The organism is Serratia sp. 1D1416 (assembly GCF_003641105.1).
Lineage (GTDB): Bacteria > Pseudomonadota > Gammaproteobacteria > Enterobacterales > Enterobacteriaceae > Serratia > Serratia ficaria.
Genome location: NZ_CP032738.1, coordinates 5460964 through 5517019, shown reverse-complemented (window position 1 = coordinate 5517019; position 56056 = coordinate 5460964). Strand labels below are relative to the sequence as shown.

The 56056-nt window shown below is 61.7% G+C and carries 54 protein-coding genes and 1 pseudogene (2 of these 55 running past the window's edge); 41 read left to right on the top strand and 14 right to left on the bottom strand.

From position 1 onward, the window contains the following. From D7I37_RS26750 to D7I37_RS26730, 5 genes and pseudogenes are all read left to right on the top strand, one after another. On the top strand, window positions 1-114 hold the end of the coding sequence (locus D7I37_RS26750; RefSeq protein WP_061795730.1) for a cytochrome c-type biogenesis protein. The gene continues 351 nt to the left of window position 1, outside the view; the window shows 114 of its 465 coding nt (coding positions 352-465); its start codon lies off the left edge, out of view; the stop codon is at window positions 112-114. Next, window positions 114-1324, top strand: a pseudogene (gene ccmI / locus D7I37_RS26745) (c-type cytochrome biogenesis protein CcmI). Before D7I37_RS26750 ends, ccmI begins: the two are co-directional and overlap by 1 nt. Before the next feature lie 33 nt (window positions 1325-1357). Continuing rightward, window positions 1358-2119, top strand: coding sequence for a phospholipid-binding lipoprotein MlaA (mlaA, locus tag D7I37_RS26740; RefSeq protein WP_061795732.1), 762 nt, complete (start codon window positions 1358-1360; stop codon window positions 2117-2119). Window positions 2120-2445: 326 nt separating this feature from the next. Next, window positions 2446-4008, top strand: coding sequence for an MFS transporter (locus D7I37_RS26735; RefSeq protein ID WP_095098588.1), 1563 nt, complete (start codon window positions 2446-2448; stop codon window positions 4006-4008). Between the two features lie 38 nt (window positions 4009-4046). Continuing rightward, on the top strand, window positions 4047-5186 hold the full coding sequence (locus D7I37_RS26730; protein WP_061795734.1) for a glycoside hydrolase family 105 protein: 1140 nt from the start codon (window positions 4047-4049) through the stop codon (window positions 5184-5186). Window positions 5187-5241: 55 nt separating this feature from the next. On the opposite strand, the gene fadL is transcribed toward D7I37_RS26730, so the two are convergent. Next, window positions 5242-6564 carry a long-chain fatty acid transporter FadL gene (gene fadL, locus D7I37_RS26725; protein WP_061795735.1) on the bottom strand — a complete coding sequence of 441 codons (1323 nt, stop codon included), beginning with the start codon at window positions 6562-6564 and terminating at the stop codon, window positions 5242-5244. Window positions 6565-6970: 406 nt separating this feature from the next. Between fadL and D7I37_RS26720 the strand changes: the two genes are divergently transcribed. From D7I37_RS26720 to sixA, 4 genes are all read left to right on the top strand, one after another. After that, complete coding sequence (locus D7I37_RS26720; RefSeq protein WP_073970247.1) at window positions 6971-7267, top strand: YfcZ/YiiS family protein; 297 nt, start codon at window positions 6971-6973, stop codon at window positions 7265-7267. 181 nt (window positions 7268-7448) lie between these two features. After that, on the top strand, window positions 7449-8759 hold the full coding sequence (fadI, locus tag D7I37_RS26715; RefSeq protein ID WP_061795736.1) for an acetyl-CoA C-acyltransferase FadI: 1311 nt from the start codon (window positions 7449-7451) through the stop codon (window positions 8757-8759). After that, window positions 8759-10924 carry a fatty acid oxidation complex subunit alpha FadJ gene (fadJ, locus tag D7I37_RS26710; RefSeq protein WP_061795737.1) on the top strand — a complete coding sequence of 722 codons (2166 nt, stop codon included), beginning with the start codon at window positions 8759-8761 and terminating at the stop codon, window positions 10922-10924. The genes fadI and fadJ overlap by 1 nt, the downstream gene beginning before the upstream one ends. Window positions 10925-11328: 404 nt before the next feature. Then, window positions 11329-11811, top strand: coding sequence for a phosphohistidine phosphatase SixA (gene sixA / locus D7I37_RS26705; protein WP_061795738.1), 483 nt, complete (start codon window positions 11329-11331; stop codon window positions 11809-11811). A gap of 64 nt (window positions 11812-11875) precedes the next feature. On the opposite strand, the gene smrB is transcribed toward sixA, so the two are convergent. Next, the gene (smrB, locus tag D7I37_RS26700; protein ID WP_061795739.1) at window positions 11876-12406 is read right to left on the bottom strand and encodes an endonuclease SmrB; all 531 of its coding nucleotides are present in this window, start codon (window positions 12404-12406) and stop codon (window positions 11876-11878) included. 170 nt (window positions 12407-12576) lie between these two features. Between smrB and prmB the strand changes: the two genes are divergently transcribed. The 6 genes from prmB (at window position 12577) to D7I37_RS26670 (ending at window position 17234) form a co-directional block, all read left to right on the top strand. Next, window positions 12577-13509: a 50S ribosomal protein L3 N(5)-glutamine methyltransferase gene (gene prmB, locus D7I37_RS26695; protein ID WP_061795964.1), complete on the top strand. Its 933-nt coding sequence runs from the start codon at window positions 12577-12579 to the stop codon at window positions 13507-13509. 63 nt (window positions 13510-13572) lie between these two features. Further along, entirely contained in the window at window positions 13573-14658 is a 1086-nt protein-coding gene (aroC, locus tag D7I37_RS26690) for a chorismate synthase (protein ID WP_061795740.1), read from the top strand. 5 nt (window positions 14659-14663) lie between these two features. Then, window positions 14664-15491, top strand: a complete 828-nt coding sequence (gene mepA, locus D7I37_RS26685) for a penicillin-insensitive murein endopeptidase (protein WP_129544723.1) — start codon at window positions 14664-14666, stop codon at window positions 15489-15491. Between the two features lie 3 nt (window positions 15492-15494). Further along, the gene (locus D7I37_RS26680) at window positions 15495-16295 is read left to right on the top strand and encodes a sulfite exporter TauE/SafE family protein (protein WP_061795742.1); all 801 of its coding nucleotides are present in this window, start codon (window positions 15495-15497) and stop codon (window positions 16293-16295) included. A 67-nt stretch (window positions 16296-16362) separates the two neighbouring features. Continuing rightward, on the top strand, window positions 16363-16920 hold the full coding sequence (locus tag D7I37_RS26675) for an elongation factor P hydroxylase (protein ID WP_061795743.1): 558 nt from the start codon (window positions 16363-16365) through the stop codon (window positions 16918-16920). A gap of 32 nt (window positions 16921-16952) precedes the next feature. After that, window positions 16953-17234: a YfcL family protein gene (locus tag D7I37_RS26670; RefSeq protein WP_095098581.1), complete on the top strand. Its 282-nt coding sequence runs from the start codon at window positions 16953-16955 to the stop codon at window positions 17232-17234. Window positions 17235-17275: 41 nt separating this feature from the next. Here the strand turns inward: D7I37_RS26670 and mnmC are convergent, their stop codons facing one another. Then, entirely contained in the window at window positions 17276-19297 is a 2022-nt protein-coding gene (mnmC, locus tag D7I37_RS26665; RefSeq protein WP_061795745.1) for a bifunctional tRNA (5-methylaminomethyl-2-thiouridine)(34)-methyltransferase MnmD/FAD-dependent 5-carboxymethylaminomethyl-2-thiouridine(34) oxidoreductase MnmC, read from the bottom strand. A 170-nt stretch (window positions 19298-19467) separates the two neighbouring features. Between mnmC and fabB the strand changes: the two genes are divergently transcribed. Beyond that, window positions 19468-20682 (top strand): beta-ketoacyl-ACP synthase I, encoded by a 1215-nt coding sequence (fabB, locus tag D7I37_RS26660; protein WP_061795746.1) that lies wholly within the window; start codon window positions 19468-19470, stop codon window positions 20680-20682. A 198-nt stretch (window positions 20683-20880) separates the two neighbouring features. After that, window positions 20881-21102 carry a hypothetical protein gene (locus D7I37_RS26655; protein WP_004936201.1) on the top strand — a complete coding sequence of 74 codons (222 nt, stop codon included), beginning with the start codon at window positions 20881-20883 and terminating at the stop codon, window positions 21100-21102. A 65-nt stretch (window positions 21103-21167) separates the two neighbouring features. Here D7I37_RS26655 and apbE read toward each other — a convergent pair whose 3' ends face one another. Then, window positions 21168-22196 (bottom strand): FAD:protein FMN transferase ApbE, encoded by a 1029-nt coding sequence (apbE, locus tag D7I37_RS26650; protein ID WP_061795747.1) that lies wholly within the window; start codon window positions 22194-22196, stop codon window positions 21168-21170. 154 nt (window positions 22197-22350) lie between these two features. On the opposite strand from apbE, the gene D7I37_RS26645 reads away from it, so the two are divergent. After that, window positions 22351-23463 carry an SLC13 family permease gene (locus tag D7I37_RS26645; RefSeq protein ID WP_061795748.1) on the top strand — a complete coding sequence of 371 codons (1113 nt, stop codon included), beginning with the start codon at window positions 22351-22353 and terminating at the stop codon, window positions 23461-23463. A 15-nt stretch (window positions 23464-23478) separates the two neighbouring features. Here D7I37_RS26645 and pepT read toward each other — a convergent pair whose 3' ends face one another. Beyond that, window positions 23479-24711 (bottom strand): peptidase T, encoded by a 1233-nt coding sequence (gene pepT, locus D7I37_RS26640; protein WP_129544722.1) that lies wholly within the window; start codon window positions 24709-24711, stop codon window positions 23479-23481. Between the two features lie 216 nt (window positions 24712-24927). Here pepT and D7I37_RS26635 point away from each other — a divergent pair, with 216 nt between their 5' ends. Beyond that, complete coding sequence (locus tag D7I37_RS26635) at window positions 24928-25824, top strand: endonuclease/exonuclease/phosphatase family protein (protein WP_129544721.1); 897 nt, start codon at window positions 24928-24930, stop codon at window positions 25822-25824. Between the two features lie 22 nt (window positions 25825-25846). On the opposite strand, the gene D7I37_RS26630 is transcribed toward D7I37_RS26635, so the two are convergent. Further along, window positions 25847-27280 (bottom strand): PLP-dependent aminotransferase family protein, encoded by a 1434-nt coding sequence (locus D7I37_RS26630; RefSeq protein WP_061795751.1) that lies wholly within the window; start codon window positions 27278-27280, stop codon window positions 25847-25849. Window positions 27281-27373: 93 nt separating this feature from the next. Here D7I37_RS26630 and D7I37_RS26625 point away from each other — a divergent pair, with 93 nt between their 5' ends. Further along, window positions 27374-27829 (top strand): rhodanese-like domain-containing protein, encoded by a 456-nt coding sequence (locus D7I37_RS26625; protein ID WP_095098576.1) that lies wholly within the window; start codon window positions 27374-27376, stop codon window positions 27827-27829. A 4-nt stretch (window positions 27830-27833) separates the two neighbouring features. Here the strand turns inward: D7I37_RS26625 and flk are convergent, their stop codons facing one another. Next, window positions 27834-28862: a flagella biosynthesis regulator Flk gene (gene flk / locus D7I37_RS26620; RefSeq protein WP_095098574.1), complete on the bottom strand. Its 1029-nt coding sequence runs from the start codon at window positions 28860-28862 to the stop codon at window positions 27834-27836. Between the two features lie 208 nt (window positions 28863-29070). Here flk and D7I37_RS26615 point away from each other — a divergent pair, with 208 nt between their 5' ends. Genes D7I37_RS26615 through D7I37_RS26600 form a run of 4 tightly spaced genes read left to right on the top strand, consistent with a single transcriptional unit; the run spans window position 29071 to window position 32725 of the window. Next, the gene (locus tag D7I37_RS26615) at window positions 29071-29433 is read left to right on the top strand and encodes a copper resistance protein (RefSeq protein WP_129544720.1); all 363 of its coding nucleotides are present in this window, start codon (window positions 29071-29073) and stop codon (window positions 29431-29433) included. A gap of 49 nt (window positions 29434-29482) precedes the next feature. Beyond that, window positions 29483-31519, top strand: coding sequence for a protein-disulfide reductase DsbD (locus tag D7I37_RS26610; RefSeq protein WP_129544719.1), 2037 nt, complete (start codon window positions 29483-29485; stop codon window positions 31517-31519). Continuing rightward, window positions 31516-32232, top strand: coding sequence for a DsbA family protein (locus D7I37_RS26605; RefSeq protein ID WP_061795756.1), 717 nt, complete (start codon window positions 31516-31518; stop codon window positions 32230-32232). The genes D7I37_RS26610 and D7I37_RS26605 overlap by 4 nt, the downstream gene beginning before the upstream one ends. Continuing rightward, window positions 32225-32725, top strand: a complete 501-nt coding sequence (locus D7I37_RS26600) for a protein disulfide oxidoreductase (protein ID WP_061795757.1) — start codon at window positions 32225-32227, stop codon at window positions 32723-32725. The genes D7I37_RS26605 and D7I37_RS26600 overlap by 8 nt, the downstream gene beginning before the upstream one ends. On the opposite strand, the gene D7I37_RS26595 is transcribed toward D7I37_RS26600, so the two are convergent. After that, on the bottom strand, window positions 32722-34188 hold the full coding sequence (locus D7I37_RS26595; RefSeq protein ID WP_095098565.1) for a PLP-dependent aminotransferase family protein: 1467 nt from the start codon (window positions 34186-34188) through the stop codon (window positions 32722-32724). The two genes, D7I37_RS26600 and D7I37_RS26595, sit on opposite strands and share 4 nt — an antisense overlap. A 170-nt stretch (window positions 34189-34358) precedes the next feature. On the opposite strand from D7I37_RS26595, the gene D7I37_RS26590 reads away from it, so the two are divergent. Further along, a complete protein-coding gene (locus tag D7I37_RS26590) occupies window positions 34359-35354 on the top strand; it encodes a DMT family transporter (protein ID WP_061795759.1) in 996 nt (331 codons plus the stop codon). A 104-nt stretch (window positions 35355-35458) separates the two neighbouring features. On the opposite strand, the gene D7I37_RS26585 is transcribed toward D7I37_RS26590, so the two are convergent. From D7I37_RS26585 to D7I37_RS26570, 5 genes are all read right to left on the bottom strand, one after another. Further along, on the bottom strand, window positions 35459-36256 hold the full coding sequence (locus tag D7I37_RS26585) for a hypothetical protein (RefSeq protein WP_129544718.1): 798 nt from the start codon (window positions 36254-36256) through the stop codon (window positions 35459-35461). Window positions 36257-36500: 244 nt separating this feature from the next. Further along, on the bottom strand, window positions 36501-36623 hold the full coding sequence (locus D7I37_RS27615; protein WP_255211545.1) for a hypothetical protein: 123 nt from the start codon (window positions 36621-36623) through the stop codon (window positions 36501-36503). A 104-nt stretch (window positions 36624-36727) separates the two neighbouring features. Continuing rightward, on the bottom strand, window positions 36728-38245 hold the full coding sequence (locus D7I37_RS26580; protein WP_061795966.1) for a tripartite tricarboxylate transporter permease: 1518 nt from the start codon (window positions 38243-38245) through the stop codon (window positions 36728-36730). Between the two features lie 11 nt (window positions 38246-38256). Continuing rightward, a complete protein-coding gene (locus tag D7I37_RS26575) occupies window positions 38257-38688 on the bottom strand; it encodes a tripartite tricarboxylate transporter TctB family protein (protein WP_129544717.1) in 432 nt (143 codons plus the stop codon). 14 nt (window positions 38689-38702) lie between these two features. Continuing rightward, window positions 38703-39683, bottom strand: coding sequence for a tripartite tricarboxylate transporter substrate binding protein (locus tag D7I37_RS26570; RefSeq protein ID WP_129544716.1), 981 nt, complete (start codon window positions 39681-39683; stop codon window positions 38703-38705). Between the two features lie 270 nt (window positions 39684-39953). On the opposite strand from D7I37_RS26570, the gene D7I37_RS26565 reads away from it, so the two are divergent. The 3 genes from D7I37_RS26565 to D7I37_RS26555 all read left to right on the top strand — a co-directional run bounded on the left by D7I37_RS26565 (window position 39954) and on the right by D7I37_RS26555 (window position 42528). Next, complete coding sequence (locus D7I37_RS26565; RefSeq protein ID WP_061795762.1) at window positions 39954-40283, top strand: hypothetical protein; 330 nt, start codon at window positions 39954-39956, stop codon at window positions 40281-40283. A 165-nt stretch (window positions 40284-40448) separates the two neighbouring features. After that, window positions 40449-41123, top strand: a complete 675-nt coding sequence (gene tctD, locus D7I37_RS26560) for a transcriptional regulator TctD (RefSeq protein WP_061795763.1) — start codon at window positions 40449-40451, stop codon at window positions 41121-41123. Beyond that, on the top strand, window positions 41110-42528 hold the full coding sequence (locus tag D7I37_RS26555) for a sensor histidine kinase (RefSeq protein ID WP_095098561.1): 1419 nt from the start codon (window positions 41110-41112) through the stop codon (window positions 42526-42528). Before tctD ends, D7I37_RS26555 begins: the two co-directional genes overlap by 14 nt. Here the strand turns inward: D7I37_RS26555 and D7I37_RS26550 are convergent. Beyond that, window positions 42525-43439, bottom strand: a complete 915-nt coding sequence (locus D7I37_RS26550) for a DMT family transporter (protein WP_061795967.1) — start codon at window positions 43437-43439, stop codon at window positions 42525-42527. The genes D7I37_RS26555 and D7I37_RS26550 overlap by 4 nt on opposite strands. A gap of 117 nt (window positions 43440-43556) precedes the next feature. On the opposite strand from D7I37_RS26550, the gene D7I37_RS26545 reads away from it, so the two are divergent. The 13 genes from D7I37_RS26545 to D7I37_RS26485 form a co-directional block, all read left to right on the top strand. Then, window positions 43557-44330, top strand: a complete 774-nt coding sequence (locus tag D7I37_RS26545) for a helix-turn-helix transcriptional regulator (protein ID WP_061795765.1) — start codon at window positions 43557-43559, stop codon at window positions 44328-44330. A 106-nt stretch (window positions 44331-44436) separates the two neighbouring features. Continuing rightward, window positions 44437-45558: a 4-phosphoerythronate dehydrogenase PdxB gene (pdxB, locus tag D7I37_RS26540; RefSeq protein WP_095098559.1), complete on the top strand. Its 1122-nt coding sequence runs from the start codon at window positions 44437-44439 to the stop codon at window positions 45556-45558. A gap of 102 nt (window positions 45559-45660) precedes the next feature. Further along, the gene (locus tag D7I37_RS26535; RefSeq protein WP_061795767.1) at window positions 45661-46671 is read left to right on the top strand and encodes an aspartate-semialdehyde dehydrogenase; all 1011 of its coding nucleotides are present in this window, start codon (window positions 45661-45663) and stop codon (window positions 46669-46671) included. Then, window positions 46671-47492 (top strand): tRNA pseudouridine(38-40) synthase TruA, encoded by an 822-nt coding sequence (truA, locus tag D7I37_RS26530; protein ID WP_061795768.1) that lies wholly within the window; start codon window positions 46671-46673, stop codon window positions 47490-47492. Before D7I37_RS26535 ends, truA begins: the two co-directional genes overlap by 1 nt. A 78-nt stretch (window positions 47493-47570) precedes the next feature. Then, window positions 47571-48233 carry a DedA family protein gene (locus D7I37_RS26525; protein ID WP_061795769.1) on the top strand — a complete coding sequence of 221 codons (663 nt, stop codon included), beginning with the start codon at window positions 47571-47573 and terminating at the stop codon, window positions 48231-48233. A gap of 233 nt (window positions 48234-48466) precedes the next feature. Next, window positions 48467-49375, top strand: coding sequence for an acetyl-CoA carboxylase, carboxyltransferase subunit beta (gene accD / locus D7I37_RS26520; RefSeq protein ID WP_061795770.1), 909 nt, complete (start codon window positions 48467-48469; stop codon window positions 49373-49375). A 205-nt stretch (window positions 49376-49580) separates the two neighbouring features. Then, window positions 49581-50846, top strand: coding sequence for a bifunctional tetrahydrofolate synthase/dihydrofolate synthase (folC, locus tag D7I37_RS26515; protein WP_129544715.1), 1266 nt, complete (start codon window positions 49581-49583; stop codon window positions 50844-50846). Next, window positions 50847-51569 carry a cell division protein DedD gene (dedD, locus tag D7I37_RS26510; RefSeq protein WP_061795772.1) on the top strand — a complete coding sequence of 241 codons (723 nt, stop codon included), beginning with the start codon at window positions 50847-50849 and terminating at the stop codon, window positions 51567-51569. 283 nt (window positions 51570-51852) lie between these two features. Further along, window positions 51853-52353, top strand: coding sequence for a colicin V production protein (gene cvpA / locus D7I37_RS26505; protein ID WP_061795773.1), 501 nt, complete (start codon window positions 51853-51855; stop codon window positions 52351-52353). Between the two features lie 21 nt (window positions 52354-52374). Then, complete coding sequence (purF, locus tag D7I37_RS26500) at window positions 52375-53892, top strand: amidophosphoribosyltransferase (protein WP_129544714.1); 1518 nt, start codon at window positions 52375-52377, stop codon at window positions 53890-53892. 132 nt (window positions 53893-54024) lie between these two features. Next, window positions 54025-54597 (top strand): UbiX family flavin prenyltransferase, encoded by a 573-nt coding sequence (locus D7I37_RS26495; RefSeq protein ID WP_061795968.1) that lies wholly within the window; start codon window positions 54025-54027, stop codon window positions 54595-54597. A gap of 303 nt (window positions 54598-54900) precedes the next feature. Next, window positions 54901-55683 (top strand): histidine ABC transporter substrate-binding protein HisJ, encoded by a 783-nt coding sequence (gene hisJ, locus D7I37_RS26490; RefSeq protein ID WP_061795775.1) that lies wholly within the window; start codon window positions 54901-54903, stop codon window positions 55681-55683. Window positions 55684-55766: 83 nt separating this feature from the next. Further along, a protein-coding gene (locus D7I37_RS26485) for a histidine ABC transporter permease HisQ (RefSeq protein ID WP_129544713.1) crosses the window boundary here: on the top strand, window positions 55767-56056 show its start. 397 nt of this gene lie beyond the right edge of the window; 290 of the gene's 687 nt are visible here — the first part of the coding sequence; the start codon lies at window positions 55767-55769; its stop codon lies off the right edge, out of view.

Below are 56056 nucleotides of genomic sequence, written 5' to 3'. Positions count from 1 at the left end.
GTGGTGATATTGCGCACCCGAAGCCGCGGCGCCGCGGCGGACGATGAATTCTCCGTACAGGAACAACAGCGCCTGGCTGCGCTGCTGAAAGAGACCGACAGGAAGAAACCCTAATGGCTTTTTGGCTGACTATTATTGCGCTGCTGGTTGGCGCCGCCGCGTTGCTGGTGGTTCCGGCGATGCGCCACGGCAAGCAAAACGCCGCCGCCAGCCGCGACGCGCTGAACAAGGCGTTTTATCAGGATCGCCTCAGCGAGCTGGAGCAGGATGAACAGCAGGGGTGATCGCCGAGCGTCCTGAATTGGTGAAGGAGCTGCAGCAAAACCTGCTGAACGATATTCCCGGCCAGCAGGAAGCGCAGGCGAAACCGATCAATCGCTGGGCGCTGGTGCCGGGCGTGTTGCTGCTGCTGGTGGTGACCCTGGGTTTTTATCTGAAAACCGGCGGGCTGGCGCAGGTGATGGAATGGCGCCAGGTGCAGGCGCAAATGCCGGCGCTGCGTGAACGCGTCGCCAACGAACGCGCCAGGCCGCTCGGCATGGAAGAGATCGCGCGTCTTGGGCTGGGCCTGCGCACCGCGCTGCAGCAGGACAGCCGCAACGTCAACGACTGGATGATGCTGGGCCGCGTCGGCATGGCGCTCAACAACGCCACCACCGCCACCCAGGCGTTTGCCCATGCATATCAACTGGATCCGAATAATCTGGAAGTGCGGCTGGGTTATGCCGAGGTCTTGACGCGATCCAACGATCCGGAGGATAACAAGCAGGCTGCGCAAATGTTGCGCCGGATGATCGCCGAAGATCACGGCAACCCGCGCGTGCTGAGCCTGTTGGCGTTCAACGCCTTCGAACGGGGCGATTTTAAACAGGCCATCGGCGCCTGGCAGGTGATGCTGAAATTGCTGCCGGCCGGGGATCCGCGCGCCGAGGTGATCCAACGCAGCATCGCGCAAGCAAAAGCACAGGCTGGCGAAGAAACTGTTAAACTGGGTGTTAATGTGACGTTAGCGCCGGAGGCGTCTAACGCCTTGCCGCAGCAGGGCACGCTGGTCATTTCGGTGACCGATGGCGTCAGCCCGGTGCCGGTAGCGGTGAAACAACTGCCGCTCAGCCGTTTTCCGCTGTCTTTTTCTCTGGATGACAGCAATGCCATGATGCCTGAGCGCCTGCTTTCGGCTCAGCATCGGGTGAAGGTACGAGTGCGAATTTCTCGCGACGGTATGGCCACGCCACGGGCGGGCGACTGGTTTGGCGAGAGCGCGCTGCAGAACTTCAGCGGCAAAGAGCAGGTTAGCGTTCAAATAAACAAGCAGGTTCCCTGAAAAAAGACCGAACGTGTTTTTATGGAGAAAAATATGAACTTTCGCCTGACTGGGCTGGCTTTCGCAACGGTATTATTGGTGGGCTGTGCCAGCGCGCCAGACAATGAACCACAAGGGCGATCCGATCCTCTGGAAGGGTTTAACCGGACGATGTTCGACTTCAACTACAACGTCCTGGATCCCTACGTCTTGCGCCCGGTGGCGGTGGCCTGGCGCGACTATGTGCCGATGCCGGCGCGTAACGGCCTGAGCAACTTCACCTCCAACCTGGAAGAGCCGGCCAGCATGGTCAACGCCTTCCTGAAGGGCGATCCGTACCGCGGGATGATCCACTTCAACCGCTTCTTCCTGAACACCCTGTTGGGGATGGGCGGCCTGATCGACGTGGCCGGCATGGCCAACCCGAAGCTGGCGCGTGAAGAACCGAACCGTTTCGGCAGCACCCTGGGGCATTATGACGTCGGCTACGGCCCGTACGTGATGCTGCCGGGCTACGGCAGCTTCACCCTGCGCGACGAGGGCGGCGACTGGGCGGATACGCTGTATCCGATGCTCAGCTACCTGACCTTCTGGATGTCGGCGGGCAAGTGGGTGGTCGAGGGCATTGAAACCCGCGCCCAGCTGCTGGATTCCGACGGCCTGCTGCGCAATTCTTCCGATCCTTACATCATGGTGCGCGAAGCCTACTTCCAGCGTCATGACTTCATCGCCAACGGCGGTTCGCTGAAGCCGGAAGAGAACCCGAACGCCAAGGCGATCCAGGGCGATCTCGACGAGATCGACTCGGCGCAATAAGCCCCGCCATACCGCGCGCGATAAAAATGCCGGTCGGGTAAACCGACCGGCATTTTTTATTTTCCGAACTCCCGTCCTCCTTCAGCACCTCTGTCAAATTCGTGATCCCGACTGCGATTCTTTAACATCGGTTGGCCTTTTCTTTAAATTTAAAACATTGTTTTATTAAATTGGATGGTTGATCGGCGCATTCTTCATTTTGGCGCCAGTCTTCGCCGCCGGGTGGCAAAGAAACCAAGGTTTTTTGACCGCCGCAAACCTACTTTTACCGAAAGCTTTCTGCAATGCACCGGACTACGACACCCGACGCCATCAGGAGGGGAGCAATGAAAACGCGTAAAATAGGTTTACTCAACTACCTTGCCTATGGCTCGGGGGATTTTCTCGGCGCGGGCACCACGGCGCTGACCGCCGCCTGGTTGCTGTACTTCTACACCACCTTTTGCGGCCTGAGCCCGATCGAGGCGACCTCCATTTTTGCGCTGGCCAGGCTATTGGATGCGCTGATCAGCCCGCTGATGGGCTACCTGACCGACAACTTCGGCGCCACCCGCCTCGGCAGGCTGTTTGGCCGCCGCAAATTTTTCATTCTGCTCGGCATTCCGATGGTGTTCAGCTATAGCCTGATGTGGGTGGGCGACATGGGTTACGGCTACTATCTGCTGACTTACCTGCTGTTCGACGTGGTCTACACCATGGTGCTGGTGCCGTATGAAACCCTGGTGCCGGAGATGACCGACGACTTCAAACAGAAAACCAAGTTTTCCGGCGCGCGCATTTCCATGGCGCAGCTTTCCGCGATCCTGGCGGCTTTTTTGCCGGGCGCTTTGCTGGGGTATTTCGGCAAGGACAATGCGGTGTCCTTTTTCTATGCCAGCCTGGTGTTCTCGGTGCTGTGCGCGCTGGTGCTGACGCTGGTGCATCGCTTCACCTGGGAGCGCGCGCCGGGGCCGGAGAGCCAGGTCGAACGCCGGCGGCTGACGCTGGGCCAAAGCCTCAGCCGTCTGTGCGTCGAACTGTCTTCCACCCTGCGGGTGCGGATTTTTCGCCAGCACCTGGGCATGTATCTCGGCGGTTACATCGCCCAGGACGTCTTCAACGCGGTGTTCACCTACTACGTGGTGTTCGTGCTGATGCAGAGCGCCGCGGTGGCTTCCACGCTGATGGGCTGGATGGCCGTGATGCAGTTCGTGGCGGTGATCGGCATGATCCCGCTGTGCATTCGCTTTGGGCCGGCGCCGTCGTACCGGCTGGTGGTGACGCTGTTCGGGCTGAGCGCGCTTTCCTACGGCGGGCTGTATTACGCCGGGCTGAATGACGCGTTCTCGCTGTTGCTGTTGATCTCCGCGCTGGCCGGGCTGGGGCGCGGCGGCATCAACTATGTGCCGTGGAATATCTATACCTACATCGCCGATGTGGATGAGGCGATCACCGGCCAACGGCGCGAAGGGATCTTCGCCGGCATCATGACCCTGACGCGCAAGGCCTCGCAGGCTGGCGCGGTGATTCTGGTCGGCCTGACGATGCAATTTTCCGGCTTTGTTTCCGGCCGCGGCGAACAGCCGCCGGCGGTGAGCCATACCATTTTGCTGATCCTGTGCCTGGGCACGGTGGCGGTGTTGTGCGTAGGGTTCTTTATTTCGCTGCGCTTTAAATTGAACCTCGCCACCCACGGCGTTTTGCGGGCGGAAACCGCCAAGATGCGCGCGGCGCGCGGCATCGTGCCGGAAAAAATCTTGCCGCAGGCGCGGGCGACCGTCGAGCTGCTGACGGGAATGCCCTACGAGTGCCTGTGGGGCAACAACAACATTGGCTACGCCAATCGCCATAAGCCCGCCGCGCCGCCGCTGCCGCGGGAAATCGACGGCAGAAAGCAGATGATCCTCTGAACCTCAGACCTGAAGCGCGAACAATCAAGGAGTCTCCGATGGTGGTATACCCCGTTAAGCACAGCCCGCTGCTGCGCCAACCCGAACGTTTCATCTCCCGCGAACAGCTGCAGCGGCGCATCGCCGATCTGGTGGATAACCTGGTCAACATCACCGATGACAGCGGCGAGTTTCTCTTGCGGCTGGACGACGGCAGGGTGATCGACACCAAGGGCTGGGCCGGCTGGGAATGGACGCATGGCATCGGCCTGTACGGCATTTATCAGCAGTACCGGCAGACCGGCGACGCCGGGCTGCGGGCGATCGTCGATGACTGGTTCAGCGCGCGCCTGGCGGAGGGCACGCCGACCAAAAACGTCAACACCGTCTGTCCGTTTCTGACGCTGGCCTATCGCTATGAGGAAACCGGGGACCCGCGCTGGTTGCCCTATCTGGAGAGCTGGGCCGAATGGGTGATGCACGACATGCCGCGTACCCAGGACGGCGGCATCCAGCACGTGACGCTGGCGGAAGAGAATCACCAGCAGCTGTGGGACGACACGCTGATGATGAGCGTGCTGCCGCTGGCGAAAATCGGCCGCCTGCTGAACCGTCCCGCGTATCTGGAAGAGGCCAAATACCAGTTTCTGGTGCATGCGCAGCATTTGCAGGATCGGGAGAGCGGGCTGTGGTTCCACGGCTGGACCTTCGAGGAGCGGCACAATTTCGCCAGGGCGCGCTGGGCGCGCGGCAACAGTTGGCTGACCATGGTGATCCCCGAACTGCTCGAGCTGCTGGATCTGCCCGAGCGCGACGCCACGCGGCGCTTCATGCAGCAGTTGCTGGCAAACCAGGCGGCGGCGTTGGCGCGCTGCCAGGATGACAGCGGTTTATGGCACACCTTGCTGGACGATCCGCATTCTTATCTGGAGGCTTCGGCGACGGCCGGATTCGCCTATGGCATTCTCAAGGCGGTGCGCAAGCGTTACCTCGGCGGCGAGTATGCGGCGATGGCGGAGCGGGCGGTACGGGGGGTGATTGAACGCATTACGCCGCAGGGGGAGTTGACCGACGTGTCTTTCGGCACCGCCATGGGGCGCGAGCTGGCGTATTATCGCCAGATCCCGCTGACCTCGATGCCTTACGGCCAGGCGATGGCGATCCTGTGCCTGGTAGAGTATTCGCGCATTTACTTATGACACCGTCAATAAAAAAGCGCCCCTGGGGGCGCTTTGGCTTGCCGTTCGATACCGCTCAGAAGCGGTAGTTGAAGTTGGCGCCGTACAGCCAGGCCTTGCCTTCGGACTCGAAGGTGTACGGGCCTTCCTTGACGGTGACTTTCTGGCCGTGCATGTAAGAAATGCCCACGTCAACCGATGCGTCCTTGTTGAACGCGTAGGTGGTACCGGCGCTCAGCCACAGGCGGTCCTGATCCGGAATGGAGATGGAGCGGTTTTGAGCCGGCACCGGGCTGTCGTCGAAGGCGATACCGGTGCGGAAGGTCCAGTTATCGTCATAGAAGTAGGTGGTGCCCAGCGCGATGCGGTAAGCGTCCTTGAAGCCTTCGTGCTTCTCAAACAGCGTCTGGCCGTTGCTGCCGGTGGCCTTCAGCTCCTGAAACTGGCTCCAGCTGGTGTAGGCCAGGCTGTAGTGGATAGCCCACTGCGGCGCCACCTTGTTGTAACCGGACAGTTCCCACATTTCCGGCAGGTTCAGGGTCAGAGAACCCGGAATAGTGCTGCCGTTGGTGCCCCATGGCAGGCCGTTGGCGGCCAGGATTGGGTTGAATGCCGAGGGCAGGCTGCTTTTGTAATCGCCGTCGAAGTCGATTTTCACTTCGGAACGGTAGGTGAAGCCGTAGCGGTTGTTTTCATCCACTTCGTACAGGATGCCGGCGTTCCAGCCGAAGCCCCATTCGTCACCTTTCAAATGAGAGATCTGGGTATCCGCCGGGATTTGAGATACCGGGCCGGCCAGCTGCGGCGGCAATTGACCTGAGCCGGCGAGCAGTTTCGGCAATTCACCGGCATAGCGTTCAAGTTTGGCTTTTGCGTAAACCGCGTCAAAGCCCAGACCGAAGCTGAAGTGCTGGTTCAGGCGGTAGGCGCCGCTCAGGTTCAGGTTCACGGTGGTCAGATCGGTTTTACCGCCGTAAGCGCCTGCGGTATAACCGTCGTTGAATTCAGTGGCCAGGCCATAGTTGCTGGTGACCGAGCCGCCAACCGCGAACTGGTCGTTAATCGGATGCACATAATGCAGGTTCGGCACCCAGGCCACCGGGGCGATGTTCTTGGAATTCAGGCTGGCGCCGGAGGGGGATTTGCCGGTGATGTCCACGTCCGGATCGATAAATACCGCGCCGATCGAGAATTCCGGGCGGGTGTACATCATCAATAGGGCCGGGTTGCGGCTGGCGGATGCCGCGGTGTCTGCGATGGCGCCTTCGCCAGAATACGAACGTCCTAAGCCAGCTGATGAAAACTCATTCAGCTGGAATCCTGCGGCAGACACGTTTGAAGAAATAATTGCCACTGCAGCTGCGAGAGCTGATTTAGTAAATAGGTTTTTCTGGCTCATGACCAAAACCTCATTATGTGTTTATTATTTAAACTATTGTTACACGTGGTAACAAGGAGCGCGGGATTGTAGGGTCCGTTATCATTCAGACAAATCAGACCAGTGGCTGAATTATAGGTCCGACCTGTGAATATGTTGCAACTTTGTTTTTGAAATATTTCCAATCTGATATCAAAAAAGAGATCTGCTTAACAAAAAGCCAACGGTAAATAACAAAATTCTTACCATTGCTTAGCAGACGCCGATTTTTATTTGTGATTTCCATCACTTAAAACACCTATAAAAAGTAAGTGCTAGTGATTGATTGCGCGGCGGAGTAAAATACCCGCAGAATTTTGTGGCTTTATGCCGGTCAGTCAATGGCAGTTCGGGCCCGTTTGCCAGTGGCCCCTGAGGAGAACCAACCATGTCAGATGCAATTAATAAATGCAGCGCCCAGGAAACCGCAGCTTGCTGCTGCGTGGATGTCGGCACCGTGATGGACAACACCGATTGCACCGCGTCCTACAGCCAGGTGTTTGGCAATCAACAGGATGCGCAGGCCATGCTGGCCGCGCTGACGGCCAAGGCGCGCGCGGTGGAATCCGACCCTTGCGACATCAGCAGCAGCATTAAACCGGTTGACGGCGGCGTACGGCTGGCGGCCGATTTTACCTTCGCCTGCCAGGCGGAAACGCTGATTTTCCAGCTCGGTTTGCGTTAACCCTACCTTGCACTGCGGCGCGCTATTCATCGCGCCGCGTTTCCCGCCGATAGAAAGTTGCTCCTGCTCTCAGTTTTGACCTCTGGCGGTTTGCCAAATGTAACCATTTAGTTAACAATGACCCCATCAGGTCAGACCTCTTTCTGCCCGTTGCGCGACGTTATTTTCTTCAGGAGCGTTTATGAGTAAGGCACTGCCGTTGGTGACCCGTCACGGTGACCGTATCGCGATTGTAAATGGACTGCGTACCCCCTTTGCCAAACAGGCGACCGCCTATCACGGCATTCCGGCGGTGGATCTGGGAAAAATGGCGGTAAGCGAACTGTTGGCCCGCAGCGGCATTGACCCGGCGCTGATCGAGCAACTGGTGTTCGGCCAGGTGGTGCAAATGCCGGAGGCGCCGAACATCGCGCGTGAAATCGTGCTCGGCACCGGCATGAGCGTGCATACCGACGCCTACAGCGTATCGCGCGCCTGCGCCACCAGTTTCCAGGCCATCGCCAACGTGGCGGAAAGCATCATGGCCGGCAGCGTCGGCATCGGCATCGCCGGCGGCGCCGATTCGTCCTCGGTGCTGCCGATCGGCGTCAGCAAAGCGCTGGCGCGCACCCTGGTGGATGTCAATAAGGCGCGCACCCTGTCGCAACGCCTCAAATTGTTCGGCCGATTGAAATTCCGCGATCTGATGCCGGTGCCGCCGGCGGTGGCGGAATACTCCACCGGCCTGCGCATGGGCGACACCGCCGAGCAAATGGCGAAAAGCCACGGCATCACCCGGGAAGAACAGGACGCGCTGGCGCACCGTTCCCATCAGCTGGCGGCCAAGGCCTGGGAGCAGGGCTGGCTGCGGGACGAGGTCATGACCGCCTACGTGCCGCCGTACCGGGCGCAAATCGCCGAAGACAACAATGTCCGCAAAGATTCCAGCCTGGCCTCCTACGCCAGGCTGAAACCGGCGTTCGATCGCAAACACGGCAGCGTGACCGCGGCCAACAGCACGCCGTTGACCGACGGCGCGGCGGCGGTGCTGATGATGAGCGAGTCGCGCGCCAAAGAGCTGGGCCTGCAGCCGCTGGGTTATCTGCGCAGCTTCGCCTTCGCCGCCATCGACGTGTGGGAAGACATGCTGCTCGGCCCGTCCTACGCCACGCCGCTGGCGCTGGATCGCGCCGGCATCGGCCTGGCCGATCTGACGTTGATCGACATGCACGAGGCCTTCGCCGCGCAGACCCTGGCCAACCTGAAAATGTTCGCCAGCGATGAGTTCGCCCGGCAAAAACTGGGGCGCAGCCAGGCGATCGGCGCGGTGGACATGGATAAATTCAACGTATTGGGCGGCTCGATCGCTTACGGCCACCCGTTTGCCGCCACCGGCGCGCGCATGATCACCCAGACGCTGCACGAGCTGAAACGCCGCGGCGGCGGGCTGGGCCTGGCTACCGCCTGCGCAGCCGGAGGGTTAGGGGCCGCAATGATCGTGGAGGTGGAATAATGAGCTTCGAAAACGCATTGCACGAACAGCGGGCCAAACCTTCGGCTTTTCAGTTGACGCTGCGTCCGGACAATATCGGCGTGATCACCATCGACGTGCCGGGCGAAAAGGTCAATACGCTGAAGGCCGAGTTCGTCGAACAGGTGAATGACGTGCTGCTCAAGGCGCAGCAACATCCGGCGTTGGAAGGGCTGGTGATTATCTCCGGCAAGCCGGATTCGTTTATCGCCGGCGCCGACATTACCATGATTGCCGCCTGCGCCAGCGCCAAAGAGGCCGAAACGCTGGCGAAGAAGGGGCAAAGCACCCTGGCGCAGATCGCCGCTTTCCCGGTGCCGGTAGTGGCGGCGATCCACGGCGCCTGCCTGGGGGGCGGGCTGGAGCTGGCGTTGGCCTGCCACAGCCGGGTGTGTTCGCTGGATGATAAAACCGCGCTCGGGCTGCCGGAAGTGCAGCTGGGGCTCTTGCCGGGCTCCGGCGGCACCCAGCGTTTACCGCGCCTGATTGGCGCCGGCAAGGCGCTGGACATGATCCTGACCGGCCGGCACATCCGCGCGCGGCAGGCGTTGCGCATGGGGTTGGTGGACGACGCCGTGCCGCAGTCGATTTTATTGCAGACCGCCATCGAGCGGGTGAAATTGGGCTGGCAAAGCGCGCGCGCGCTGCCGTGGCAGGAGCGTTTGCTCAATGGGCCGCTGGGCAGGAGCTTGCTGTTCAGCATCGTCCGTAAAAAAACCTTGGCGAAAACCCACGGCAATTATCCGGCGGCGGAGCGCATCATTCAGGTGGTGCGCACCGGGCTGGATCAGGGCAGCGCCAGCGGTTACGAAGCCGAGGCGCGCGCCTTCGGCGAGCTGGCGATGACGCCGCAGTCGGCGGCTTTGCGCAGCCTGTTCTTCGCCTCCACCGCGCTGAAGAAAGAGCGGGGCGGCAATGCGCAGCCGCACGCGCTGCATCGCGTCGGCATTCTGGGCGGCGGCCTGATGGGCGGCGGCATCGCCTGCGTGACCGCCACGCGCGGCGGCTTGCCGGTGCGGATTAAAGACGTCAACGAAAGCGGCATCAACCACGCGCTCAAGTACAGCTGGGAGGCGCTCGGCAAGCGGGTGCGCACTAAGCGCATGCGCCCGGCGGAGCGGCAAAAGCAGATGATGCTGATCTCCGGCTCCAGCGACTACACCGGCTTCGAGCAGGCGGACATCGTGGTAGAGGCGGTGTTTGAAGATCTGGCGCTGAAGCAGCAGATGGTTGCTGAAATCGAACGGCACGCCGCGCCGCATACCGTCTTCGCCTCCAACACCTCGTCGCTGCCGATCGGCCAAATCGCCGCCCAGGCGCAGCGGCCGCAGCAGGTGATCGGCCTGCACTATTTCAGCCCGGTCGATAAAATGCCGCTGGTGGAGGTGATCCCGCATGCCGGCACCAGCGAAGAAACCATCGCCACCACCGTGGCGTTGGCGCACAAACAGGGCAAGACGGCGATTGTGGTGGCCGACCGCGCCGGTTTTTACGTCAATCGCATTCTGGCGCCCTATATTAATGAAGCGGCGCGCTGCCTGCTGGAAGGTGAGCCGATCGAGTCGCTGGACAAGGCGTTGGTGGACTTCGGTTTCCCGGTGGGGCCGATCACCCTGCTGGACGAGGTCGGCATCGACGTCGGCACCAAGATAATCCCGGTGCTGGTGGCGGCGTTGGGCGAGCGCTTCGCCGCGCCCGCCGCCTTCGACGCGGTGCTGAAAGACGGGCGCAAGGGGCGCAAGAACGGCCGCGGTTTCTATTTGTACCCGAGCGAAGGCCAGCAACGCCAGCGGCGCAAACGCGCCGACACGTCGTTATACCTCCTGCTGGGCATCACGCCGAAATCGCACCTGCAGCCGGCGACCATCGCCCAACGCTGCGTGATGATGATGCTGAACGAGGCGGCGCGCTGCCTGGACGAAGGCGTGATCCGCAGCGCGCGCGATGGCGACATCGGGGCGGTGTTCGGCATCGGTTTCCCGCCGTTCCTCGGCGGCCCGTTCCGTTATATGGATGAACTCGGGGCCGAGAAAGTGGTGAAAACGCTGGAATACCTGCAGCAGCAATACGGCGAGCACTTTGCGCCCTGCGACAGGCTGCAGCGCATGGCGCGCCAGGGCGAGCGTTTTTACCCGCAGGGGCGCTGACGCAGGGCGGCCCGATTTGCACTATAGTTGCAGCAGGGCCGCATTGTGATCGCCATCACTCCTTGCAAAGCCTGCAATCCCGGCCCCTGTACAGGGAGATAGGGGAGGGGTAAGTTAGGCCGATGGCGGCAAAAGACTGACCGCCATCAATAAATTTCATGGTCAAACGGTTAAAATTTAACCCGTTGAATTGCTTGTTATGTGAGCAGTTGATTCACATCCGGACGCGGTTGATGTAAAAAACAGCGTTTTCTTTACGTGAACTTTCAGGCAAAATGCCCGGCCGCCATAGAGAGACGGCGCGTTATCGTTTCAAGGCTTCGGCTTTGGGGTTGTAAAACTCGGCGGTACAGCACGCTCGGCGTTTCTGTATAGCGTTATTTTGTCAACAACAGCGGTGCAATATGCAAGTTTTGATTATGCGTCACGGAGAGGCGGCACTCGATGCGGCCAGCGATGCGGTAAGGCCTCTTACCCTCTGCGGTCGTGATGAGTCTCGTCAGATGGCGGCCTGGTTGAACACCAAGTCTGTGGATATCGAACGCGTGCTGGTCAGCCCCTATCTGCGGGCCGAACAGACGCTGGCGACGGTGCGTGAAGCCCTGACGCTGCCGGAGGGCGAAGAAGTGCTGCCCGAGCTGACGCCCGGCGGGGACGCCGGACGCGTCGGCAGCTACCTGCAAGCGCTGGCGCTGCAGGGGGTTAGCTCGGTGCTGATCGTCTCTCACTTGCCGCTGGTGGGTTATCTGGTGGCCGAACTGTGCCCGGGCGAATGCCCGCCGATGTTCGCCACTTCCGCCATCGCCAATGTCGATCTGGCGGCCGACGGCAGCTACGGCAAGTTCGAATGGCAGGTGAGTCCGTCGCAGGTGATGGCCAAGGTCTGAACTGCCGCTGACGGTACCGATAAAAAGGGCGATGTCTGACATCGCCCTTGGTCGTTTTTGCGGGTTACTCCGCCAGCTCGACCAGCAGCAGGATGGCCGCGTTGCCGCCCCATTCCTTCGGCGCCTGGTGAAACGCCAGTACGTCGGGGTGCTGCGCCAGCCACAGCGGCGTTTGCTGCTTGAGAATGTGTTTGCCGTGGCCGTGCATCACGCAGGCGCAGTGCACGTGTTCGCGCTTGCAGGCGGCGATCAGCGCCCCCAGCTCCTGCTTGGCCTGCATTTGGGTCAGGCCGTGCAAATCGAGAAACAGATCCGGCGAATAGTCGCCGCGGCGCAGTTTTTTCAGCTCGAACGGGCTGTAACCCGGGCGCACATAGCGCGTCGGGCCTTCCTCTTCCAGCTGCGGCTGATACTCATCAGAGAAATAATAGCTCGCGTCGACCTGCTCCTGCAGCAGACGCTGCGGCGCCACCTGTTTTATCTTCGGCTTGGGCGGGCGGTGGACGATGGTGTCCTGTCGCAGTTTTTTCGCGCCCGCAACCGACTCTCTGAAGAGCTGCAGTTCATCTTTGCTCAGAGGGTGCTTGTTCTTCATTCTTCATTCACCGGAAATCATGTATCGCGCTAGTTTACCTTGTGAACGAGCGCTGTCGACGCAAAACTCGGGCCAGAATGAAAAGCGCAAGGGGTTAGCGTGATTTGTCGCGGGCTTCATGGCAAACTATGCGGCTAAATCATGAATCACAGTGCCTGCCGGAGGGCAAATTGGACAAAATTTTCGTCGACGAAGCAGTGAACGAGCTGCACACCATTCAGGATATGCTGCGCTGGGCGGTGAGCCGCTTCAACGCCGCCAATATCTACTATGGTCACGGAACCGATAATCCGTGGGACGAAGCGGTGCAATTGGTGCTGCCAAGCCTGTTCCTGCCGTTGGATATTCCAGAGGACATGCACACCGCACGTTTGACCTCCAGCGAACGCCACCGCATCGTTGAGCGCGTGATCCGCCGCGTCAACGAGCGTATCCCGGTCGCCTACCTGACCAACAAGGCCTGGTTCTGCGGCATGGAGTTCTACGTGGACGAACGCGTGTTGGTGCCGCGCTCGCCGATTGGCGAGCTGATCAACGATCGCTTCAGCGCGCTGATCCCGCACCCGCCGCGCCATATTCTCGACATGTGCACCGGCAGCGGCTGCATCGCCATCGCCTGCGGCTACGCCTTCCCGGAGGCGGAAGTGGACGCGGTGGATATCTCCAGCGAAGTGCTGGCGGTAACCGAGCGCAACATTCAGGCGCACGGCGTCGAACACCAGGTGATCCCGATCCGCTCCGACCTGTTCCGCGACGTTCCCGCGATCCAGTACGATCTGATCGTCACCAACCCGCCGTATGTGGACGCGGAAGACATGTCCGATCTGCCGCAGGAGTTCCGCTTTGAACCGGAGCTGGGCCTGGCGGCGGGCAGCGACGGCCTGAAGCTGGTGCGCCGCATCCTGGCCTGCGCGCCGGATTACCTCAGCGACGACGGCGTGCTGATTTGTGAAGTGGGCAACAGCATGGTACATCTGATGGAACAATATCCGGATGTTCCGTTCACCTGGCTGGAGTTCGACAACGGCGGCGACGGCGTATTCATGCTGACCAAACAGCAACTGATTGATTGCAAGGCGCACTTCAGCATCTACCGCAGCTAAGCATAATGACGGGCCCGCCACGCCGGGCCCCATAACGATAATGACTAACGGTAAGGAGCCGTGATGGCAGGAAACAGTATTGGGCAGATTTTCCGCGTCACCACTTTTGGTGAATCTCACGGGGTAGCCCTGGGTTGTATCGTCGACGGCGTACCGCCCGGCATCCCGCTCACCGAAGCCGATTTGCAGCACGATCTGGACCGCCGCCGTCCGGGCACCTCTCGTTACACCACCCAGCGTCGCGAACCGGATCAGGTGCGCATTCTCTCCGGCGTCTTCGAGGGCGTGACCACCGGCACCAGCATCGGGCTGATGATCGAAAATACCGACCAGCGCTCGCAGGATTACAGCGCCATCAAGGACGTGTTCCGTCCGGGGCACGCCGACTACACCTACGAGCAGAAATACGGCCTGCGCGACTACCGCGGCGGCGGCCGCTCTTCGGCGCGCGAAACCGCGATGCGCGTGGCGGCCGGGGCGATCGCCAAGAAGTATCTGCAGCAGAAGTTCGGCGTGCAGGTGCGCGGTTATCTGGCGCAGATCGGCGACGTGACCTGCGAATTGAAAGACTGGGATCAGGTCGAACAAAACCCGTTCTTCTGCCCGGATCCGGACAAGCTGGCGGCGCTGGACGAACTGATGCGCGCGCTGAAGAAAGAGGGCGATTCGATCGGCGCCAAGGTCAGCGTGATTGCCGAAAACGTGCCGGTCGGCCTGGGCGAACCGGTATTTGACCGCCTGGACGCCGATCTGGCGCATGCGCTGATGAGCATCAACGCGGTCAAAGGCGTAGAAATCGGCGACGGCTTTGGCGTGGTGACCAAGCGCGGCAGCGAAAACCGCGATGAAATCACCCCGGAAGGCTTCCAGAGCAACCATGCGGGCGGCATCCTCGGCGGCATCAGCAGCGGCCAGCCGGTGATCGCGCATCTGGCGCTCAAGCCGACCTCCAGCATTATGGTGCCGGGCCGCACCATCAATCGTCAGGGCGAGGCGGTGGAGATGGTGACCCGCGGTCGTCACGACCCTTGCGTGGGGATCCGCGCGGTGCCGATCGCCGAAGCGATGATGGCGATTGTGCTGATGGATCACCTGCTGCGCCAGCGGGCGCAAAACGGTGATGTGGCTTCCGACGTTCCGCGCTGGTAATAACCATGAAAAACTGGATGTTGGGCCTGGTTGCCCTGATGGCGTCAGGCTCCGCCATGGCGTTGACGCCGTGGCAGAAGATAGACCACCCGGTGGGCGGGGCGTCGCAGGCGGTGGGCGGCTTCGCCAACGGCTGCATTATCGGCGCCCAGCCGCTGCCGCTGAATTCGCCGGATTATCAGGTGATGCGCACCGATCAGCGCCGCTATTTCGGCCACCCGGACCTGCTGGCGTTCATTCAGCGCCTCAGCAGCAAGGCGAACCAGAAAGCGCTGGGCACCGTGCTGATCGGCGACATGGCGATGCCGGCCGGCGGGCGCTTCAGCAGCGGCCACGCCAGCCATCAGTCAGGGCTGGATGTCGACATCTGGCTGCAGCTGCCGCGCCAGCGCTGGAGCGCGCAGCAGCTGCTGAAACCGCAGCCGATCGATCTGGTGTCGAGCGACGGCAAGCAGGTGGTGGCGCGCCAGTGGCAGCCGCAGATCGGATCCTTAATCAAACTGGCGGCGCAGGACGTTGAGGTGACGCGCATCTTCGTCAACCCGGCGATCAAGCAGCGTCTGTGCCTGGACGCCGGCGCCGACCGCGACTGGCTGCACAAGGTGCGCCCATGGTTCGGCCACCGCGCGCACATGCACGTGCGCCTGCGTTGCCCGGCCGGCAGCCTGGAGTGCAAAGAGCAGGATCCGCCGCCGCCGGGCGACGGCTGCGGCGCGGAGCTGGCGAGCTGGTTCGTGCCGCATCAACCGAGCGCCAAACCGGGTAAACCGGTGCCGCCGCCGTTACCGCCTATCTGTCAGGCATTGCTGGATAATCACTTCGCAGCGGAATAATAAATGGACTGGTTAGTCGTTGGCCCCGAGATGCTCGGGGTTTTGTTTGCCGTGGCGCTGCTGGCGGGGTTCATCGACTCCATCGCCGGCGGCGGCGGGTTGCTGACGGTACCGGCGCTGCTGGCGGTAGGGGTTCCCCCGGCGCAGGCGCTGGCGACCAACAAGCTGCAATCGGTAGGCGGTTCTTTCTCCGCCAGCCTGTACTTTATTCGCCGCGGCGCGGTAAACCTCAAAGAACAGAAGCTGACCATTCTGCTGACGCTGATTGGCTCGATCATCGGGGCGATCCTGGTGCAGCACATGCGCGCCGATCTGCTGCGGCAGATGCTGCCGCTGCTGGTGATTGGCATCGGCCTGTATTTCCTGCTGATGCCGCGGCTGGGTGAGGAAGATCGCCAGCGTCGCCTGAGCGCCTTGCCCTTCGGTCTGGTGGCCGGCGGCTGCGTTGGCTTCTACGACGGTTTCTTCGGCCCCGGCGCCGGTTCTTTCTATGCGTTGGCCTACGTGACGCTGTGCGGTTTTAACCTCGCCAAGTCCACCGCGCACGCCAAGGTGCTGAACTTCACCTCCAACGTCGGCGGGCTGGCGCTGTTCATCATCGGCGGCAAGGTGGTGTGGAGCCTCGGCCTGGTGATGCTGGTGGGGCAGGTGTTGGGCGCGCGCCTGGGGGCGCACATGGTGTTGACCCGCGGCCAAAAGCTGATACGCCCGATGATCGTGATCGTTTCGCTGGTGATGAGCTGCAAGCTGCTGTACGACAATCACGGCGCCGAAATTCAGCAGTGGCTGGCGCTGCATATTTAGCATGCCAGGCGAGCATTAAAGTGGAATAATCACCGCTTTATTTTTGTGGTTATAGAGTTTTTTATTTATGTCAGACACGCAGACAACCCATCAATACGAACAGCTGATCGCTATTTTCAATCGGTGCTTCAGCGATGATTACAACACCCGGCTGGTCAGGGGCGACGATGAGCCGATCTACCTGCCGGCCGATGACGAGCTGCCGTACCACCGCATCGTTTTCGCCCACGGCTTTTACGCCAGCGGCCTGCATGAGATCTCGCACTGGTGCATCGCCGGCGAGGCGCGCCGCAAACGGGTGGACTTCGGTTACTGGTATTGCCCGGACGGGCGCGACGCGCAGACCCAGAGCGAGTTCGAAGCGGTGGAGGTCAAGCCGCAGGCGCTGGAGTGGATGTTCTGCGTGGCGGCCGGTTTTCCGTTCAACGTCAGCTGCGACAACCTGAACGGCGACTGCGAGCCGGATCGCGTCGCGTTCCAGCGCAAGGTGCGCGCCCGGGTGCTGCAGCTGCTGGAGCAGGGAATACCCACAAGGCCCGCGCGCTTTATTCAGGCGCTGCAATCGTTCTACAATACGCCACCGTTGGCGGCCGAGCATTTTCCCTACCCGGAAGATCTCAACTGACGCCACTGCTTGTTATTTTATGAGGAAATTTGATGATCGCAGAATTCGAAGCGCGCATTCTGGCGCTGATTGATGACATGGTAGAGCACGCCAGCGATGATGAACTGTTTGCCGGTGGCTACCTGCGCGGTCATCTGACGCTGGCGGTCGCCGAGGCGGAAGAGCAGGGCGAGCACACCGCCGAAGCGCTGAAGACGCGGGTTGAAAGCAGCCTGAACAAGGCGATTACCGCCGGTGAGCTGTCGCCGCCGGACCAGGCGCTGGTGCGCGGCATGTGGGAAAACCTGTACCAGACGGCGCTGCCGACCGCCTGACGCTCTTTTCGGGGCGCGTTTCTCGCGCCCCGTTATCTCGCTTAAACCGCACGCCCCTTCAACAGCTTGCGCACCCACATTCGGTTGGGATTCAACGCCGCCAGCATCTTCGCATCGCCCGGCAGGGGTTCGCCGAACAGCTGCGCCGCCAGAATTTCCGCCGCCAGCGGCGCCGAACATAGCCCGCGCGATCCCAACCCGCCGATAACGAACAGGCCCGGGTACGCCGGCGCTTCGGCAACGGCTTCGCCGCGCTGATTTTGCCGCTGCAGGTTTTGGTACTGCGCCAGCGTGGCCTGATAGTCCGGCAGCGCGCCGACCATCGGCAGGTGGTCGCGGGTGGCGCTGCGCACGCCGCAGCGCGCCTGCCGGGCGCTGACGTCCACCTGCTGCGGCCACTCCTGCTCCGGCAGGCAGCGCAGCAGGCGCGCGCGGTTATCCTGCTGTTCTTCTTCACGGTAGTCGGTGTCGGTATCGCCGCGCTGGTAGCTGGCGCCGATGCAGTGCTGGCCGTTGTCGGCGTTCACCGGCGTCAGATAACCGTCGTAGCACAGCACCTGTTTCAGTGGGCTCAGGGCCGGCGTAGTGGGGATGTGCGAAACCTGGCCGCGCACCGCATACAGCGGCAGAGCCTCCGTCGGCGCCAGGTCGGCCAGGCGATGGCCGTTGGCCAGGATCACCGTCGCATGCCGCGCGCTTTCGCCGTTGGCGAAGTCGACCCGCCAGCCGGCGTCTTGGCGGCTCAGCGCCCGCGCGTCGAATTCATACCGGCAGGTCATGCCCAGCTTGCGCGCCAGCTCGATGGCGCTGCGGGTCAGTTCGGCCGGGCACAGCCAGCCGCCCAGCGGGTAGGTAATGCCGCCGAAGCCGCTGTCGACGCCGCACAGTTCGCTGAGCGCCGGGCGGTCGACCGCCATCGCCAGCGCCGCCGGCCGTTCCACCTTCAATATATTGGCAATCTTGGCGGCGCTTTTGTCGTCATAGGCCAGCTGGCTGACGCCGCACCATTGATGGGCGAAGCTCACGCCCTGGCGCAGCAAAGCGTCGTACTGGCGACGCGCGAAGGGAAAGGCGGCGCTGAAGAAGCTCTCCAGCGCATCGCCGCTGCCGTTAAGCAGCGGGTAAAGCGCCCCCTGGCGGTTGCCGGAGGCGCCGGCGGCCGGCTGCGCATCCGCACAGTACAGCGTGACGCGGGCGCCGCGTCGCAGCAGGGCCAGCGCGGCGAGGGCGCTGGCGACGCCGCCACCGATGATGGCGATATCGGCGGTATTTTCCGCCGCCGGCCGATGGAACCAGGGGGCGGGATGCGGCGCGGCGGGCGCATCGGCCGGCAGTTCACCGGCGAGCATCTCGCGCTTCTGGCCGAAGCCTTTGCAGCGGTTTACCTGAAATCCCGCCTGCTGCAGCCCGCGCCGTACAAAGCCGGCGGCGGTGAAGGTGGCGAAGCTGCCTTGCGGGCGGGCGAAGCGCGCCATGGCGGCAAACAGCCGTTCGGTCCACATATCGGGATTTTTGGAAGGCGCAAAGCCGTCGAGGAACCAGGCGTCGATCTGGTTATCCATACTGGCGTCGAAATGCGGCAGCAGTTCGTTGACGTCGCCGAACCACAGATCGAGGGTAATGCGGCCTTCGGCCAGCAGCAGGCGGTGGCAACCCGGCAGCGGCAGCGGCCACTGGGCGCGCAGCTCCTCGGCGTAGGGCGCCAGCTCCGGCCAGCGCGCATGCGCCGCCGCCAGATCGGCCTGCTGCAGCGGGAATTTTTCGAAGCTGATAAAGTGCAGGCGCTGCAGCCGGGCCGCCGGCTGCGCCTGGCGAAAGGCGGCAAAGGCCTGCCACAGGGTTAAAAAGTTGAGCCCGGTGCCGAAGCCGGTCTCCGCCACCACGAACAGCGGGCGAGGGTGAGCGGCAAAGCGCTGCGGCAGCCGATTGCCGCCGAGAAACACGTAACGGGTTTCTTCCAGCCCATCCTGATTGGAAAAATAGACGTCATCAAACTGTTTCGAAACAGGTGTACCCTGTTCATTCCAGGTTAGCGTTGCGGTTTGGATGGGGGCATGGCTCACGGTCGGTAGCTCGTAACTCAAGGGATGACGCGAATTCTAACGGCGCTGGCGCCGTGGCGCAAACTGGATAAGAATAAAGCTGAAAAACGCTGATCGGACTTGTTCGGCGTACATCTGTACGCTAAAGTGCGAGGCAAAATCCCGTAGGTAAATAGTGGAAGAGGTATTGAATGAAACGTGCAGTGATTACTGGCCTGGGAATCGTCTCCAGCATTGGTAATAACCAGCAGGAGGTCCTGGCGAGCCTGCAGGAAGGTCGTTCTGGGATCACTTTCTCCCAGGAGCTGAAAGATTCCGGCATGCGTAGTCACGTATGGGGCGATGTTAAACTGGACACTACCGGTCTGATCGACCGTAAAGTGATGCGCTTCATGAGCGACGCGTCCGTTTATGCCTATCTTTCCATGGAAGAAGCTATCAAGGATTCCGGCCTGGCCGCGGATCAGGTGTCCAACGATCGTACCGGCCTGGTGGTCGGTTCCGGCGGCGGTTCGCCACGCAACCAGGTTGCCGGCTCCGACGGCATGCGCGCCAAAGGCCTGCGCGGCGTTGGCCCGTACATGGTGACCAAGGCCATGGCCTCCGGCGTTTCCGCCTGCCTGGCGACCCCGTTCAAAATCCGCGGCGTCAACTACTCCATCAGCTCCGCCTGCGCCACCTCCGCACACTGCATCGGCCACGCGGTCGAGCTGATCCAACTGGGCAAGCAGGACGTGGTGTTCGCCGGCGGCGGCGAAGAGCTGTGCTGGGAAATGGCCTGCGAGTTCGATGCGATGGGCGCGCTGTCCACCAGCTACAACGACACGCCGGAAAAAGCCTCCCGTACCTATGACTCCGCGCGTGACGGTTTCGTCATCGCCGGCGGCGGCGGCATGGTGGTGGTTGAAGAACTGGAACACGCTCTGGCGCGCGGCGCGCATATCTATGCGGAAATCATCGGTTACGGCGCGACTTCCGACGGCGCCGACATGGTGGCTCCATCGGGTGAAGGCGCGGTGCGCTGCATGAAGATGGCGCTGCAGGGCGTCGACACCCCAATCGACTACATGAACGTGCACGGCACCTCCACGCCGGTTGGCGACGTGAAGGAATTGGGCGCCATTCGTGAAGTCTTTGGCGACAACACCCCGGCCATCTCGTCCACCAAGGCGATGACCGGTCACTCTCTGGGCGCCGCCGGCGTGCAGGAAGCGATCTACAGCCTGCTGATGGTCGAGCACGGTTTTATCGCGCCAAGCATCAACATCGATAACCTCGACGAACAGGCCGCGGGCATGAACATCGTGACACAGCCGACTAAACGCGAGCTGAACACCGTGATGTCCAACAGCTTCGGCTTCGGCGGCACCAACGCCACCCTGGTGATGCGCAAGCTGCAGAAGTAATCCGTTTTATCGGTTGGACAAGCCCGCCCCCGAGCGGGCTTTTTATTGCCCGCCGTTCCGCCGCTCGGAGTTTTCCCAAATAACATCCTTTGACACATCATTACCTCGTCATTACAGGGTTTGCGCATACAATAGCCAGGTAGCGAAACCGTCGCGCGGCGTAGCGTTTCAACGTAATCGTACATAGAGGCAAGAAGTATGAAAAAGTTAATTGCGGTTGGGTTACTGTCGGCCGTGCTGGCCGGATGCGCCACCGATTCTCCCTGCGTCCCGGTCTATGACGATCAGGGGCGTTTGGTGCACACCAACACCTGCATGAAAGGCACCACGCAGGATAACTGGGAAACCGCAGGCGCCATCGCCGGCGGCGCGGCGGCGGTTGCCGGCCTGACGCTCGGCATCATTGCGTTGACCAAGTAATCTTTCGTCATCCGTAACGGATGACATGAGAAAAAGCCCGGCATCGCTGCCGGGCTTTTTTTATATCACTGCAGTAAAAACGCCTTGAACTGCGGCGTCATTACCGCGCTGAACCCCTCGTCGGTTTTGCTGATCAGATACACCGCCAACCCTTTCTCTTCCGCCAGCTTGAGCGCCTTTTCGCTGCCCAGCACCATCAGCCCGGTGTCCCAGCCGTCCGCCTCCAGCGCGGTGGGGGCGATCACCGTGGCGGACACCAGCCGGTGATCAATCGGCCGGCCGGTGGTCGGATCGATCACGTGCGAATAGCGATGGCCGTCCTGCTCGAAATAGTTGCGGTAGCTGCCGGCGGTGCTGATGCCATAGCCTTGCAGATCGACCAGCGCCTGCACCGCATTCTCGCGGTCGGTCGGCTTCTGGATCGCCACGCGCCAGGGTTTGCCCTGGCCGTTAACGCCGCGGGAAGAGACGGCGCCCCCGACCGACACCAGATAGTTGGTAATGCCGTTGCGCGCCATCAGCCGCACCAGCTCATCGGCGCCATAGCCTTCGCCCAGCGTCGAAAGGTCGACGTACATGTTCGGCAGGTCTTTCTGCAGCCATTCGCCCCGGCTGTCGCTCAACAGTTTCAGATGCTGCAGACCGACGTTCTGTTTCGCCGCGTCGATCTGCCGCGCATCCGGCGCTTTGACCACCCGTTTGTCCGGGCCAAAGCCCCACAGGTTCACCAGCGGGCCGACGGTAATGTCCATGGCGCCGCCGGTATCGCGGCCGATGCGCTGAGCCATCAGGATGATGTCCGCCATGCCGCGCGGGATAGGCTGCGGATCGGCGCTGCGGGACTGGTTAAAGCGCGACAGCACCGAATCGGCGCGATAGGTGGAGATGTCGTCGTTGGCCCGTTCGAGCACCGCATCGATCTGCCGCCGCAGCTGCTGCGGGCTGATGGCGATGTCTCCGCTGACCTTAACGCTGTAAAAGGTGCCCATGGTTTTGCCGTCGATATCGATCTGGCGGGATTGCGGGTCATTGCAGGCGGCAAGCAGGCTGAACAATGCGCTCAGCAGCAGCCCTTTGGCGAAAGCCTTAGCCATAAAATATCCTTTGAAGCCGTCAAAGGCGCTACAAATAAAGTAAAGCGCGGCAAATTGAAAGCGGATAACGCTAAAATAGCATTTTGCTGGCGTTAAAGCCGCGCCTGAGCTAACGTCAGGCTCTTCATTTCCGCTTAGGTTGCAAGCTGCCAACATGAGTTCAACCGCCGTCGCCCGGCTTATCCGGCCCTTTCTCCGCGATCGTTTTTTGCATGTTTTACTGTTGGCGGGCGCGGCGATGTTCGCCTTGCATCCGCAGACGTTGCCTGAGCTGGCCGGGTTCATCGACGGCCGCACCCTCATTACCCTGTTGGGGCTGATGCTGCTGACCAAGGGCGTCGAGGTCAGCGGCTATTTCGATTTTATCGGCCGTAAAATTATCACCGGTTTGCGCAGCGAACGGCGGCTGGCGCTGTTTTTGGTGTTTTCCGCCGCGCTGCTGTCGTCGTTTCTCACCAACGATGTGGCGCTGTTTATCGTGATCCCGCTGACCATCACGCTGAAAAAGCTGTCGGCGCTGCCGGTTGGCCGCTTGATCGTCTTTCAGGCGCTGGCGGTGAATGCCGGCTCGCTGCTGACGCCGATCGGCAACCCGCAGAACATCTTGCTGTGGAGCCGCTCGTCGCTGTCTTTTCTCGGCTTTATCGGCCAGATGGCGCCGTTCGGCGCCGCGATGATGCTCAGCCTGTTGGCGTTGGCCTGGCTGTGCTTCCCGGCGCGCGCGATGGCGAAAGCGCCGCATACCGAGGGATATCCCTATCGGCGGCCGTTGCTGCTGAGCTGCGTGGCGCTGTATGCGATTTTCCTGCTGTGCCTCGATTTCAATCTGGCGCTCTATGGGCTGCTGGCGGTGTTCGCCGGCTTTCTGCTGCTGGCGCGGCGAGTGCTGCTGCAGATTGACTGGAGCCTGATCTTCGTATTTATCGCCATGTTCATCGACGTCGGCCTGTTTACCCGGTTGCCGGCGGTTCAGCCCGGCTTCGCCGCCATTTCCACGCTGGGCGACGGCGGGATTTACGCGCTGGGCATCGGGCTATCGCAGCTCATCAGCAACGTGCCGGCCACCATTCTGCTGCTTAACACCCTGCCTTCCAACGCGCTGCTGGCCTACGCGGTCAACGCCGGCGGTTTTGGGCTGGCGATAGGATCGATGGCCAACCTGATCGCGTTGCGCATGTCGGGCGAGCGCAAGATCTGGCTGACCTTCCATTATTACTCGCTGCCGCTGCTGGCCTGGAGCGCCCTGGCCGGTTGGCTGTTGCTGTAAAAGGCCGGCCTGCGCCTAGCCGCGCGCCGCCAGCAGGCAGATGCTGCGCGTGACCTGATACGATTTTACGAAGGCGCTGACGGGCAGAAACTCGAAGCGCGAGTGGAAGTTGTGCGCGCCGGTAAAGTAGTTGGGCGTCACCAATCCGCGGCTGGACAGGGCCGCGCCGTCGGTGCCGCCGCGCATCGGGATCACCTTGGGCGGAATGCCGTGGGCGGCGAGCGCGCCGAAAATCAGCTCGATGGCGCGGCGGTCCTCGCCGAGCGAATTGCTGATGTTGCCGTAAATATCGGTGACGCTGCAGCTGACCTTGGCGCGCGGATAGTGGGCCGCCACCTGGCGCACCACCTCTTCGAGGCGCGCTTTGCGCGCGTTGAACGCCGCCAGGTCGAAATCCCTGATCGACACCTTCAGCGTGGCCTGGTTGGCGTTGGCGGTCAGTTCGTTGAACCAGAAATAGCCCTCGCGGCCTTCGGTATGCTCCGGCGTGTCTTGCGCGTCGAACTGGTTGATGATGTCGGTGGCGACGCGTATCGGGTTAATCAGCACGTTTTTCGCCGACATCGGGTGGGCGGTCACGCCCTCGATGCGGATCTCCGCCGCCGCCGCATTGAAGTTTTCATACACCACTTCGCCCAGCTCGCAGCAGTCGATGGTGTAAGCGAAGTCGACGTCAAAACGTTTCAAGTCCAGCGCCTTGGCGCCGCGCAGGCCGATTTCTTCGTCCGGCACGAACGCCACCAGAATATCGCCGTGGCGATCGGCGGCGCTCAGGTTGGCCAGCAGGGTCATCACCACGGTGACCGCGGCCTTGTTGTCGGCGCCGAGCACGCTGGTGCCGTCGCTGAAAATAATGTCTTCATCCCGGTAGGCGAGGATCTCCGGATGCTCTGCGGTGCGCAGCCAGATGTCCCGTTCGGCATTGAGACAGAGATCCTGGCCGCTAAAGCGCAGGCGCTGCGGATGAATGTCCGGCGCCAGGCCGACGTCGACGGTGTCGATATGGGTGATAAACCCGATGCGCGGGGCGCCGGGCTGGGTGCCGGGCTTGCGGGCGGTGACGGTGGCGTGCTCATCGATCTGCACGTTTTCCAGCCCGAGCAGGCGCAGCTCGTCCGCCAGCAGCTGCGCCATCTCGTGTTGGCCGGGCGTGCTGGGCAGGGTGGCGGCGGATGCGTCGCTCTGGCTGGTTACCGCCAGATAACGGAAGAAACGTTCGGTAAGCTGTTCGGCAATCGGGCTGGTCATCAGGGTTCCTCGACGTGGGCAATCCATCGGTTTTAAAACTAAATCAGCCGATTGTCCAATCGTACAATGCGTTAACCGCCGGAATGCGAGGCGTCGCGCAGAATCAAAAAATAGCGGCGCAACGAGGAAAGCGTAGCGGGTTTCTGCGGCAGAATCGTGGTTAGCAGGGGGCCGGGGAGCGCCCGCCATACCCCATCCAAACGTCAAGGAGAGTCCATGAATACCGGTCATGCTTTACTTATCACTTTGTTATCTTTGGGAATGTCACACAGCGCCTGGTCGTCCACCGACGGCGGCCATGCCAACGGCAACGCCAACAGCCGCGAGGTGGCCAGCGCCCTCGGCGGGTTGAAGAACAAAACCTATGCGCTGGAGCAGGCGCCGAAGATCCGCGTCGCCAGCTTTAATATCGCCGCCGGCAAAGTCGGCGACATGAGCGCCATCGCCAGGGCGATCCGCGCGATGAACGTTGACGTGGTGGCGCTGCAGGAGGTGGACAAGCTGACCGGCCGCAGCGGCAAGGTCGATCAGGCGGCGGAGCTGGCGAAGCTGACCGGCATGCAGGTGGTGTTCGGCCGGGCGATCGACTTTGACGGCGGCGAGTACGGCCTGGCGTTTCTGTCGAAATATCCGCTGCATGACAGCGCCGTTTATCCGCTGCCGTCCGGCCAGCGCGAGCAGCGCATCGCCTTCAGCGTGCAGGTCGACGTACCGGAGTTTCCGGCGCCTATCACCCTGATCAACACCCACCTGGACACCAGGGAAGATCCGGCGATGCGCCTGGAGCAGGTGCGCGAGCTGAACGATCGCACCATCGAAATGCGCGGCATCAAGCTGTTGTTCGGCGACATGAACGACGTGCCGGGCAGCGTGACCTGGACGGAGCTGAGCCGTTACTGGAACGACATCATGCCCGGCGCGCAGGATGGGCGCAGCTGGCCGGCGGAAAACGCCGAAATCAAGGTGGACTACATCTTCAGCGGCAATGCGCAGCGCTGGCATCTGGACAGCCTGACGGTGCCGAACGCCAGCGGCGACTGGAACGGCGTTCACTGGCCGGCGCTCAGCGACCATCTGCCGCTGGTGGCCGAGCTGCGGTTGACCGAGCAGTGATGTAGCCTGGGCGCGCGGCTCACTAAACGATGGCGATCCGTGCCAGCCGTTGCACAGCGGCACGTATTTCCCCCGGCGTCAGGGCAGAAAACCCAAGCAGCCAGCCATCGCGCCGCGCCTGCGCAGTTTGGTACTGTGCCGACAACCCGGGAGTGACTACGCCAAGCCGCTGTGCCTGGTGGCTAAGCCCTGCTTCCTGGCCGGGCGGCAGCCAGACGCTGAGCTGCAGTCCGCCGCTGGCCTGCTGTGGGGAGGCGAAATGGCCCAGCTTGTCTTGTACCTCGGTCAGCAACACGTCGCGGCGGCTGCGGTACAGTTGACGCATATAGCGAATATGGGCGGCAAAATGCCCTTGGAGGATAAACTCGGCGGTGACCGCCTGCATCAGCTGAGCGCTGTGGCCGTCATACACCGTACGAGCGGTGACAAAAGGGACGGTCAGCGCAGGCGGAGCTATCAAATACGCCAGACGCAGCGAAGGAAATAGCGCCTTGGAGAAAGTGCCGATATACAGAACCTTGCCTCGGCGGTCCAATCCCTGCAGCGCAGGCATCGGCAGGCCGTCATAATGGAACTCGCTGTCGTAATCATCTTCAATAATCCATGCCTGACGGCGCTCCGCGATTGCGAGCAGCTGCAGCCTGCGGGCGAGACTCAGCGCGCCGCCAGTGGGATATTGATGCGAAGGCGTCAGGTAGATCAAGCGCGGATCGGGCAGCGATGGCTTGGGTTGCATGCCGGCCTCATCCACCTTGACCGCCACCAACTCAGCGCCGACGCTGACGAAAGCGTTTCTCGCGCCGGCGTAGCCCGGCTCTTCCATCCATACCCGATCGCCGTTGTCCAATAACAGCGTGGCGATCATCTGCAGAGCCTGTTGCGAGCTGGTCAGTACGATGACCTGTTGCGCGTCGCAGCGCACGCCGCGCGTTTGGCTGACGTGAGCGGCGATGGCTTCGCGCAGCGGCGGATAGCCCTGGGGATCGCCATAGCGCAACAGGCTTTCTCCCTGTTGATGCAAGCGCTGGGAGGTCAGCTGTTTCCACAACTTGAGGGGAAAGGCGCGCAGTTCCGGCGAACCGGCGGCAAAAGGCAGCGGGCGCTGCGGATCCTGGCATCCGCCGGTATGTACGATTTGCTGTCCCCGCGATGAAAGCCTGGGCATGGTGCTGTCTTTACCGGGCACCGACGCTTTGACGATATTGATAGCCACGAAGGTTCCCTGGCCGACCCGACGCTGCAGATACCCTTCAGCTTCCAACTGGGTATAGGCCGCTTCGGCAGTGACGCGCGAGATGCCCAAATCGCCCGCCAGAACTCGACTGGACGGTAGCCGCTGCCCACAGGAGAGCGTGCCGAGTTGGATAGCCTGCCGCAATGCGCCGCACAGGCGATCGCGCAGTGTACCGCTGTTGCGCTCCGGCTGCTGAAACAAAGCGATGAGGGTAGGAGTCATAATGGGTCTTATCTATTCTCGGTAATTGGTATTAGTGATAAGACCAAAGTCAGGCACTATTGTCATCAGTCTTGATCAACCGGAGTAAGCACTATGGCAGTAGATTCGTTGGTTTTGGCCTTTCCCCCGGCGGCGCCGGGCGAGAGCCTGGATTATCTGGCGGCCAAGCTGAGCCGTTACGCCGACGCCTGGGACGTGGCGGAGGATCTGCGCAACGGCGTTGAGGATATTGTGGTTATCGATACCCGATCGGCAGCGCTGTACGCCGCCGGCCATATTCCCGGCGCCCTGAGCTTCCCGCATCGGCTGATGGAGGAAGCCACGGCTGCGCGGCTGGACCGGCAGCGGGTGTACGTCACTTACTGCGACGGCATCGGCTGCAACGGCTCCACCAAAGGGGCCTATAAGCTGGCCACGCTGGGGTTCAGGGTCAAGGAACTGATCGGCGGGCTGGACTTTTGGCGGCGCGACGGCCATCCGGTGGCCACCGGCGAGCTGCCGGGTTCGCTGCGGGATCAGGCGGCCGCAGAAGATTGCGGCTGCGCCTGACGGCTTAAAATACCAACGTCAGCAGCACCGCCAGCACCAGAAGCAGCAGAATAACCGCCCACACCGGCTTGCTCAGCGCCTGTTGCAGCGGCTGGGGCAGGGCGGCGATCAGCGGGTTGATCAACGGCTGCGGCTCGGCGTGGGGGCCGGCGAGTGGCTGAGCCTGGCCGGCCTTGTCCAGGCGGCGGGCAAACAGCTGATGAATGGCGTCGTTAATCTGCGGATGCGTCAGGGGGACGCCGGCGCCGCAGTTGAAACGCGCCTGGCAGTAGTCGCTCAGCTGCTGTTGTTCCTGGCGGTCCGCCGGCTGTTTGAGGGAAGCCAGCAGGTTGCTCAGGGTTGGGGCGGTCTGCGTGCTGAGCGCCACCTTGACCTGCAGAAACTGGTTCAGCAGCTGGAAATGCCGCGCCGGCAGCGGATCGTTGGTTTTCACTCCCGCCAGATCAAACAGCGTTTGCCAAATCTTGGCCGGCGATTCCCCGGTGGCGGCGCTGAGTTTGGTGACCTGCTGTTGCAGGCTCTGATGCTCGGCGGGCAGCAGCGGGCGATCGCTGGTGGCGGTTTGCTGCGGCTGCGGGATGGTCAGGCCGCCGGTCTGCAGCAGATTGAGCACCTGTTGCAGCTGCGGATGGCTCAGCTGGCTCAGCACCGTATGGCCGAACCGTTGGCGGATGAAGTCGCTGACCGCCTGGCGATTATTGCCCTGAGGCAGCAGCTCGGTGAGCTGTTGCAGCAGTTGGCGGCTGGCATGGTTTTGCTGCGCCGCCGTCAGGCGATTCCGCAGCAGCTGTTCCGCCGGCTGAAAATGGCGCGCCTGCAGCTCGCTGCTGTTGTCCGCGCCGAGATCGTGGCGCAGGCTGGCCCAAATCTCCGCCGATTTGGCCGGGCTGAGCGCCATGATTTTCACGATCAGCTTTTCCAGCGTGGTGCGCTGCGCCGGGGAAAGGGGTTGATCGTCGGTGGTTGTGGTTTTAGCCGGGTTCGGAGGGCGATCGCTGGCGATCGGAGCGCCCGGTCCACTCAAAGGTTGCATTGTCACCAGTCCTTCGCTGTGTATCCCCCGCTGACGTGAGACTGGGGGTGAATAATCATCGTACCCGGCGAAAAGCGCAGGCTTGGCCAATATGATACCTGTAAATCGCCGCCATCAATACCGTCCGGCAGACATTTCTTTACAGGCAAAACGTTGCTAAACGCGCAGGCGCCGCTAAGATAAGCCCAGACCCGGATTTGAGGATGGCATGGTTAAACGGCAGCGGATTGCAAAATGGTTTTTATGCCTGGCTTGCCTGGTGGTGCTGACTTGCATGACCCAGCGCATGGCGAGCCTGCACGCGCTGCAGCAAACGCTGGGTGTGCCGGCCATCGCCGCTCAGCCCGTCGGCGGCGACTACGCCGCAGCGCAGCCCACGCCTTGTGAACTGAGCGCCAAATCCCTGTTGGCATCGCCGCCGGTGATGTTTGAAACCGCCCTGTTCGGCTTGGGGCTGCTGCTGGCGCTGTTGGCGCCGACCGTGGCCGCGCGCCTGCGCATACCTCCGCCCAGGGTCATCTCGCCCACCACCCTCAGGGTGCATCTCCGATTATGCGTCTTCCGTGAATGAGTTAATCGCCTGTCCTTTGCGGTGAATTAATCATTTATGGAGAACAAACATGTTGAATATCATCAGGTCGGCTTTTGCCTGCCTGTTTATGCTGTGGCTGCCCGCATTGCAGGCGGCGGACAGCGGCTGGCTGCAGGAACCGGCCAACGACCACGCCAAGGTGCGGCTGCGCGCCGACACCTCGCAGCCCGGCGAGACCCGCCTGCTGCTGGCGGTGGAACTGCAAAAAGGCTGGAAGACCTACTGGCGCTCCCCCGGCGAGGGCGGCATCGCGCCGGCCATCGCCTGGCAGGGCAACCCGCCGGCGGCGGTCTGGCATTGGCCGACGCCGCAGCGCTTCGAGGTTGCCGGCATTACCACTCAGGGTTATCACGATAGCGTCAGCTTGCCGATAGTGCTGCCGGGGCGGTTGTCCGGCTCGCTGGCGGGCACCCTGACGCTGTCCACCTGCAGCAACGTCTGCATTCTGACCGATTATCCGTTCAGTCTGGATCTCGCCGCGCCGAACGATCCGCAGTTTAACCACGACTTTGCGCAGGCGATGGGGCAGGTGCCGATTGCCTCGGGCCTGGCGGAAGGCGTCAAGGCCGGCTACCGGCACGGTGAACTGCAGATCGTCGCCGAACGCGCCGCCGGCTGGCGGCAGCCCGCGTTGTTCTTCGATACGCTGAACGATGCCGATCTCGGCAAACCCAGGGTTGAAGCCGATGGCGAACGCCTGCTGGCGCGGGTGCCGGTCAGCGACGGCTGGGGTGACGCGGCGCCGGACCTGCGCGGCAAAACGCTGACGCTGGTGCTCAGCGACGGCGGCATGGCGCAGCAGGTGACGCTGCCGATCGGCGAGCCGCTGGCGCCGCCCGGCGCCGGGACGTTCCCGCTGTGGCAGGCGGTGTTGATGGCGCTGGCCGGCGGGCTGATCCTGAACCTGATGCCGTGCGTGCTGCCGGTGTTGGGCATCAAGCTCGGCTCCGTCCTGCAGGTGGAGCGGCGGGATCGGCGCAGCGTGCGGCTGCAGTTCCTGGCCTCGTCGCTCGGCATCCTGGCCTCCTTTATGGCGTTGGCGCTGCTGATGACGCTGCTGCGGCTCGGCAATCATGCGCTCGGCTGGGGCATTCAGTTCCAGAATCCGTGGTTTATCGGTTTTATGGTGGTGGTCACGCTGTTGTTCAGCGCCAACCTGTTCGGCCTGTTCCATCTGCGGCTCTCTTCTTCGTTGAATACCAGCCTGGCGACGCATGACGGCCATGGCCTGAGCGGCCATTTCTGGCAGGGCGCCTTCGCCACGCTGCTGGCGACCCCATGTTCCGCGCCGTTTCTCGGCACCGCGGTGGCCTTTGCGCTGGCGGCGCCGTTGCCGGTGCTGTGGGGCATGTTCGTCGCGCTGGGCATCGGCATGAGCCTGCCGTGGTTGCTGATCGCCGCCTGGCCGGCGCTGGCGCTGCGTTTGCCGCGCCCCGGCCGCTGGATGAACGGCCTGAAGCTGGCGATGGGGCTGTTGATGCTCGCCTCGTCGCTGTGGCTGTTGAGCCTGATGACCAATCATATCGGCGTGCGGCCGACGCTGTGGTTGGGCGGGCTGGCGTTGCTCGGCCTGCTGTTGGCGGCATGGCGGCGGCATGGCGCGCGCCTGGCCGGCAAGCTGGCGGCGGGGCTGCTGGTCGTGGCGGGAATAGGGTTGCTGGCCGGAGCGCTGACCGCCGGCCAGTGGCGGCAGCCGTTGCAGGACAAGGTGCATTGGCAACCGCTGAGCGAGCGGGCCATCGAGCAGGCGTTAGCCCGGCATCAACGGGTGTTTGTCGATGTGACCGCCGACTGGTGCGTCACCTGTAAAGCCAACAAGTTTAACGTGCTGCTGCGCGATGACGTGCAGCGGGCGCTGAGCGCCGACGACGTGGTGGCCCTGCGCGGCGACTGGAGCCGGCCGTCGGCCGACATCAGCGCTTTCCTGCAGCGGCGCGGCAGCGTCGCCGTGCCTTTCAACCAAATCTATGGCCCCGGCCGCCCCGATGGCGAGGTGCTGTCCCCGCTGTTGACCCGCGCAGCCGTGTTGCAAACGCTTTCCGAAGCCAAAGGAACCGAACAATGAAAAAATTACTGGTATTGCTGATGCTGATCGTGACCCCGGTGTGGGCCGCCGCGCCTTTCACCCCGGAGCAAGAGCAGCGCATTAAAGAGATCATCCGCGAAACGCTGGTGTCCAACCCGGACATTTTGGCGCAGGCGGTCGACGCCTGGCAGCAGCAAACCGCCGGCCAGCAAATCAGCCAGGCGATCAAGCAGAACGCCAAAACGCTGTATGAGGATCCGGCCAGCCCGCGCCTGGGCGCCAGCAACGCCAAATTGACGCTGGTGACCTTCACCGATTACAACTGCCCGTACTGCAAACGCTTTGATCCGATGCTGGAAAAAATCGTCAAGCAGTATCCGGACGTGGCGCTGGTGGTGAAGCTGCTGCCGTTCAAAGGGGAAAGCTCGGTCAGCTCGGCGCGGGTGGCCCTGACCACCTGGCAGCAGCATCCGGACCAGTTCTGGCCGCTGCACCAGCGCCTGATGGCGAAAAAAGGCTTCCACGACAACGCCAGCATCGCCGCCGCGCAGCAGACCACCGGCGTGAAGGCGGTGGCGCCCAGCGAACAAAGCATGACCCAGCTGCGCACCAACATGCAGCTGGCGGAACAGCTGGGCGTGCAGGGCACCCCGGCCACGCTGATCGGCGATCGGATGCTGCCGGGCGCAGTGTCCTACGAGGAGCTGGAAACCCTGGTGAAACAGCAATTGGCGCAGGCAAAAAATGGCTAAGCTGCGGCGCTGGGGGCGCGAACTGCTGATACTGCTGCTGATGGTGTTGGCGGTGGTTTCGGTGATGGATTGGCTCAACGCGCCGCAGGCGCCGCCGGCCTTTGATGCACAGCCATTGGCGACGCTGGCCGGCGAGTCGGTTTCGCTGGCGCAGCTCAGCCGTGAACGGCCGCTGCTGGTCTACTTTTGGGCCAGCTGGTGCGGCGTGTGCCGCTTCACCACCCCGGACGTCGCCCGGCTGCAGGCGGAGGGCGGCAACGTGCTGACCGTGGCGCTGCGATCCGGCGACGACGGCCAGGTGGCGCAGTGGCTGGCGCGCAAACGGCTGGCGCTGCCGGTGGTCAACGATCCGCGCGGCGCGCTGTCGGCGCAGTGGCAGATCGGCGTCACGCCGACCTTCGTGGTGATCTCCCAGGGCAAGGTGGTGCAGAGCACCAGCGGCTGGACCAGCTATTGGGGGATGAAGCTGCGGCTGTGGTGGGCGGCCGTTTAGCCCGCCGCGTCTTGCGTTATCACCTCTTTTATCGCCCGGCACAGCCGGGCGATGCCTTCCTCGATCAGCGGCGGCGTGTTGGCGGCAAAATTCAGCCGCAGGCCGTGCGCGCCGTGCTGTTCCTGCGCATAAAAGCATTCGCCGCGCGCGAAGGTCACCCCGTGGCGCCAGGCGACCGGCATCAGCGCCGCGGTGGTCACCGTGGGCGGCAAGCTTAGCCAAACGAACAGCCCGCCCTGCGGCGTTTCGAAGCTGCACCCCGACGGCAGGTGGTCGTGCAGCGCCTTGACCATCACCGCCAGATGCTGACGGTACACTCTCCCGGCGCGGCGCAGCTGTTTGTCATAGCGGCCGACGGTGACGAAGGCGTCCAGCGCCCGCTGGATCAGGCTGGAGCTGGTGAAACTGTCGACGTGCTTCAGCCGGGCGAAACCTTGATAGTGCTCGGCATCCGCCACCAGATAGCCGATACGCATGCTCGGCAGCAGCATTTTGGAGAAGGTGCCGACGTAGATCACCGCGCCCGGCTGCGCCAGCGATCGCAGCGCCGGCAGGTGTTTGCCCTGGTAACGCAGATCGCCGACGAAGTCGTCCTCGAGGATCACCACCCCGGCGCGTTGGGCGATGGCCAGCAGGCGTCGGCGTCGGGCTTCGCTCAGGCAGCGGCCGGTCGGGTTGTGGAAATTGGGGATGGTGTAAATCAGCTTGGGCCGGTGCCGTTCCAGCAGGGCGGGCAGCAGATCCACCTGCATGCCGTGCCGATCGCTGGGAATGGTGACGATATTGATGCGGTGCAGGCGCAATAATCCCAACGCTTCGGCGTAGGTCGGTTCCTCGACGATCACCGTGTCGCCCGGCGCCAGCAGGCTCTGCACGACCAGGCTGATGGCGTGCTGCGAGCCGTTGGTGATCAACAGCTGTTCGGCCTGGGTCGGGATGCCCTGTGCGCTGAGGATCCGGCCCAGCGTATCGCGCAGCGGGTAGTAGCCGCAGTATTCGCCGTAGCTGAACGCTTCTTCCGCGTGGCGGCTGAGCACCGACAGCAGGATCCTGCGGAATTCTTCCAGCGGGAAAACCTTGGGGCTGCCGACGCCGGCGGCGAAGTTGACGATATGGTCCGGCAGCGGCGCATCGGCATAGCCGTCCAGCCGCGAGGTGAGGGTGGTGAAGCTCTCGGGCGGGAAAGGCGCATCGGAGGCCGGGCGGGCGGGGCGCGCCTGCGTCAGTGGATGCGTAACGTAGGCGCCGCTGCCGCGCCGTTGGCGCAAAAAGCCCTTGGCCGCCAGCTCTGCGTAGGCGTTATCCACCGTCAGCCGGCTGACCGCCAGTTCGCTCGCCAGCGTGCGGGTCGAAGGCAGTTTGTCGCCGTCGACGAAAACGCCGGTGAGAATGGCGCGGCGCAGCGCCTCTTCAATTTGCAGATACAGCGGAACGTCCTGCTGGCGGTCTAACGGAATATGCATGCGAAATTGGCTCGGTCATAGCGATGCTTTTTACTATACCCCAAGCCTGGCGCGCTTCAAGACAAGAAAAGTGGCCTGCATAACAACGGGGGAAAGTGGCTATGGCGGGAAAATAACGCCGCGTTAAAATCTGCGCCTGAGCGTTTTTCCGCAGTTTTCTTGAGGATGTCATGTCATTACCGTCAGGTGTTTCCGCCCGGCCGGCGTTGCCCGGCGCGCGTATTTTCCAGGGCAGCGGCCAGGGCTATGCGATCGCCATCATCAGCGCCATGTTGCTGGCCTTTACCGCCATCATCATCCGCGCGCTGACCGAATATTATCATCTGCCGACCTTCGTGCTGGCGTTCTGGCGGGCGGCGTTGGTGGCGCTGGTCTTGCTGCCGTTGCTGCTGCTGGTGAAGCCGCAGTGGGCGCGTCTGCGCCGCGAACAGCTGGCGTTCTATGCGATTTACGGCCTGCTGCTGGCGCTGTTCAACAGCCTGTGGACGCTGTCGGTGGCGCTGAACGGCGCGTCGGTGGCGACCATCCTGACCTATTGCTCGGTGGGCTTTACGGTGTTTCTCGGCTGGGTGATGTACAGCGAGCGCCTGTCGCTGCGCCAGCTGCTGGTGATCGCAATCAGCCTGGGCGGCTGCTTGCTGGTCAGCAACGGCGACAGCATGGGCAACGGCCGTTTTGATCTGTTGGGGCTGCTGGTGGGCATGCTGTCCGGCATCGGTTACACCCTGTATACCCTGGGCGGGCGAGTGGCCAGCGAGCGCGGTTACCCGGTATGGAACACCATCCTGTACGTATTCGGTTTCTCGGCGCTGTATCAGCTGCTGTTCAATGCGGCGCTGACGGCATTTCCGCTGGCGGCGTTTCACGGCATGGCGGGCGATCTGTGGTTCCTGTCGCATGGTGCGCAGGGCGTTCAGTGGAGCGGCTGGCTGCTGCTGCTGACGCTGGCGGCCGGGCCGACGCTGCTGGGGTTCGGCCTGTACAACATCAGCCTGAAAACCCTGCCGCTGGCGGTGGCCAACCTGATCCTGTCGCTGGAGCTGGTGTTCACCGCGGCGATCGCCTACTGCCTGCTGGGGGAGAGCATGAACCCGCTGCAGCTGCTCGGCAGCGCGCTGGTGATGGGCGGCGTGCTGATGCTCAGGCACAAGACGGCCGAGGCATGATGGGTTATGCCGTTTCCGCCGTCAGGCGGCGTTTGCGACTATACCGCCATCCGGCTCACTGCAGCGTAACGACAAACGGTTAAATGCGCTGGCCCAGGGCGCAGCTACAGATACGCAATGTAAACAATAGCCTGACCAGAGAAGGGGCCTGGGCGGACGTCTTCATTTGCGGTCAATATTGCTTTTAGATTGATATTTCTTTGCGTTCCGCCCGTCAGATGATAATCCACGCCTGCCCATGCGGAATTCCCATCCAAAAATAGCGTCGAATAAAAGTTTTTACTGTTATTAAAATAAACCTTACCTTCACCGAAGGTAGACTGTGAATATATTTTCACCGTTCCTGATTGGGTGCACCCGACGGTTCCATTAATGGTTCTCTCAACCCCGGAAATTTCATTTTGCGAAAGCGTGCCGAAATCTATCACTCTTGGTAGATTCACCTCGCAAGATTGGTTTTGTGGCGGTAATTTACCGCAAACAGAATGAGGCCATAAAGCCGCACCTCCAGCCAGTGATGGTGTCTGTATATAAAAAAGCCCAACGCAGCTGGCCTGACCGGGATTCACGGTGTAAGGCTGTGAGGTCCATGGAATGCCAAAGGATTGCTTCCAGGCGATCTCGACTTCTTTTGCCGTTCGAAAATTTTCAATTCGAAGGCAGTTTTTAGACTCTATGCATGAACCATACAGCCCAGGGAACCTGGTGCTATATTTTACATCCGGGCCAATAAAGCAAGACCTCCACCCATAGCAAGGATTGAGGTCGGAAGGACTCTCATCCCATGCAACCAAAGATTGGACAACTCTCAGGCCAACAAAAGAGACAGGAAGCATATAGGCACCTGCCATGGCTGGCGGAGATAATAAAAAAAGACAGTAAAACATAAATTTTCTATACATTATAATCCCTGATTTAATTTTAATATTCCCTGTTGATAACCCGCCTGTAATATGTCACAAGCTTCCGGCGCACCTTTTGTCCGCGTGAAACTTGTCGGTTCCACCGCTCAGGCTTCAATATTTGGCGGATTTCATCACACTAGCATTTAACTGGTTGACCAGCAATGACCGGCGAGCGCCTTAATTGCCAGAAAAGTCTGACCCGCATTTTTAATATATTATGAGGTTATGAATGAGCCACGATTCATATTTCAGGTTGCGGGAAACGTTGATAGCCTTCATCAGGCTGAAAAACGATATCGCGATGATGGCGGGCATCTGTAATGCCGCCACCGCGAACGACGAAATCCCTAGCCTGTTCTGACATAAAAAAATCCGGCGTCAGGGGCTGACGCCGGATTTGGGCTCATTGGCCGGATCTTTCAAGCAGGCTGAAACGATCGGCATCGGGGGGATACCCCGCCATTTAGCTTATTCGGCCTTGGCCGTTTCCGTCATGCGGCGGCGCTTACGCAGGATGCGCAGCAGCGGCGGCAGCGCCAGCACCGCCACCGCCAGCACCAGCAGCGTTTGCGCGATGCCGCTGCTCCACAGGATGCCGAACTCGCCGTTGCTGATCGACAGCGCGCGGCGCAGGTTCTGCTCCAGCATCTCGCCCAGCACGAAGCCGAGGATCAGCGGCGACATCGGGAAGTGCATTTTCCGCAGGATATAGCCGAAGACCCCTAATCCCACCATCAACAGCAGGTCGAAGGTGGTGCTGTGCACCGCGTACACGCCCACCGCCGATACCGCGGCGATCGCCGGCACCAGGAACCACAGCGGAATGGTCAGCATGCGGGTGAACAGGCCGACCAGCGGCAGGTTCATGATCAGCAGGATAACGTTGGCGATCAGCAGCGCGGCGATCAGGCCCCAGACGATGTCCGGCTGTTCGGTGAACATCGCCGGGCCGGGGGTGATGTTGTACAGCGTCAGCGCGCCCATCATCACCGCGGTGGTGCCCGAACCCGGCACGCCCAGCGTCAGCATCGGAATGAATGAGCCGCAGGCCGAGGCGTTGTTGGCCGCTTCCGGCGCCGCCACGCCGCGAATGTCGCCCTTGCCGAAGGTTTCGCTGTTGCCGCTGATTTTCTTCTCGGTCATGTAGGTCAGCGCGCTGGCGATGGTGGCGCCGGCGCCCGGCAGGATGCCGACGAAGAAGCCAATCACCGAAGAACGCAGGGTCGGGCCCACGCACTCGGCGGCCTCTTTGCGGTTGAACAGCAGGCGGCCGGTCTTGCGCACCAACTTTTGCCCGGCGCTGGTGCTTTCCAGCATCAGCAGGATCTCGCTGACCGAGAACAGCCCGATCACCACCACGATAAACTGCACGCCGTCGGACAGATGCACGCTGTCGAAGGTGAAGCGATACACGCCGGTATTGGCGTCCACCCCGACCGTCGCCAGCCCCAGGCCGATCAAGGCCGCCAGCAGCGACTTCAGCGGATTCTGGCTCATCATGCTGCCGAGACAGGCGATGGCGAATACCATCAGGGCGAAATATTCCGCCGGGCCGAAGGCCAGCGACCAGCGGGCCAGCAGCGGGGCGAACAGGATGATGCCGCCGATGGCGATCATCGAACCGATAAAGGAGCTGACCGCCGAAATGGACAGCGCCACGCCGGCGCGCCCTTGCTGCGCCATCGGGTAACCGTCCAGCGCGGTCATGATCGCCGCCGCGTCGCCTGGCACATTGAGCAGAATCGAGGAAATGCGGCCGCCGTATTCACAGCCGATATACACCGTCGCCAGCAGGATCAGCGCCGACTCGGCCGGCAGCTTGAGGGCGAACGCCAGCGGCAGCAGGATCGCCACGCCGTTGATCGGCCCCAGGCCCGGCAGCAGGCCGACGATGGTGCCGACGAAGCAGCCGATCAGGGCGATAATCAGGTTCTGCGGCACCAGCGCCACCTCGAACCCTTGGGTCAAATACATCCAGGTTTCCATCATCGCCCCCGTTAGCTCAGCCAAACGCCGAGTGGCAGTGTGACATCAAGTAATTGGTCGAAGGCGTAATACAGCGCTACGCCCATGATGACGCCGGATATCGCCGCCGCCGGCAGGCTGGCCTGGAACAACAGGCCGATGCTGAAGGTCAGCAGCGCGGTCGCCAGCGGGAAGCCCAGCCATTCAAAACCCCAGGCGTACAGCACCAGCGCGATCACCAGCGTCAGCAGCCGCCGCATCACCTTGTTGTGCGGCCACTCCACCGCCTGCGGCCTGTTCAGCAGCAGCAGCGCCGCGCACAGCGCCATCAGGCTCAGGATCGCCAGCGGGAAAGGGCGTGGCCCCAGGGGTTCGTAGCTGTACTCGCTCTGAATGCCCCAGCCGATAAACAGCCCGCCGATGCACAGCAGCAGCCAGAAGCCGGCAAAAATACGATCGCTCATGTTATCCCCCGGGATTACTTGGCCAGGCCGAAGATTTTCGCCTGTTCACGGTATTGGGTGACCTGGTTTTTCACGTAGGCGTCCAGCTCTTTGCCGGTCATGTTGAATTCAAACAGGCCGCGCAGATTGCGCTGTTTCTTGAATTCTTCGGTGGCCATCATTTTCTGGAAGGTATCGAGCCACCACTGGTATTCCTGATCGCTGACCTTCGGGCCGACGTAGAAGCCGCGAATGATCGGCCACACCAGGTTGTAGCCCTGTTCTTTGGCGGTAGGGACATCGGCCAGCTGGCCCGGCAAACGCTGCTCGGAATACACCGCCAGCACGCGGATCTTGTCGCCCTGCAGATAAGGCACCATTTCGCTCAGATCGCCCGAGACCGCCTGAATGTGATTGCCCAGCAGCGCGGTGACCGGCTCGCCGCCGCCTTCGAACGCGACGTAGCGCATCTTGTGCGGATCCACGCCGACTTCGCGCGCCAGCAGGGCGGTTTTCATCCAGTCCTGGCTGCCGATAGAGGCGCCGGCGCCGAACACCACGCTGTTGGGATCCTTTTTAAAGGCTTCCATCAGGTCTTTCAGCGTCTTGTACGGCGAGTCGGCGCGTACCGCGATCATGCCGTAGTCGGTGCCGACGGCCGCCAGCCATTTGACGTCATCCACGCTGTAGCGGCCGAACTTGCCCTGTGAAAGGTTGAGCAGCGAGCCGCCGGAAAAGGCCACCACGGTACCGAACTCCGCCGGCCGCTGCGCGACGATGGCGTTATAGGCCACCGCGCCGACGCCGCCGGGCATATAGGTGACGCGCATCGGTTTGTCGATAGCCTGGGTTTCCTGCAGCGAGACCTGGATCAGCTTGCAGGTAAGATCGAAACCGCCGCCGGGCTTGGCGGGGGCGATGCATTCGGTGCGTTTGGGCGCGTCCAGGGCAAAGGCCTGACCGGCCGCCAGCAGCAGGGCGGTTGCGGTCAGAGTACGGGTAATTATTTTTTTCATTGTCTTCCCCTCGGTATTGTCTGGTTATCGATCCCGCCGGGTGCGGTTGCTGGATTGTTAAATCAATAACCTTTCATTTACCTTTCAGCCGTCGGGAAAGTTTGCAGGATGTGATATGCGTCTCCTGTAGGGGGGGAAACCGGCGCGTTAACATACAATGCTTGGCAATAACCACGCGTAAACTTGGCTTAAAACTTGTGTAATATCAGGATTGCCGCGTTTTTTCTGCGGTAAAATAGGGAAAATAAAAATCAATAGGGATGTAGTGTTATGTTTTTATTAGGGAAGTTGTTCAGCGGTAAGGATAGCGCCAAGGTGCGCGCCATTAAAATGTTGCCTGAGGTTTATGCCGAGATGGTCGGCGAAGCGGGCCGTTGTCGTCTGAAACGCCTGCGTGCGGAGATTGGCATGTTTGAGCTGCATTTCATTAGCGAAAGCGGTGAGAAATATGTTTGCCTGATGACCGCCTGTGTCACGGGCGTGGATTTGGTTTTCGCCGCCAATAACCGTTCGGTGCTGGTTTCCCGTCCTTTTAGTCCGGAAAAATTGCGACCGGTGTTTGATATTGCGCTGGCCGACTGCACGATCTCGATGAGCTAAAACGGAGGCCGCGCCATCGCACCGCATAATTGTGTGCCAGCTCCCAAAACTGGCACCGCGCCGCTCTTCTCTCCCTGTCCCTTCCATGCCATCCTTCTGTTATAGAGCTGTTAACAAGCGCCATGTCGGCGCTGGGTTGTGCAGATAAATCAATGGAATGGGAAAATGCGTCTGTTATTGGTAGAGGATCACCCCGAGTTATCCCACTGGCTGCAGAAGGCGCTGACCGGCGCCGGCTTTGCGGTGGACGTCGCGCCGGACGGCCTGGCGGCCGACCATTTATTGCTGAATGAGCGCTATGGCCTGGTGGTGCTGGATGTGGCGTTGCCGCGCTTGAACGGTCTGGAGCTGCTGGCGCGGCTGCGCAAGCGCGGGCAGGATCTGCCGGTGCTGTTGCTGACGGCGCGCACCGACGTGGCCGATCGGGTGAAGGGGCTGAACCTGGGGGCCGACGATTACCTGACCAAGCCCTTCGAACTGGATGAGCTGGAGGCGCGCATCCGCGCCTTGCTGCGCCGCAGCGTCGGCGTTACGCAGCTGGCGCTGCAGTACGGCGCGCTGACCTATCATGACGAAGGCTATTTTTTGCTGGACGGCAAACCGCTGGCGCTGACGCCGCGAGAGCTGTCGGTGCTGACGGCGCTGATGCACCGACGCGGCCGGCCGGTGGCCAAACAGCAGCTGTTTGAGCAGGTGTTTACCCTGTCCGATGAGGCCAATCCCGAAAGCATCGAGCTCTATGTGCACCGGCTGCGCAAGAAGCTGCAGGGCAGCGACGTGGCGATCGTCACGCTGCGCGGCCTGGGCTACAGCCTGGAGCTGTGCGATGCGGTGGTTTAACGCGCCGCGTTCGCTGTTTTATCAATTGCTGCTGTTCTTCGGCCTGCCGTTGCTGGCGCTGGGCGGCATTTCGATTTACACCCACTATTTCAGCGCGATGAGCGCCGCCACCCTGGCCTACGACCGCACGCTGCTGGCCTCGGCGCGCACCGTGGCGGAACGGCTGGTGGTGCGCGACGGCCGGCTGGCGGTGGATGTGCCCTATGTGGTGCTCGACAGCTTCGAGCGCAATATGAACGACCAGCTTTATTACGAAGTGATCTCGCCGCAGGGCCAAAGCATTTCGGGCTATGACGATCTGCCGCCGTTGCCGCCTAACATTCCGCGCTCCAGCCTCTATCCGGCGCTGGTGCATTTTTACGATGCGGAATATCTGGGCCGGCCGATCCGCGTGGCGGCGCTCTATCAGCCGGTCAACGAGTCCGGCGTCAGCGGCATGGCGACCATTCTGGTGGCGGAAACCCTGGAATCGCGCCGCTATTTGGCGCGCCAGATGATGATTGCGGCGCTGCTGAGCCAGGGCACCGTCGTGGTGCTGACCCTGATCCTGGCGTTCGCCCTGTTGAAACGGCTGCTCAAGCCGCTGCGCAAGCTGTCCGGCATTATGCTGCGGCGCGATCCGGGCGAACTGACGCCGCTGCCGATGGTGTTGCCCTGGTCGGAAATGCAGCCGTTGCTGCTGGCGTTTAACCGCTATATCGAACGGCTGCGGCTGATGGTGGCGCGTCAGGAGCGGTTCAGCGCCGACGCGTCGCACCAGCTGCGCACGCCGCTGACGGTGCTGAAAACTCAGGCGGGGGTGGCGTTGGCCAGCGACCGGCCGCAGCAGTGGCGTGAAAGCCTGCAGGCGATGAGCGCAACGCTGGACCATACCGTGGCGCTGACCGACCGTTTGCTCTATCTCTCACGCCTCAAGGCCCATGAGCACGATGCCGACCGCAAGCTCGAGCCGGTCAATCTGGCGCAGGTGCTGCGCGACGTCTGTTTCTCGCGCCTGCCGCAGGCGCGCAGCAAGCGGATCGATCTGGGTTACGAAGGCGAAGCGGCATGCTGGGTGGGCGGAGAGGCGTTGCTGTTGAGCGAACTGTGCGCCAACCTGTTGGACAACGCGCTGAAATACACGCCGCCGCACGGCGTGGTGACCGCGCGGTTGACGCGGGACGCCGCGCAGGGGGAAGGGGTGCTGGAAATCGAAGACAGCGGCCCGGGCATCGCCTCGCAGGATCAGGCGCTGGCGCTGCAGCCGTTCCACCGTTTGGACAACGTGGGCGATCAGCCGGGAGCCGGGCTGGGGTTGGCGCTGGTAAAAGACATTACCGCCTATCACCGCACCCGCCCGGAGCTGCTGAGTTCGGCCGCGTTGGGCGGCCTGCTGGTGCGGGTGCGTTTTAAGCTGTTGCCTTAATCCTTGCACGACTCCACGGTCGCCGGCGGGGTTTTTGCCTTGCGCGCCAGCGGGGTGCGCAGGCGCTGCGACAGGATCACGCCGAGCAGGGTGACGCCGCCGCCGATCAGGTGGTAACCGTGCAGCTGCTCGTGCAGGAACAGTACGGCGATGGCGGCGGTGAATACCGGCGCCAGGTTCATAAAGATCGAGGCGGTGTTGGCGCCCAGTCGCATCACGCCCAGGATCCACAGGAACGGCGCGACGATCGAGGCCGGAATGCCGGCGAACAGCACCAGCGGGATATTCTGCGCATTCAGCCCGACCTCTGGCGCCATCAGGAAATTAGGCAGCAACAGCACCACGCCAAACAAGATCTGCACGTACAACGACTGCCAGTTCGGCAGGGCGATGGCCCAGCGCTTGGTCAGCACGCCGTACAGCGCGTAAGAGGCGGTGGCGGCCAACATCATCAGCTCCCCCTTGCCGATGCCGTGCTGCAGCAACAGGCCGGGCTGCCCGGCGCTCACCAGCCAGATCAATCCGCAGAACGACAGCACGCTGCCAATGGCCACGCCGACGGTCGGCGCGATGCGCAGCAGCACGATGCTGATCAGAATGGTCAGCAGCGGGATCAGCGACACGATGATGCCCATAAACAGCGCGCTGACGCTGTGCGCCGCATAGTAGGCCAGGCTCTGGTACAGCACCATGCCCAGCAGGCCGAGCACCATCAGCTTCCACCAGTTGGCGCGCACCATCGGCCAGTTGCGGCAAACGCCGGGCAGCACGAACGGCGTCAGGGCGATAAGGGCCAGCAGCCAGCGATAGAACGAGATGGCCGCCGGATCGATGGCGGTGGCGGAAAGCTTACTGACGACGGCGTTGACCGACCAGATCAGCACCGCCAACAACGGAAACAGCATATTCATGATAATCATTCTCAATAACGTATAACACGCTGGCTAGTCTACGCCTGTCCGATTTATTATATATAGTGATATCCAGACAACATTTACCCTAAACAAGACAAATCACGGGGCGAAACCATGGCAGAAATCCGACACTTCCCCGAGGCGCTGATCCCGGCGCCGCGCCCGGTGCAGTTCCGCTGCGAAGAGTTCAATGCCCGCACCGAGTTCCAGCCGCACAGCCACCGCTGGGGCCAGCTGATGTGGGTGAAGGCCGGGGTGATGGTGTTGCGCATCGGCGGCCAGCGTTTTCTGGCGCCGCCGGAGTTCGTGCTGTGGGCGCCGGCGGACATCGAACACTCCTGCTACAACCAGCGGCTGGCGCAGTGCCGTATGGTGGACATCGCGCCGTCGCTGTGCGCGGGCATGCCGGCCGACCCCTGCCTGGTGAGCGTAACGCCGATTTTTCGCGCCATCGCCGAAGATTTCTATGCGCGCAAACAATATATCCCGCAAAGCAAACAGGATCTGCGCCTGTGCCGCGCGCTGATCGATCAGTTGCATCAGTCGCCGATTCAGCAAACCTACCTGCCGTCGTCCGACGACAAGTTCCTGGCGCCGGTGCTGGAGGCGCTGGAGCATTGTCCGTCGGACAACACGCCGCTCGCCGTTTGGGCCGGCCGGGTATACACCACCGAGCGCACGCTGTCGCGCCGTTGTCGGCAGGAGTTGGGCATGTCGTTCAGCGAATGGCGCCAGCGGCTGCGCTTTCTGCACGCCGTCTCGCTGCTGGAGCAGGGGAAAACCGTGCAGGAGGTGGCGCTGGAGGTGGGTTACAGCTCCGCTTCGGCGTTTATCGTCATGTTCCAGCAGATCGCCGGCAGCACCCCGGAACGCTTCCGCCGGGCGTGATTCGGTGGCACACTATTTCGCAGATACCCCCGCATATTTGCCGCCGCTGGCGCCTTGGCTGCGCCCATGATTGGCGGACAAATAGCGTAAACCGTCGGAGCAACAAGTGAAAATTCTGGTTGATGAAAATATGCCGTACGCGGCCGAGCTGTTCAGCCGCCTGGGCGACGTGCAGGCGGTGCCGGGCCGCCCGATCCCGCGCGATGCGCTGGCGGGCGCCGACGCGCTGATGGTGCGCTCGGTGACCAAGGTGAATGAGGCATTGCTGGCCGGCACCGGCGTCGGTTTTGTCGGCACCGCCACCGCCGGCACCGACCATGTCGATGACGCCTGGCTGCAGCGGCAGGGCATCGGCTTTTCCGCCGCGCCGGGCTGCAACGCCATCGCGGTGGTCGAGTATGTGTTTTCCGCCCTGATGCTGTTGGCCGAACGCGACGGCTTCCGGCTGCGCGACAAAACCGTCGGCATCATCGGCGTGGGCAACGTCGGCTCGCGCCTGGACGCGCGGCTGAAAGCTCTGGGGGTGCGCACCCTGCTGTGCGACCCGCCGCGCGCCGAACGCGGTGACGCCGGCGAGTTCTGGCCGCTGGAGAAGCTGGTGGCGGAGGCCGACGTCTTGACCTTCCACACGCCGTTGAATAAGTCGGGTCCCCACAATTCGCTGCATCTGGTCGACGCCGAGCTGCTGGCGGCGCTGCCGGACCGGCGCATTCTGATCAACGCCTGCCGCGGCCCGGTGGTGGATAACGCGGCGCTGCTGCAGGCGCTGGAAAAGGGCAAGGCGCTGAGCACGGTGCTGGACGTCTGGGAGCCGGAGCCGGATCTTTCCCTGCCGCTGCTGGCGCGGGTGGATATCGGCACCGCGCACATCGCCGGCTATACGCTGGAGGGCAAGGCGCGCGGCACCACGCAGGTGTTTGAGGCGTTCAGCCGCCATTTGGGGCAGCCGCAGCAGATTGCGCTGGCCGCGCTGCTGCCGACGCCGGAATTCAGCCAGATCCAGCTCAATGGGCCGCTGGATGAAGGCAAGTTAAAACGATTGATGCACTTGGTGTATGATGTGCGCCGCGATGACGCGCCGCTGCGCCACGTCGCCGGGCAGCCGGGCGAGTTCGATCGCCTGCGCAAGCATTATCAGGAACGTCGCGAATGGTCTTCGCTGCAGGTTCGCTGCGACGACAGCGCCAGCGCGGAATTGCTGCTGAAGCTGGGCTTCAGCGTGCAGTAAGGTTGCCTTAAGCAAACGCCGCTAGAGTCAGCGGCAAAGAATTCTCGGGCGGTGGCAGCACTGCCCGTCTGCTTTTACATGAAATACTCTGGAGAAAACCCAATGTCTGACGGCTGGAATATCGCTCTGCTGGGCGCCACTGGCGCGGTAGGTGAAGCGTTGCTGGAATTGTTGCAGGAACGCCAGTTCCCGGTGGGCGAGCTCCATCCTCTGGCCAGCGAACGCAGCGCCGGGGCCACAGTGCGCTTCAACGGCAAATCCATCCTGGTGCAAAACGCCGAAGAATTCGACTGGTCGCAGGCGCAGCTGGCGTTCTTCGTCGCCGGCGCCGAAGCCTCGGCCCGTTATGCGGAAGAAGCCGGCAATATGGGCTGCCTGGTGATCGACACCAGCGGTCTGTTCGCCATGGAGCCGGACGTGCCGTTGGTGGTGCCGGGCGTTAACCCGCAGGTGCTGGCGGATTACCGCAACCGCAATATCGTCGCCACCGCCGACGGCATGGTCAGCCAGCTGCTGACGGCCATCAAACCGCTGACCGAACAGGCCGGCCTTTCGCGCCTGCACGTCACTACGCTGATGTCGGTCTCGTCGCGCGGCAAGGCGGCGGTGGACGATTTGGCCGGCCAGAGCGCGCGTTTGCTTAACGGCATTCCGGCCGAGCCGGGCGTGTTCGCCAAACAGTTGGCGTTCAACCTGCTGCCGCTGCTGGCGGATGAGCAGGGCAGCGTGCGCGAAGAACGTTTGATCGTCGACCAGGTGCGCAAGGTGCTGCAGGACGAAGGGCTGCCGATCTCGGTGAGCTGCGTGCAATCGCCGGTGTTTTACGGCCATGCGCAGGTGGTGCATCTGGAGGCGCTGCGCCCGATCTCCGCGGAAGAGGCGCGCGGCGAACTGGAGCAAATCGCTGATATCCAGCTGAGCGAAGAAGACGATTACCCGACGCAGGTCACCGACGCCTCCGGCAGCGATGCGCTGAGCGTCGGCTGCCTGCGCAACGACTACGGCATCCCCGAGCTGCTGCAGTTCTGGTCGGTCGCGGACAACGTGCGCTTCGGCGGCGCGCTGATGGCGATCGAAACCGCAGAGCGCCTGGTGCAGGAGCAGATGTACTGATGTCTGAGGTGGCTTCGCCTGCCCAGCCGACGCTGAAAATCGCGCTGGGCATCGAATACGACGGCAGCCGTTATTACGGCTGGCAGCGGCAGCAGGAAGTGGCCAGCGTGCAGGCCTGCCTGGAACAGGCGCTGAGCAAGGTGGCGGATGCGCCGATCAACGTGCTGTGCGCCGGGCGCACCGACGCCGGCGTGCACGCGACCGGGCAGGTGGTGCATTTCGAAACCGCCGCGCGGCGCAAGGACGCCGCCTGGACCATGGGCGTGAACACCCATTTGCCGCCGGATATTGCGGTGCGTTGGGTCAGCCCGGTGGCCGAAGATTTTCACGCGCGCTTCAGCGCCACCGCGCGCCGCTATCGCTATATTATCTACAACCATCGCTATCGTCCGGCGGTGCTGCAGCAGGGGGTGACCCATTTTTATCACCCGCTGGACGCCGATCGCATGCAGCGGGCGGCGCAGGCGCTGCTGGGCGAGAACGATTTTACCTCGTTCCGCGCGGTGCAATGCCAGTCGCGCACGCCGTGGCGTAACGTAAAACACGTTAAGGTTACGCGCCACGGTGAATATATTGTGGTAGATATCAAGGCGAATGCCTTTGTGCATCATATGGTTCGCAATATAGTCGGCAGCCTGATGGAGATCGGCTGCGGCAATCAGTCCGAAAACTGGATGGCCGAGCTGTTGGCGCTGAAGGATCGCAACCTGGCGGCGGCGACGGCGCGGGCCGAAGGGTTATATCTGGTTTCCGTCGATTACCCCGAACACTTTGGCATTCCGCGGCCGCCGATGGGGCCGCTGTTTTTACCCGACGATTAAACGCCGGCGCGCCCGAACGCGTTGTTCCCTTGTGCTTTTGCCGGGTGGGTGAGACACCCGGCGTTAAAGAGAGAACTTATGGAAATCATCAAGTTTGTTATTGATTTTATTCTGCATATTGATGTGCATTTGGCCGAACTGGTCGCGCAGTACGGCATGTGGGTCTACGCTATTCTGTTCCTGATCCTGTTTTGTGAAACCGGGCTGGTGGTGACGCCGTTCCTGCCGGGGGATTCTCTGCTGTTCGTCGCCGGCGCGCTGGCGGCGTTGCCGACCAACGATCTGAACGTGCACACCATGGTGGCATTGATGGCGGCGGCGGCGATTATCGGCGATGCGGTGAATTACACCATCGGCCGACTGTTCGGCGATAAGCTGTTCAGCAACCCGAACTCGAAGATTTTTCGCCGCAGCTATCTGGACAAGACGCATCAGTTTTACGAGAAACACGGCGGAAAAACGATTATTTTGGCGAGATTCGTGCCGATCGTGCGTACTTTTGCGCCGTTCGTCGCCGGCATGGGGCATATGTCCTATCGCCACTTCGCCGCCTATAACGTGATTGGCGCGCTGGTTTGGGTGCTGCTGTTCACCTATGCTGGCTATCTTTTCGGTGATTTGCCCATCGTGCAGGAAAACCTGAAACTGCTGATCGTTGCTATCATCATTGTTTCAATTCTGCCGGGCATCATTGAAATCTGGCGCCACAAGCGCGCGGCTGCCCGCCAGCAAAAACAGTAAAAACATCGCCTAACCTATCGGTTCGACCAGTTTTTTATCCACAGTGTCGGGCCGATATGGTTTAATGAGCGACATTTATGGTCTGTTCCTGCGAACAACCCTGAAGCCAGTGCCTCGGTCGCGCGCCTGCCGCGCTTTGCTCGGGCACTTTTTCATTGGGTGTGTTTACGGGGGGATTGTTAAAGCATGAACAGCAGACTGGCGTCTGCCAGGTTCAAACAGAAAGGTCATCGATGAGCTGGATTGAACGAATTCTTAACAAGAGCAATATTACACAAACCCGTAAGGCGAGCATTCCTGAAGGGGTCTGGACCAAATGCGACAGCTGCGGCCAGGTTCTCTATCGCGCCGAGCTGGAGCGTAATCTGGAAGTGTGTCCTAAATGCGACCACCACATGCGCATGTCTGCGCGTATGCGTTTGCATACCCTGCTGGACGAAGGCAGCGAAGTGGAACTGGGCAGCGAACTGGAGCCGAAAGACGTTCTGAAGTTCAAGGATTCCAAAAAGTATAAGGACCGTCTGGTCGCCGCCCAGAAAGCGACCGGCGAGAAAGACGCGCTGGTGGTGATGAAAGGCACGCTGTACGGCATGCCTGTCGTGGCCGCCTCTTTCGAATTCGCCTTTATCGGCGGCTCGATGTCGTCGGTCGTCGGCGCGCGCTTCGTGCGTGCGGTGGAGCAGGCGCTGGAAGACAACTGCCCGCTGGTTTGCTTCTCCGCCAGCGGCGGCGCGCGCATGCAGGAAGCGCTGATGTCGCTGATGCAGATGGCGAAAACCAGCGCGGCGCTGGCCAAAATGCAGGAGCGCGGCTTGCCGTACATCTCCGTGCTGACCGACCCGACCATGGGCGGCGTTTCCGCCAGTCTGGCTATGCTGGGCGACATCAACATCGCCGAGCCGAAGGCGCTGATCGGCTTTGCCGGCCCGCGGGTGATCGAGCAGACGGTGCGCGAAAAACTGCCGCCGGGCTTCCAGCGCAGCGAGTTCCTGATCGAAAAAGGCGCGATCGACATGATCGTCCGCCGGCCGGAAATGCGCCAAACGCTGGCGAGCATTCTGTCCAAGCTGACCAACCAGCCGCAGCCGCATTTCGATGAGGCCGAGCCGGTTATCGCGCCGGAAAACCAGGCCGACGCCTGAGGTGCGGACAACGGCCCCGGTCAAACGGGGCCCTTCGGCCGTCATTTTGTGGCTAAGTGGCGGTCGAGGTATGCCCGATGCCTTTCAGGCTGCGGCCGAGCGCGCCGTTGCCTGAAAGCCGAGGGCATTATGGAGAGCATCGCCTTTACCGCGGTGAGGGTGGTGCCCTGATGGATCAATGAACCCAAGTTCAGCGATGGGACTCATGCAAAACCACCACATTCCCCAAGCCACGTCGCCATTGAGCTCGTGGCTTTATTATCTGGAACGCCTGCACAGTCAGGCGATCGAACTCGGCCTGGAACGCGTGCAGCGCGTTGCGGCGCAGCTGGATTTACTGACCCCCGCACCGACGGTATTCACCGTTGCCGGCACCAACGGCAAGGGCACCACCTGCCGCACCCTCGAAGCCATTCTGCTGGCCGCCGGTCTGCGCGTCGGCGTTTACAGTTCGCCGCATCTGGTGCGCTATACCGAACGGGTGCGCATTCAGGGCGAAGAGCTGAGCGAAGCGGAACACAGCCGCTCCTTCGCCGCCATTGAAGCCGGCCGCGGCGAAACGTCGCTGACCTATTTCGAATTCGGCACCCTGTCGGCGCTGCAGTTGTTCAAGCAGGCGCGGCTCGACGTGGTGATCCTGGAGGTCGGTTTGGGCGGGCGTCTGGACGCCACCAATATCGTCGATCCGAGCGTGGCGGTGATCACCAGCATCGCGCTGGACCATACCGACTGGCTGGGCGACGATCGCGAGAGCATCGGCCGCGAAAAGGCCGGTATTTTCCGCGCCGACACGCCGGCGGTGGTGGGGGAGCCGGACATGCCGGCGACCATCCGCCAGGTGGCCGAGACGCTGGGCGCGCCGCTGTACCTGCGCGGCGAGGCCTGGAGCTTCAGCGTGCAGGGCGACCGCTGGCAGTGGCAAGGCGGCGATACGCGGCTGACCGATCTGCCGACGCCGAACGTGCCGCTGGCCAATGCCGCCACCGCGCTGGCGGCGCTGAACTATTCTTCTTTGGAAATCGACGATCGGGCGATCTTCGCCGGGCTGCAGCAGGCGACGCTGCCGGGCCGCTTCCAGATTGTGCGGCAGGAGCCGACGCTGATCCTCGACGTGGCGCATAACCCGCACGCTGCCGGCTATCTGGCCGGACGCCTGGCCAGGCTGCCGCGCAGCGGCGGCAAGGTGCGCGCGGTGGTGGGCATGCTGTCGGACAAGGACATCGCCGGCACGCTGGCCTGCCTGAGCGAGCAGGTGGACGAATGGTACTGCGCGCCGCTTGACGGGCCGCGCGGCGCCAGCGCCGAGCAGTTGGCGCAGCATTTGACGGAACCGCGGCGCTTTGCCGATGTCGAAACTGCCTGGCGGCAGGCTATGCAGGATGCTGATAAACAGGATATTGTGATCGTCTGTGGATCGTTCCACACCGTCGCGCAGGTGATGGCGGCGTTAGACGAGATGCGGGGAGTGTGAGTGGCAAGTAAATTTCAGAACCGACTGGTTGGAACCGTCATTCTGGTGGCGCTGGGGGTAATCATCCTGCCAGGGCTGCTGGACGGCAAAAAGAAACACTACGAGGATGAGTTCGCGGCCATTCCTCTGGTGCCGAAACCGGGCGACGTAGAGGAAAACGACGTGTTGCCGCCGGTCACTCAGCCGTTGCCGGCGCAGCCGCCGGAAGGCGCAGGCGCGCTGGTTGAACAGCAGGCGGCCAATGAAGCGGCGGCTCGGCAGGCGGTGCGTCAGGGCGCCCAGCAGCAGCCGACGCAGGTGGCGCCGCCGCCGGTGGAAATCCGGCCGCAGCCGGTGCCGCAGCCGAAACCCAAGCCGGTGGAAGTGAAGCCCAAGCCAACGCCTCAGCCCAAGCCGGCGGAGGTGAAGCCGGTGGTGAAACCCGAACCGAAACCGGAACCTGCGCCGGCGCAGAAACCGGCGGAAGAGAAGGCGCCGGCCGGGCAGGCGTATGTGGTGCAGCTCGGCGCGCTGAAGAACGCCGCCAAGGTGAGCGAGATCGTCGCGTCGCTGCGACTGTCGGGCTATCGCGCCTTTACCGTGCCGTCGACGCCGGTGCAGGGGCAGATCACCCGCATATACGTCGGGCCGGACGCCTCGAAGCAGAAGCTGCAGTCTTCGCTGCCGTCGCTGAATTCCATCAGCGGTCTGAGCGGCCAGGTGAAGCCTTACGGCGCGCGTTAAAAACCGCAGGGGCACAGCAGGCTGCGCCCCTCAATCAACGAAGGGGGGCGTAATCACTGAAGAAAGTGCGCCTTTCACGGGCGAAACCCTCTATGTAGGCGCGGCGATTGGGATTTTTTTTATCGCCGCTTTTTATTTGTAACGTGGTAGGAAATCCCCTACGCAAACGTTTTCTTTTTCTGTTAGAATTCGCCGCGAATTGGATCACCCGATAGATTTCATGTCGCATCAAGGCGGCAAGAAAGATGAAGGGGGCAGGGGCGATTCATTATTGGAATAGTTTATGGTCTGGATTGATTACGTCATTATAGCGGTGATTGGGTTTTCGGCTCTGGTGAGTCTGATCCGAGGGTTTGTTCGCGAAGCATTGTCACTTGTGACATGGGGATGTGCGTTTTTTGTTGCCAGCCATTTCTACTCCTACCTTGCAGTCTATTTCACTCGTTTTGAAGATGAACTGGTGCGAAACGGCATCGCGATCGCCATTTTGTTTATCGCGACCCTGATCGTAGGAGCTATTGTTAACTATGTGATTAGCTCACTGGTAGAGAAAACCGGGTTATCGGGCACCGACCGGGTGCTGGGCGTCTGTTTCGGCGCACTGCGCGGCGTGCTGATCGTTGCGGCGATCCTGTTCTTCCTGGACACCTTTACCGGCTTTTCGCAAAGCGCAGACTGGAAACAGTCGCAGCTCATTCCCCAGTTCAGTTATATTATCAGGTGGTTCTTTGACTACCTGCAGAGCACGTCGAGTTTCTTACCGACCCATTTACCGGGGCGGTAGCGCTGATGAGGAAAAGACAACATGTGCGGTATTGTCGGTATCGCCGGTTTTATGCCGGTAAACCAGTCGATTTATGATGCGTTGACGGTGCTCCAGCACCGTGGCCAGGATGCCGCAGGCATCGTCACCATTGATGCCCATAACGGGTTCCGTCTGCGTAAGGCGAACGGTCTGGTGAAGGATGTGTTCGAGGCGCGCCATATGCTGCGCCTGCAGGGCAACATGGGTATTGGCCATGTGCGTTACCCGACGGCTGGCAGCTCCAGTGCCTCAGAGGCTCAACCTTTCTATGTAAACTCGCCGTTCGGCATTACGCTGGCACACAACGGCAACCTGACCAACGCCCATGAACTGCGCCAAAAGCTGTTCGAAAGCGGCCGTCGCCATGTCAACACCACCTCCGATTCCGAGATCCTGCTGAACGTGCTGGCCAGCGAGCTGGACCGTTTCCAGCATTATCCTCTGGAGTCCGACAACATCTTCACCGCCGTGGCCGCCATGCATCAGCAGCTGCGCGGCGCCTACGCCTGCGTGGCGATGATCATCGGCCACGGCCTGCTGGCGTTCCGCGACCCGAACGGCATCCGCCCGCTGGTGATCGGCAAGCGCACCCTGGAAGACGGCCGCAACGAGTATATGGTGGCCTCCGAGAGCGTGGCGCTGGATACCCTGGGCTTTGAGTTCCTGCGCGACGTGGCGCCGGGCGAAGCGGTGTACATCACCGAGAAAGGCCAGCTGTTCACCCGCCAGTGCGCGGAGAACCCGAAAACCAATCCGTGCCTGTTCGAATACGTCTACTTCGCCCGTCCGGACTCGTTCATGGACAAGATTTCGGTCTACAGCGCCCGGGTGCGCATGGGGCAGAAGCTGGGTGAGAAGATCGCGCGCGAGTGGGAAGATCTGGATATCGACGTGGTGATCCCTATCCCGGAAACCTCCTGCGACATCGCGCTGGAGATCGCGCGCATCCTGGACAAACCTTACCGTCAGGGCTTCGTGAAGAACCGCTATGTCGGCCGTACCTTCATCATGCCCGGCCAGCAGGCGCGCCGCCAGTCGGTGCGCCGCAAGCTGAACGCCAACCGCGCCGAGTTCCGTGACAAGAACGTGCTGTTGGTTGACGACTCCATCGTGCGCGGCACCACCTCCGAGCAGATCGTCGAGATGGCGCGCGATGCGGGCGCCAAGCGGGTTTACCTGGCTTCCGCCGCGCCGGAGATCCGCTTCCCCAACGTGTACGGCATCGACATGCCGAGCGCCAACGAGCTGATCGCCCACGGCCGCGAAGTGGATGAAATCCGCCAGATCATCGGCGCCGACGGGCTGATCTTCCAGGACCTGGATGACCTGATCGAGGCGGTGCGCGAAGAAAACCCTGATATCGTGCAGTTCGAATGTTCGGTGTTCAACGGCATCTACGTCACCAAAGACGTCGACCAGGGTTACCTCGAGTATCTGGAGTCGCTGCGCAACGACGACGCCAAGGCGCTGCGCGGGCAGACCGAAGCGGAAAATCTGGAAATGCATAACGAAGGCTAAGCGCCGGCGTTGTGCTGCCAAGGTGCACCGCGGCGTCCGTCGCGGTGCATTATCCCTCCCTGACTTGCTTATCCCTCGCCATTGCGGCAAAGTTTGCCTGATCCTATATTTTTCATGGCAGAGGCCAGCTTTATGAAACGACTCATCATCGGCATTTCCGGCGCCAGCGGCGCTATCTACGGCGTGCGCCTGTTGCAGGTTTTGCGCGACGTCGCGGATGTGGAAACCCACCTGGTGATGAGCAATGCGGCGCGGCAAACGCTGGCGCTGGAAACCCCGCTCAGCCTGCGCGAAGTGCAGGCGTTGGCCGACGTGGTGCACGATGCGCGCGATATCGCCGCCGGCATCTCCTCCGGATCGTTCAAAACCCTGGGCATGGTCATTTTACCCTGTTCAATCAAAACCTTGTCGGGCATCGTCAACAGCTACAGCGACGGCTTGCTGACCCGCGCCGCCGACGTGGTGTTGAAAGAGCGCCGCCGGCTGGTGCTGTGCGTGCGGGAAACGCCGCTGCACCTCGGCCACCTGCGCCTGATGACCCAGGCGGCGGAAATGGGCGCGGTGATCATGCCGCCGGTGCCGGCGTTTTATCATCTGCCGAACAGCGTGGACGACATCATCGATCAGACCGTCAATCGGGTGATCGATCAGTTCGACATTGAATTGCCGGTAGATTTGTTCACCCGCTGGCAAGGCCCCAGTTAACGGTTTTATCCCCAAATTGGTACATTTGTGCAACACCGCACTGAATTAGGGCGGCGCATGCACCATAATGATCCCACTTCATCACGCTCACTGTTTCATGGCGCCGATATTTCGCGGTCGCCAGTGGCGCGGCCCTGACCGGCCGGTTTATTTTTGCGGTTATCGTCCCGGGAAACAGTTTTGTGAAGGTCGGAGTCGTTCCCTCCGTCCGCAGCACTCAATGTGGCACGATTACTGCAAATTGATTTGGTGGGGAAAGTAATGTCCGTAGTGGCATCAAAAAAATCAATTTGAGGGTGATTTATGAAAAAGCTGGTTAAGGTTCTTCCTTTAGTCTTGGCTTTGAGCGCAGCAAGCAACGCATTTGCCGCCGTACCATCGACGCTGAAGATAGGTACCGATCCGACCTATGCACCATTTGAATCCAAAAATGCCAAGGGCGAACTGGTTGGGTTCGATATCGATTTGGCCAAAGAGCTGTGCAAACGCATAAATACCCAGTGCACCTTCGTGGAGAGCGACTTCGACGCGCTGATCCCGTCCCTGAAAGCGAAAAAAATCGACGCTATCATCTCTTCATTGTCCATTACCGAAAAACGCCAGCAGGAAATTGCCTTCACCGACAAACTGTACGCGGCCAACGCCCGCCTGATTGCGCCGAAAGGCTCCAGGCTGCTGCCGACCGTGGACGCGCTGAAAGGCAAGAGCGTCGGCGTGCTGCAAGGCACCACCCAGGAAGCATACGCCAACGCCATGTGGCAGCCGAAGGGCGTGACGGTCGTGCCTTACCAGAACCAGGATTTGGTCTACGCCGATCTGGCCTCCGGCCGCATCGATGCCGCCTTCCAGGATGAAGTGGCGGGCAGCGACGGCTTCCTGAAACAGCCGCCGGGCAAAGACTATGCGTTTGCCGGCGAATCGGTGAAAGATGACAAATTCTTCGGCGTCGGCACCGGCATGGGGCTGCGCAAGACCGATACCGAGCTGAAGGCGGCGCTGGATAAAGCCTTCGCCGAGATGCGCAAAGACGGCACTTACGACAAATACGCGAAAAAATACTTCGACTTCGACGTCTACGGCGGCTGATGCCGCATACCCTTCCATGCTGTGACTGCGGGGCCGGCCTGCCGGCCCCGCTGGTTCGGATCCTAGACGACAGGATGAAGTAAATGCTGCAAGGCTATTCCCAATTGATTTTCGAGGGCGCTCTGGTAACGCTGGAGCTGGCCCTCAGCTCCGTTTTGCTGGCGGTGGTGATCGGTTTGATCGGCGCCGGCGGAAAACTCTCGCATAACCCGCTGATCTCCACGCTGCTTGGCGCTTACACCACGCTGATCCGCGGCGTGCCCGATCTGGTGCTGATGCTGCTGATTTTCTACGGCCTGCAGATTGCGCTGAACCACGTTACCGAGCTGCTCGGTTTCTCACAAATCGATATCGATCCCCTCAGCGCCGGCAT

Excerpts from the sequence above, each read along its gene's own strand:
- mlaA (WP_061795732.1), top strand. The coding sequence starts at position 1,358 with ATGAACTTTCGCCTGACTGGGCTGGCTTTCGCAACGGTATTATTGGTG.
- D7I37_RS26735 (WP_095098588.1), top strand. The coding sequence starts at position 2,446 with ATGAAAACGCGTAAAATAGGTTTACTCAACTACCTTGCCTATGGCTCG.
- D7I37_RS26730 (WP_061795734.1), top strand. The coding sequence starts at position 4,047 with ATGGTGGTATACCCCGTTAAGCACAGCCCGCTGCTGCGCCAACCCGAA.
- fadL (WP_061795735.1), bottom strand. The coding sequence starts at position 6,564 with ATGAGCCAGAAAAACCTATTTACTAAATCAGCTCTCGCAGCTGCAGTG.
- D7I37_RS26720 (WP_073970247.1), top strand. The coding sequence starts at position 6,971 with ATGTCAGATGCAATTAATAAATGCAGCGCCCAGGAAACCGCAGCTTGC.
- fadI (WP_061795736.1), top strand. The coding sequence starts at position 7,449 with ATGAGTAAGGCACTGCCGTTGGTGACCCGTCACGGTGACCGTATCGCG.
- fadJ (WP_061795737.1), top strand. The coding sequence starts at position 8,759 with ATGAGCTTCGAAAACGCATTGCACGAACAGCGGGCCAAACCTTCGGCT.
- sixA (WP_061795738.1), top strand. The coding sequence starts at position 11,329 with ATGCAAGTTTTGATTATGCGTCACGGAGAGGCGGCACTCGATGCGGCC.
- smrB (WP_061795739.1), bottom strand. The coding sequence starts at position 12,406 with ATGAAGAACAAGCACCCTCTGAGCAAAGATGAACTGCAGCTCTTCAGA.
- aroC (WP_061795740.1), top strand. The coding sequence starts at position 13,573 with ATGGCAGGAAACAGTATTGGGCAGATTTTCCGCGTCACCACTTTTGGT.
- mepA (WP_129544723.1), top strand. The coding sequence starts at position 14,664 with ATGAAAAACTGGATGTTGGGCCTGGTTGCCCTGATGGCGTCAGGCTCC.
- D7I37_RS26680 (WP_061795742.1), top strand. The coding sequence starts at position 15,495 with ATGGACTGGTTAGTCGTTGGCCCCGAGATGCTCGGGGTTTTGTTTGCC.
- D7I37_RS26675 (WP_061795743.1), top strand. The coding sequence starts at position 16,363 with ATGTCAGACACGCAGACAACCCATCAATACGAACAGCTGATCGCTATT.
- D7I37_RS26670 (WP_095098581.1), top strand. The coding sequence starts at position 16,953 with ATGATCGCAGAATTCGAAGCGCGCATTCTGGCGCTGATTGATGACATG.
- fabB (WP_061795746.1), top strand. The coding sequence starts at position 19,468 with ATGAAACGTGCAGTGATTACTGGCCTGGGAATCGTCTCCAGCATTGGT.
- D7I37_RS26655 (WP_004936201.1), top strand. The coding sequence starts at position 20,881 with ATGAAAAAGTTAATTGCGGTTGGGTTACTGTCGGCCGTGCTGGCCGGA.
- apbE (WP_061795747.1), bottom strand. The coding sequence starts at position 22,196 with ATGGCTAAGGCTTTCGCCAAAGGGCTGCTGCTGAGCGCATTGTTCAGC.
- D7I37_RS26645 (WP_061795748.1), top strand. The coding sequence starts at position 22,351 with ATGAGTTCAACCGCCGTCGCCCGGCTTATCCGGCCCTTTCTCCGCGAT.
- pepT (WP_129544722.1), bottom strand. The coding sequence starts at position 24,711 with ATGACCAGCCCGATTGCCGAACAGCTTACCGAACGTTTCTTCCGTTAT.
- D7I37_RS26635 (WP_129544721.1), top strand. The coding sequence starts at position 24,928 with ATGAATACCGGTCATGCTTTACTTATCACTTTGTTATCTTTGGGAATG.
- D7I37_RS26630 (WP_061795751.1), bottom strand. The coding sequence starts at position 27,280 with ATGACTCCTACCCTCATCGCTTTGTTTCAGCAGCCGGAGCGCAACAGC.
- D7I37_RS26625 (WP_095098576.1), top strand. The coding sequence starts at position 27,374 with ATGGCAGTAGATTCGTTGGTTTTGGCCTTTCCCCCGGCGGCGCCGGGC.
- flk (WP_095098574.1), bottom strand. The coding sequence starts at position 28,862 with ATGCAACCTTTGAGTGGACCGGGCGCTCCGATCGCCAGCGATCGCCCT.
- D7I37_RS26615 (WP_129544720.1), top strand. The coding sequence starts at position 29,071 with ATGGTTAAACGGCAGCGGATTGCAAAATGGTTTTTATGCCTGGCTTGC.
- D7I37_RS26610 (WP_129544719.1), top strand. The coding sequence starts at position 29,483 with ATGTTGAATATCATCAGGTCGGCTTTTGCCTGCCTGTTTATGCTGTGG.
- D7I37_RS26605 (WP_061795756.1), top strand. The coding sequence starts at position 31,516 with ATGAAAAAATTACTGGTATTGCTGATGCTGATCGTGACCCCGGTGTGG.
- D7I37_RS26600 (WP_061795757.1), top strand. The coding sequence starts at position 32,225 with ATGGCTAAGCTGCGGCGCTGGGGGCGCGAACTGCTGATACTGCTGCTG.
- D7I37_RS26595 (WP_095098565.1), bottom strand. The coding sequence starts at position 34,188 with ATGCATATTCCGTTAGACCGCCAGCAGGACGTTCCGCTGTATCTGCAA.
- D7I37_RS26590 (WP_061795759.1), top strand. The coding sequence starts at position 34,359 with ATGTCATTACCGTCAGGTGTTTCCGCCCGGCCGGCGTTGCCCGGCGCG.
- D7I37_RS26585 (WP_129544718.1), bottom strand. The coding sequence starts at position 36,256 with ATGTATAGAAAATTTATGTTTTACTGTCTTTTTTTATTATCTCCGCCA.
- D7I37_RS27615 (WP_255211545.1), bottom strand. The coding sequence starts at position 36,623 with ATGTCAGAACAGGCTAGGGATTTCGTCGTTCGCGGTGGCGGCATTACA.
- D7I37_RS26580 (WP_061795966.1), bottom strand. The coding sequence starts at position 38,245 with ATGGAAACCTGGATGTATTTGACCCAAGGGTTCGAGGTGGCGCTGGTG.
- D7I37_RS26575 (WP_129544717.1), bottom strand. The coding sequence starts at position 38,688 with ATGAGCGATCGTATTTTTGCCGGCTTCTGGCTGCTGCTGTGCATCGGC.
- D7I37_RS26570 (WP_129544716.1), bottom strand. The coding sequence starts at position 39,683 with ATGAAAAAAATAATTACCCGTACTCTGACCGCAACCGCCCTGCTGCTG.
- D7I37_RS26565 (WP_061795762.1), top strand. The coding sequence starts at position 39,954 with ATGTTTTTATTAGGGAAGTTGTTCAGCGGTAAGGATAGCGCCAAGGTG.
- tctD (WP_061795763.1), top strand. The coding sequence starts at position 40,449 with ATGCGTCTGTTATTGGTAGAGGATCACCCCGAGTTATCCCACTGGCTG.
- D7I37_RS26555 (WP_095098561.1), top strand. The coding sequence starts at position 41,110 with ATGCGGTGGTTTAACGCGCCGCGTTCGCTGTTTTATCAATTGCTGCTG.
- D7I37_RS26550 (WP_061795967.1), bottom strand. The coding sequence starts at position 43,439 with ATGAATATGCTGTTTCCGTTGTTGGCGGTGCTGATCTGGTCGGTCAAC.
- D7I37_RS26545 (WP_061795765.1), top strand. The coding sequence starts at position 43,557 with ATGGCAGAAATCCGACACTTCCCCGAGGCGCTGATCCCGGCGCCGCGC.
- D7I37_RS26535 (WP_061795767.1), top strand. The coding sequence starts at position 45,661 with ATGTCTGACGGCTGGAATATCGCTCTGCTGGGCGCCACTGGCGCGGTA.
- truA (WP_061795768.1), top strand. The coding sequence starts at position 46,671 with ATGTCTGAGGTGGCTTCGCCTGCCCAGCCGACGCTGAAAATCGCGCTG.
- D7I37_RS26525 (WP_061795769.1), top strand. The coding sequence starts at position 47,571 with ATGGAAATCATCAAGTTTGTTATTGATTTTATTCTGCATATTGATGTG.
- accD (WP_061795770.1), top strand. The coding sequence starts at position 48,467 with ATGAGCTGGATTGAACGAATTCTTAACAAGAGCAATATTACACAAACC.
- folC (WP_129544715.1), top strand. The coding sequence starts at position 49,581 with ATGCAAAACCACCACATTCCCCAAGCCACGTCGCCATTGAGCTCGTGG.
- cvpA (WP_061795773.1), top strand. The coding sequence starts at position 51,853 with ATGGTCTGGATTGATTACGTCATTATAGCGGTGATTGGGTTTTCGGCT.
- purF (WP_129544714.1), top strand. The coding sequence starts at position 52,375 with ATGTGCGGTATTGTCGGTATCGCCGGTTTTATGCCGGTAAACCAGTCG.
- D7I37_RS26495 (WP_061795968.1), top strand. The coding sequence starts at position 54,025 with ATGAAACGACTCATCATCGGCATTTCCGGCGCCAGCGGCGCTATCTAC.
- hisJ (WP_061795775.1), top strand. The coding sequence starts at position 54,901 with ATGAAAAAGCTGGTTAAGGTTCTTCCTTTAGTCTTGGCTTTGAGCGCA.